This is a genomic window from Alteromonas sp. LOR (assembly GCF_000753865.1).
Taxonomy (GTDB): domain Bacteria; phylum Pseudomonadota; class Gammaproteobacteria; order Enterobacterales; family Alteromonadaceae; genus Alteromonas.
This window is the reverse complement of sequence record NZ_JQFW01000006.1, coordinates 173,015-229,778: the sequence shown is the minus strand read 5'-3', so window position 1 is coordinate 229,778 and position 56,764 is coordinate 173,015. Positions and strand designations below refer to the sequence as shown.

At 44.3% G+C, this 56,764-nt stretch carries 40 protein-coding genes (1 of these 40 only partly in view); 8 read left to right on the top strand and 32 right to left on the bottom strand.

The window, feature by feature from the left end:
• Positions 1–128: 128 nt before the first annotated feature.
• The 28 genes from rmf to JV36_RS0103315 all read right to left on the bottom strand — a co-directional run bounded on the left by rmf (position 129) and on the right by JV36_RS0103315 (position 40,487).
• Positions 129–305, bottom strand: a complete 177-nt coding sequence (gene rmf, locus JV36_RS0103450) for a ribosome modulation factor (protein ID WP_032094108.1) — start codon at positions 303–305, stop codon at positions 129–131.
• A 375-nt stretch (positions 306–680) separates the two neighbouring features.
• On the bottom strand, positions 681–2,438 hold the full coding sequence (locus JV36_RS0103445) for a DUF3466 family protein (RefSeq protein ID WP_032094109.1): 1,758 nt from the start codon (positions 2,436–2,438) through the stop codon (positions 681–683).
• Between the two features lie 12 nt (positions 2,439–2,450).
• Positions 2,451–4,391, bottom strand: coding sequence for an ATP-binding cassette ATPase Uup (uup, locus tag JV36_RS0103440; RefSeq protein ID WP_032094110.1), 1,941 nt, complete (start codon positions 4,389–4,391; stop codon positions 2,451–2,453).
• Entirely contained in the window at positions 4,388–4,621 is a 234-nt protein-coding gene (locus JV36_RS0103435) for a glutaredoxin family protein (protein ID WP_032094111.1), read from the bottom strand. The genes uup and JV36_RS0103435 overlap by 4 nt, the downstream gene beginning before the upstream one ends.
• Complete coding sequence (gene rlmKL / locus JV36_RS0103430) at positions 4,618–6,714, bottom strand: bifunctional 23S rRNA (guanine(2069)-N(7))-methyltransferase RlmK/23S rRNA (guanine(2445)-N(2))-methyltransferase RlmL (RefSeq protein ID WP_032094112.1); 2,097 nt, start codon at positions 6,712–6,714, stop codon at positions 4,618–4,620. Before rlmKL ends, JV36_RS0103435 begins: the two co-directional genes overlap by 4 nt.
• A 62-nt stretch (positions 6,715–6,776) precedes the next feature.
• Positions 6,777–7,784, bottom strand: coding sequence for a quinone-dependent dihydroorotate dehydrogenase (pyrD, locus tag JV36_RS0103425; RefSeq protein ID WP_032094113.1), 1,008 nt, complete (start codon positions 7,782–7,784; stop codon positions 6,777–6,779).
• Positions 7,785–7,855: 71 nt separating this feature from the next.
• Positions 7,856–12,694: an NAD-glutamate dehydrogenase gene (locus JV36_RS0103420; protein WP_032094114.1), complete on the bottom strand. Its 4,839-nt coding sequence runs from the start codon at positions 12,692–12,694 to the stop codon at positions 7,856–7,858.
• Positions 12,695–12,868: 174 nt separating this feature from the next.
• Positions 12,869–15,187, bottom strand: a complete 2,319-nt coding sequence (locus tag JV36_RS0103415) for an efflux RND transporter permease subunit (protein WP_032094115.1) — start codon at positions 15,185–15,187, stop codon at positions 12,869–12,871.
• Between the two features lie 15 nt (positions 15,188–15,202).
• Entirely contained in the window at positions 15,203–16,249 is a 1,047-nt protein-coding gene (locus JV36_RS0103410; protein WP_032094116.1) for a WD40/YVTN/BNR-like repeat-containing protein, read from the bottom strand.
• 79 nt (positions 16,250–16,328) lie between these two features.
• The gene (locus JV36_RS0103405; protein ID WP_032094117.1) at positions 16,329–17,696 is read right to left on the bottom strand and encodes a DUF1329 domain-containing protein; all 1,368 of its coding nucleotides are present in this window, start codon (positions 17,694–17,696) and stop codon (positions 16,329–16,331) included.
• A gap of 12 nt (positions 17,697–17,708) precedes the next feature.
• On the bottom strand, positions 17,709–19,772 hold the full coding sequence (locus JV36_RS0103400; RefSeq protein ID WP_032094255.1) for a DUF1302 domain-containing protein: 2,064 nt from the start codon (positions 19,770–19,772) through the stop codon (positions 17,709–17,711).
• A gap of 273 nt (positions 19,773–20,045) precedes the next feature.
• Positions 20,046–20,288 carry a DUF2835 family protein gene (locus tag JV36_RS0103395; RefSeq protein WP_032094118.1) on the bottom strand — a complete coding sequence of 81 codons (243 nt, stop codon included), beginning with the start codon at positions 20,286–20,288 and terminating at the stop codon, positions 20,046–20,048.
• The gene (gene pepN / locus JV36_RS0103390) at positions 20,275–22,887 is read right to left on the bottom strand and encodes an aminopeptidase N (protein WP_032094119.1); all 2,613 of its coding nucleotides are present in this window, start codon (positions 22,885–22,887) and stop codon (positions 20,275–20,277) included. Before pepN ends, JV36_RS0103395 begins: the two co-directional genes overlap by 14 nt.
• Positions 22,888–22,918: 31 nt before the next feature.
• A complete protein-coding gene (nhaC, locus tag JV36_RS0103385; protein WP_032094120.1) occupies positions 22,919–24,394 on the bottom strand; it encodes a Na+/H+ antiporter NhaC in 1,476 nt (491 codons plus the stop codon).
• Positions 24,395–24,567: 173 nt separating this feature from the next.
• Positions 24,568–25,902 carry a sodium-dependent transporter gene (locus tag JV36_RS0103380; protein ID WP_032094121.1) on the bottom strand — a complete coding sequence of 445 codons (1,335 nt, stop codon included), beginning with the start codon at positions 25,900–25,902 and terminating at the stop codon, positions 24,568–24,570.
• An 83-nt stretch (positions 25,903–25,985) separates the two neighbouring features.
• Entirely contained in the window at positions 25,986–28,028 is a 2,043-nt protein-coding gene (prc, locus tag JV36_RS0103375) for a carboxy terminal-processing peptidase (protein WP_032094122.1), read from the bottom strand.
• A gap of 2 nt (positions 28,029–28,030) precedes the next feature.
• Entirely contained in the window at positions 28,031–28,699 is a 669-nt protein-coding gene (proQ, locus tag JV36_RS0103370) for an RNA chaperone ProQ (RefSeq protein ID WP_032094123.1), read from the bottom strand.
• Between the two features lie 16 nt (positions 28,700–28,715).
• The gene (locus JV36_RS0103365; RefSeq protein WP_032094124.1) at positions 28,716–29,006 is read right to left on the bottom strand and encodes a hypothetical protein; all 291 of its coding nucleotides are present in this window, start codon (positions 29,004–29,006) and stop codon (positions 28,716–28,718) included.
• Positions 29,003–29,464, bottom strand: coding sequence for a GAF domain-containing protein (locus JV36_RS0103360; RefSeq protein ID WP_032094125.1), 462 nt, complete (start codon positions 29,462–29,464; stop codon positions 29,003–29,005). Before JV36_RS0103360 ends, JV36_RS0103365 begins: the two co-directional genes overlap by 4 nt.
• Before the next feature lie 12 nt (positions 29,465–29,476).
• Positions 29,477–30,232: an SIMPL domain-containing protein gene (locus tag JV36_RS0103355; protein ID WP_081926511.1), complete on the bottom strand. Its 756-nt coding sequence runs from the start codon at positions 30,230–30,232 to the stop codon at positions 29,477–29,479.
• 180 nt (positions 30,233–30,412) lie between these two features.
• A complete protein-coding gene (locus tag JV36_RS0103350; RefSeq protein ID WP_032094257.1) occupies positions 30,413–31,492 on the bottom strand; it encodes a pyridoxal-phosphate-dependent aminotransferase family protein in 1,080 nt (359 codons plus the stop codon).
• A gap of 658 nt (positions 31,493–32,150) precedes the next feature.
• Positions 32,151–32,669, bottom strand: coding sequence for a gamma carbonic anhydrase family protein (locus JV36_RS0103345; protein ID WP_032094126.1), 519 nt, complete (start codon positions 32,667–32,669; stop codon positions 32,151–32,153).
• Positions 32,670–32,816: 147 nt separating this feature from the next.
• The gene (locus JV36_RS0103340; RefSeq protein ID WP_032094127.1) at positions 32,817–33,677 is read right to left on the bottom strand and encodes an acyl-CoA thioesterase; all 861 of its coding nucleotides are present in this window, start codon (positions 33,675–33,677) and stop codon (positions 32,817–32,819) included.
• The gene (locus JV36_RS0103335) at positions 33,670–35,523 is read right to left on the bottom strand and encodes a protein kinase domain-containing protein (RefSeq protein WP_032094128.1); all 1,854 of its coding nucleotides are present in this window, start codon (positions 35,521–35,523) and stop codon (positions 33,670–33,672) included. Before JV36_RS0103335 ends, JV36_RS0103340 begins: the two co-directional genes overlap by 8 nt.
• Positions 35,524–35,525: 2 nt before the next feature.
• Entirely contained in the window at positions 35,526–36,377 is an 852-nt protein-coding gene (locus JV36_RS0103330) for a 23S rRNA (adenine(2030)-N(6))-methyltransferase RlmJ (protein ID WP_032094129.1), read from the bottom strand.
• Positions 36,378–36,586: 209 nt separating this feature from the next.
• Complete coding sequence (locus tag JV36_RS0103325) at positions 36,587–38,305, bottom strand: dihydrolipoyllysine-residue acetyltransferase (protein ID WP_032094258.1); 1,719 nt, start codon at positions 38,303–38,305, stop codon at positions 36,587–36,589.
• 17 nt (positions 38,306–38,322) lie between these two features.
• A complete protein-coding gene (locus JV36_RS0103320) occupies positions 38,323–39,300 on the bottom strand; it encodes an alpha-ketoacid dehydrogenase subunit beta (RefSeq protein ID WP_032094130.1) in 978 nt (325 codons plus the stop codon).
• The gene (locus JV36_RS0103315) at positions 39,300–40,487 is read right to left on the bottom strand and encodes a thiamine pyrophosphate-dependent dehydrogenase E1 component subunit alpha (RefSeq protein WP_081926510.1); all 1,188 of its coding nucleotides are present in this window, start codon (positions 40,485–40,487) and stop codon (positions 39,300–39,302) included. The genes JV36_RS0103320 and JV36_RS0103315 overlap by 1 nt, the downstream gene beginning before the upstream one ends.
• A 521-nt stretch (positions 40,488–41,008) precedes the next feature.
• On the opposite strand from JV36_RS0103315, the gene JV36_RS0103305 reads away from it, so the two are divergent.
• Positions 41,009–44,422, top strand: coding sequence for a S8 family serine peptidase (locus JV36_RS0103305; protein WP_032094133.1), 3,414 nt, complete (start codon positions 41,009–41,011; stop codon positions 44,420–44,422).
• Between the two features lie 119 nt (positions 44,423–44,541).
• Here the strand turns inward: JV36_RS0103305 and rmuC are convergent, their stop codons facing one another.
• Complete coding sequence (gene rmuC / locus JV36_RS0103300; RefSeq protein ID WP_032094134.1) at positions 44,542–45,933, bottom strand: DNA recombination protein RmuC; 1,392 nt, start codon at positions 45,931–45,933, stop codon at positions 44,542–44,544.
• 126 nt (positions 45,934–46,059) lie between these two features.
• Positions 46,060–47,589 (bottom strand): fumarate hydratase, encoded by a 1,530-nt coding sequence (locus JV36_RS0103295; RefSeq protein ID WP_032094135.1) that lies wholly within the window; start codon positions 47,587–47,589, stop codon positions 46,060–46,062.
• A gap of 209 nt (positions 47,590–47,798) precedes the next feature.
• Between JV36_RS0103295 and pabB the strand changes: the two genes are divergently transcribed.
• The 3 genes from pabB to JV36_RS0103280 all read left to right on the top strand — a co-directional run bounded on the left by pabB (position 47,799) and on the right by JV36_RS0103280 (position 51,517).
• Positions 47,799–49,364, top strand: coding sequence for an aminodeoxychorismate synthase component I (gene pabB / locus JV36_RS0103290; RefSeq protein ID WP_032094136.1), 1,566 nt, complete (start codon positions 47,799–47,801; stop codon positions 49,362–49,364).
• Positions 49,361–49,933, top strand: a complete 573-nt coding sequence (locus JV36_RS0103285) for a CoA pyrophosphatase (RefSeq protein WP_032094137.1) — start codon at positions 49,361–49,363, stop codon at positions 49,931–49,933. Before pabB ends, JV36_RS0103285 begins: the two co-directional genes overlap by 4 nt.
• A 195-nt stretch (positions 49,934–50,128) precedes the next feature.
• On the top strand, positions 50,129–51,517 hold the full coding sequence (locus JV36_RS0103280) for an L-serine ammonia-lyase (RefSeq protein WP_032094259.1): 1,389 nt from the start codon (positions 50,129–50,131) through the stop codon (positions 51,515–51,517).
• A gap of 103 nt (positions 51,518–51,620) precedes the next feature.
• On the opposite strand, the gene cysB is transcribed toward JV36_RS0103280, so the two are convergent.
• Positions 51,621–52,595, bottom strand: coding sequence for an HTH-type transcriptional regulator CysB (gene cysB / locus JV36_RS0103275; RefSeq protein WP_032094138.1), 975 nt, complete (start codon positions 52,593–52,595; stop codon positions 51,621–51,623).
• Positions 52,596–52,804: 209 nt separating this feature from the next.
• On the opposite strand from cysB, the gene JV36_RS0103270 reads away from it, so the two are divergent.
• Both JV36_RS0103270 and JV36_RS0103265 read left to right on the top strand, forming a co-directional pair.
• Positions 52,805–53,506, top strand: coding sequence for a sensor histidine kinase (locus tag JV36_RS0103270; RefSeq protein WP_032094139.1), 702 nt, complete (start codon positions 52,805–52,807; stop codon positions 53,504–53,506).
• Positions 53,507–53,662: 156 nt separating this feature from the next.
• Positions 53,663–54,421: a hypothetical protein gene (locus JV36_RS0103265; protein ID WP_032094140.1), complete on the top strand. Its 759-nt coding sequence runs from the start codon at positions 53,663–53,665 to the stop codon at positions 54,419–54,421.
• 66 nt (positions 54,422–54,487) lie between these two features.
• Here JV36_RS0103265 and JV36_RS0103260 read toward each other — a convergent pair whose 3' ends face one another.
• Positions 54,488–55,465 (bottom strand): LysR family transcriptional regulator, encoded by a 978-nt coding sequence (locus tag JV36_RS0103260; protein ID WP_032094141.1) that lies wholly within the window; start codon positions 55,463–55,465, stop codon positions 54,488–54,490.
• 104 nt (positions 55,466–55,569) lie between these two features.
• On the opposite strand from JV36_RS0103260, the gene JV36_RS0103255 reads away from it, so the two are divergent.
• Together JV36_RS0103255 and JV36_RS0103250 are read left to right on the top strand one after the other, a co-directional pair.
• The gene (locus JV36_RS0103255; protein ID WP_032094142.1) at positions 55,570–56,277 is read left to right on the top strand and encodes a CoA transferase subunit A; all 708 of its coding nucleotides are present in this window, start codon (positions 55,570–55,572) and stop codon (positions 56,275–56,277) included.
• On the top strand, positions 56,277–56,764 hold the 5' portion of the coding sequence (locus JV36_RS0103250; RefSeq protein WP_032094143.1) for a CoA transferase subunit B. The gene runs 169 nt beyond the window's last position; only the first 488 of its 657 coding nucleotides appear in the window; it begins with the start codon at positions 56,277–56,279; its stop codon lies beyond the right edge, outside the window. Before JV36_RS0103255 ends, JV36_RS0103250 begins: the two co-directional genes overlap by 1 nt.

Below are 56,764 nucleotides of genomic sequence, written 5' to 3'. Positions count from 1 at the left end.
AAAAGGCCTGAGTCCGATACAATATCGAAATCAGGCCTTGGTTGCCGCTTAGAAATGAGTCCAACTTAATGGGGTCACTTCAATTTAGGGGCTTTTCCTTTTGCATAATCAGTATAAAAGAGAATGTATTATTTTACAGTTAGTCCTAAGTGCCTATCTTCTACCGCCTCACGCCATCCACCTAACCACTGTGAACGGGTTTCGTTCTGCTGAAATGGACAATTTTCCTTCGCACGACCACTAATACCAGCTTGATAGCCTTTAGAATGTGCACGTGTCATTTTATCTCTTTTTTGTCTTTTCATTGACTAGCCTCTTCTGTTTGTTGAAAGTACAACAACGTCAGTTCGCGGGCGCTCTACATCATATTTATTAAAAGTGCCGGAAAATCTTTTGCGTACATTACTTAGATAGTGCACTTAGCCAATTGGTTCAAGAGAATTTTGAAATTAAAATTCTTGACATTTAATAAATGAATGAAGTTTATATGAAATTATTTTTACAGTTTTGTGAATTTTTTTCGCACATATTTTTTGTGAACGAATGAACGTTTGATTTATGAACAGACATAAAAAAGGCCACTCAACAAGAGTAGCCTTTAACGTCATTTACTTTCAAGGAAGTGCGCAACTAGGTAATCACTATTACGTGTAAGTACTAATGAGTAATTAATAAGAACCTTAGCGTTTAATTCTGCGTCTAAATAATCCAGCTAACAACATACCACCTAATGCTAATAGCCCTGTCGATGCGGCCTGTCTTTCATAGGGTTGCTCATCTTCTGGTACTTCACAGTCGTCTATTGTGCCGTTTGATAGCGGTGATAGTTTAACCGCAACAATAGAATCAACGGCGTTAGTTTCACCTGCGCTGTCTAAAATTTCTACGCCAGTAATATACTTACTGGTAGTTCTTAGGCGTGCGTTAGCAATTATTTCATTGTTATCGTTAATATCTACGGCCTCAACAAGCTCGTAGGTGTTATCACAAGACACTAAATCGTTTAAATCAATTAACTCTCCAGTTTCAATGTTGTACATGAAAGCCGTTGTTTGACGCTGGGTTTCATTCGTCGCTGTCACATCTGCGCTACCCACAACAATATTATTATTGTTAATCGCATTTGGCGTTACGCCACCGCTAGTGAAAAATCCCTCTGGGTATGCTTTCTCTTCAGTTTCTAAGTTGTAGACAAAGAGACGAGAGCGTGAAGCCGTACTTGATGGCGGCAACACTGCACCGGTTACCCAGTTGTTATCATTAATACCAATGGCTTGGCTGATGATATTTTCATCACGAGGAAGTAACTCAATAGTTTCACCGTCTCTAAATACGGTAGCTACACGTTCACTTTCCGCTCTTGCCGATGAATTTGGGCGAGTAATAGCAACAAAATCTCCGGTTAAGCTTTCACCTACTGCAATACCTTGCTCATTAATATCGAAGGCGTAGGTGTAAAGGTAAAAGGTATTGTCCTCGGCAGGCTCTTCTACTAGTGGATACGTCTGTGTGTCAATGACATCGCCGTTTACATCGAGTTGCCAGATAGTAGCGTTAACTTCTGACAGGCTCACAAAGGCTGGAATCGGAGGATTTTGTGCTGTCACAAAAAGCGTAGATACGCGAGGGGCAGTAAATTCGCCCGTGTATAAATTGAATAAACAGCGGTCAACAGAAATATCACCGCGCTCTTCATCATCGTCGCAGCGCGCTACCGCATCATCAACAGCGGTTTGAAAGCTTACCGTACTAAATCCAGCTACTTGTAGGTTATTGTTGATAGCTCGCGCTGAAGCAAAACCGCCAAGGGTATCATCTACAGGAGGAAGTACTTTGGTCGTTCCAGATACTTGCACAAAAGCCTGCTGTGAAGACTCTGGGTACGTATAATTAATGGTATCACCGTCAGTATTCTCATAGGCATCTAAAACAACTAAACCGCCAGAGTCGCCGACAATATAATTGCCGCTAAGGCTGTCTCTGCCCGATACCCGAACTGATTGAGTGTAATCATCAAATTTATCGGTAATTTCGTCTAACCCAGGTACTAATTCCGCATCTACTGTATCGGTAATGTAGGTTCTAAACTGTGTCAGCTTTTGAATCTGAGGAAACGTTTGGTTGCTAATTATATAGCTGACAATAGTGGAGTAATCTGAGTCAGTGAACACCCCTTCTCTCGCACTATCTTCATCTTCCAGCGAAGGACCAAAAGTTTCGAAGAAAACGGTGCCATCGATCAGTTGGTCAACGTCGATGGGAGGATTGTATTCAAGCTGCGCTATCGTTAGCATTTGTCCTGCTTCATCAATAGAGCGACCAAAATTGCTTCTTGCAGAATCCTGTAGCGGAAGAGGTGTCACTGAATAAGTCGCGGCATAAGCCGAAACACTTCCTGTTGCCAACAGAACGGCGGCGGCAAGCTGAGTTCGTTTCATCTAAAATCCTATTTACTGCTGATTATCTTCCAGCATACTTTCTAATTCATCCCAGCGCGCATACTTCTGGGACAACAATAATTCTTGGTCTGCCAAAAGCGCTAATGCTTTTGCAGTGGTGTCACTGTCTTTTTTGAAGAATTCAGGATCATTTACCTGTTCTTGCATTACTTCTAGCTCGGCCTCAAGACTTTCTAGCTCTGCGGGAAGTGATTCCAGTTCACGTTGGTCTTTGTATGATAACTTTTTCGCCTTGCGGGGTGAAGGCTTAGCACTAGGACTATCTGAACTTGAATTAGTTTCATTCCTAGACTTAGCTTTTTCTTCTTTTTCAATCTGAAGGCGTTTTTCCTGCTGCCCTTTATACCAGCTTTCAACGTCAGTGAAACCCCCAATAAATTCTCGGAGTCTTCCCTCACCTTCAAATACTAAGCTGCTATTTGCTACATTATCCACAAATTCCCTATCGTGGCTCACAAGTAACACAGTACCTGTATATTCGTTAAGCAGGGTTTCTAACATTTCCAGTGTTTCAACATCCAGATCGTTAGTCGGTTCATCGAGAACCAACAGGTTGCTGGGTTTAAGCATAAGCTTAGCCAGCATAAGGCGATTTTTTTCTCCGCCAGAAAGTGACTTCACCGGCGCATTTACACGCTCTGGTGTAAAGAGATAATCTTGCAAATAACTGATGACATGTCTGGGGTGGCCGTTAACCATTAAATCTCGTTTGCCATCGCCCACAGCGTCAATCACTGTCTGCTCTAAATCAAGACCATGCCTGTGCTGGTCGAAGTACGCGACTTCTAAATTTGTACCTCGCTTGCAGTTACCACTGTTTGCTTCTAGCTCGCCTAGCAGCAATTTGATGAGCGTACTTTTACCACTGCCGTTAGGGCCGATAAGCGCTAGCTTGTCGCCTCTTAGTACATTCAGGCTCAAATCTTTAACAATGCAAAGCTCACCAATGTTGTATGAAAGGTTTTCAACTTCGAAGACCATTTTGCCAGAGCGTGCACCTTGGTGCTGGTTTACCACTGCACTTCCTTGCACTGCGCGGCGCGCCTTGCGTTCATCACGTAATTTTTTAAGCGCTCTTACGCGACCTTCGTTTCTTGTGCGACGCGCTTTAATACCCTGACGAATCCACACTTCTTCTTGAGCCAGTTTTTTATCAAACTCAGCGTTTTGCGAAGCTTCGACTTCAAGGTCGTGCTGTTTTTTCTCTAAATAGGTTTCGTAATTGCCAGGGTAGCTGGTAATGCCGCCGCGGTCTAAATCAATAATACGGGTGGCCATAGAACGAATAAATGCTCGATCATGACTCACAAACACAATGGCACCATTGTAATTGCTCAAGCTTGATTCTAGCCACTTGATCATTTCAATGTCTAAGTGGTTTGTCGGCTCATCAAGGAGCAATAGATCAGGCGAACGTACAAGTGCTCGTGCCAGCGCCGCTTTTCTTCTCCAACCACCGGAAAGCGTCGATAACGACGTTTCTGGCTCAAGTTTAAGCATGGTAAGGGTTTGTTCAATTTGTTGTTCAAATTGCCAAGCATCACGTGCTTCTAAGGTTTCTTGTAAACGCTGTAATTTGTTGAGATTGGCTTCGCTGGGATCTTCACCAACCAATCGGGTTTGATGAAAATAGTCTTTAAGCGTCTCGCCAATGTCAGATAATCCCTCTGCCACGTAATCAAACAAGGTGACGTCTGTGGTTTGCGGCGGGTCTTGCTCTAAACGAGCGATTACTGTGTTGTTCTCAATAATTCGCTGGCCATCGTCGGCAATGATGTCACCAGAGATAACCTTCATTAACGTTGATTTCCCACTGCCATTTCGACCCACAAGGCACACCCTTTCCTTCGGCTGTACAACAAGTTCGATACCGTCTAGTAGCGGCGGGTTTCCATAAATAACCGTAATATTTTTTAACTGCAAAATACTCACTGCAGAAATGCCTCCAGGTCGGCACTGTCAAAAGGCCAACCGATTTCTTTGTTTGTGTCTTCCCGTTTTAATACGGGAATGCGTGCACCATAGTGATGATAAAGGTCGGTGCTGTCTCTTATATTTACTTTCTCTACTGTTAGCGACGAAAACACGCTGGTTTTCGAAAGCTCGACGTCAGCTAAGTCACATAAACTGCACTGGGGGCCGGTATAAAACACTATCTTCACGACTGTAATGTCCAGCACTGATGAATTTTACCCTTTCTGGCAAAGTCTTCAGGAATGGTCTTTGACGTAATATTCTCAATACCAAAACCAAGGGCTTCAAGGGCTTGGGTATCAAGTTTAAACCCGCGCTTGTTGTTAGAAAAGATAACTGTACCGTTTTCATTTAAACAGGCTTTTGCCCGTGTCAGCATATCCACATGGTCGCGCTGAACGTCCCATGTATTGCTCATGCGCTTGGAATTAGAAAACGAAGGTGGGTCGATAAATATCAGGTCGTACTTACCTTTGTGATCGGCCAACCAGGTTGTACAGTCAGCCTGAACAAACGCGTGAGGCCCATCAAGCTTATTAAGCGCTACATTTTTCTTCGCCCAATCCAGATAGGTATTCGACATATCCACGGTGGTGACTGATTTCGCGCCCCCCTTTGCCGCAAATACAGACACGCTGCCCGTATAAGAAAACAGATTAAGCACGTCTTTGCCCTTGGCCATATTCATAACAATCTGGCGGGTATCGCGATGGTCTAAGAACAAACCGGTATCTAAGTAATCCGTCAGGTTTACCAAGAAACGTGCGCCGTTCTCATACACTTCCATCATATCGCCAGACTGATTGAATTTTTCGTATTGCTTAGTGCCTTTTTGCTGGCTACGCACTTTTAACACAATGTTTTTAGGCGCAATGCCCGTTACTGCGGGTAAATGCAATAGCACTTCTTGAAGGCGTCTGCGCGCCTTATCTTCTGATACTGTCTTAGGGGGAGCGTACTCTTGTACCACTAACCAATCGCCATACTTATCCACGGCCACGTTGTAGTCAGGCAAGTCAGCGTCATAAATGCGATAGCAGTTTGTATCTGCGTTTTTAAGCCACGGCTTAAGCTTTTTAAGGTTTTTCTTAAGGCGATTTGCAAATTCATGGTTACCGGTGTCTTCGCTAAACTGAACGGTATTTTCTTCGTTTAACACATAGTTAGCTAAACGACACTCTAGCTTACCGTTATTCATTGCGTAGTCTTTGCTCGCGCGCAGCTTAAGTACTCGCAACAAGTCTCGGTTACTGCTTAAAAGAGACACATGCCAGCCTTTCCACGCTTCTTTAAAGCGCTTGCCCCATTCACTGAATAACGGAATAAGAGACGTCAGTTCCCCTAATCGCTCACCGTAGGGCGGGTTTGACACAATGTACCCTGGTGTAGCGATAGGTGGTGATGATTTGGTGGCATCTTGCTGACTAAAGCCAATATCGTTGTAAACCCCCGCAAAATCAGCATTGGCTTTTGCAATTGAAATCATTTTACGGCTAAAATCGGCAGCATAGATACCGCTAGTAGAAGGCTTTTGATTGTCTAAGGCGTCATCAACAAGGTTGTCCCACGTACTCTCTTCGTGACCTAACCACTTGGTGAAACCCCAGTATGAACGTTTGATCCCCGGGGCGATATTGCGCGCGATATACGCAGCCTCAATAGCGATAGTGCCCGAGCCGCACATTAAATCGACTAATGGCGCATCGGTGTTTTCAGTCCATCCGCTTCGCATCAGCATGGCGCAAGCAATATGCTCTTTAAGTGGCGCATCACCCGCTTCTTGTCGGTATGCACGTTGATGCAAGCTCGCCCCCGCTAAATCTATGCCGATAATAACGTTGTCACGTTGCAAGCGGGCGTAAACGGAAATGTCAGGGTGTCTGCGCTCAACAGATGGCCTTGCCAAGCCTTCTTCAACAAACGTATCAACTATGGCATCTTTAATACGAACAGCCCCAAACTGGGTGTTTTTGATCGCAAAGTTGGTTCCCACAAATTGGACAGACAGCGTATGCCTGGAGTCCATTTGCATCTGCCAATCTACAGTCATTGCCGTATCGTAAAGGCTTTCGGCATTATTTGCTTTACCCGATGCCAAAACCCAAATTACTCGGTTAGCCAGTCGCGACCATAAGCAAAGTTTATAGGCGTCTTCTTTAGAGCCCTCGAGCTGAAGCATACCAGGAGCCTGCTTTATTTGTGCCTCAGGGCACAAAGTGAGCACTTCTTGTTTAAGTAGTTCGTCGAGACCGCGGCTGGTTGTAACCAGAATTGTATTCATTCATTTACCTGTAACTGGCGCACGACATTAGCACGTGCGCACTTTATGAGAGATCGGGGGTATTATAACGCGTTTACGATACGTTTAACGAGCGATGGACCTTGATAAATAAAGGCCGAATATAATTGAACCAGTGATGCACCAGCATCTAAACGTGCCTGGGCTGACTCAGGAGAGTCTATCCCTCCAACGCCGATAATAGGCATAGATTTATCTAATGCTTTATCTAATTTCTTCGTCACTTGTAAACTCATGTCAGTCATCACTGAACCGCTGAGGCCACCCATTTCATCAGCATGGGCTAAACCTTGCACTGCATCACGAGAAAGCGTTGTATTAGTGGCAATGACGCCATCCATTTTGCTGTTCATCAAAGACACCGCAATACTGCTTATTTCATCATCGCTTAAATCAGGGGCGATTTTAATGAACATGGGCACGTATTTACTGTGTGTCTGCGTTAGCGTTTCTTGAGCGGCTTTAAGACCTACAAGCAGTGAGTCTAATGCTTCGCCGTACTGCAGATTTCGTAGCCCTGGTGTATTAGGCGACGAAATATTGATTGTGATATAGCTGGCGTACGGATAAACCTTGTTTAGGCAAATAAGGTAATCTTCTAAAGCCTTGGCGTCTTCGGTATCTTTATTTTTACCAATATTGATGCCGATGGGCCCTTTGAATTTCGCTTCTTTCACTTGTTCAACAAGGTGATCAACACCTTTGTTGTTAAAACCCATGCGATTGATAATAGCTTGCTTTTCAGGTAGACGAAACAAGCGAGGCTTAGGGTTACCCGGCTGTGGACGAGGCGTAACGGTGCCAATCTCAACAAAGCCAAAGCCCATGCTTGAGAATGCATCTATACAATCACCGTTTTTGTCTAACCCTGCAGCAAGACCCACTGGGTTATCAAACTTAATTCCTGCTACCGTCACTGGTTTTGCAATAGGCGTGGTGCTGTACATCCATTTCAGCGGTGTATGTTGCGTTTTGTTCAGCCAGTTAATAGTAAGATCGTGGCTTTTTTCAGGTTCACACTGAAGGAGCAGCTTTTGCACTAAAGATTGCATGGGTATTCTAACGCTCGCTAATATAAAAAAGCCCTGATGAACAGGGCTTAAATCATTAAGGTGCGTGTATTCTAATGGTTAGACTTCACGCTTAAAAGCATCAATTCACGTAAAGCGACAGAAAACTTTGCAAATTCGTGGGTTGTGCTTGTTTTAAACTCAGACATCATGTGATACCAGCGCTTTAACAACACTTGGTTGCTGTCTATCCAATCATCAAGAATTTGATCCGCATCTGCAACATCGGTGCGTGATTGCAGCAAGTTAGCGGCAATAGAACGCTGCTGCCAATCCAACTCTTCTCTATAAGATGCACGAGCAAGAGCTTGCCAATGGTTGCTTACTGCCTGATTATTGATTTGGTCAAGGAACCAATGCAGTTCTAATCTAGACCCTAGTTGGTAATAAAGCTTGGCGACTACATCAGTCTCATGTTTATCTGCATCAACAATTTGCGCCAAATCGAAACTAGAGAACATGTTTGAGAAGCTAGCCACTTGATAGGCAATATCATGGGGCACGTCTTGCTCGATATATTTCTGCGTAGTAGCCTCAAGTTGCGAATATTCACTTTCCACCAAATAGTGCTGAAGGTTCTTTGACAAGGTATCGAACGTACCGCGATAGCTTGCGATGGCGTCTTCTATAGACTGAGCTTTATCGCCGTGTCGAATATACCAACGAGCGCCTCTGCGCATAATACGCCTTGCTTCATCAAGCATCGTAAGTTGAAGCTTGGCACAAATGACATTGTCTAAATCTTCGATACGGCTCCATAGGCTATCCATATTAAAAATACCGTGAACAATTGCATAGGCATCTGCAATTTCGCTCACGCTGGCGCCGGTTTCTTCCTGTAAGCGGAAAACAAAATTTAAGCCCATGTCGTTAACCATATTATTGGTTAATTTAGTGGCAATAATTTCACTACGCAGTGGATGCTGCTGCATATGTTCGTTAAAGCGGCTGCGAAGCACTTCAGGGAATGCCTCTAATAACAGACGAGCATGACATGGGTTATCGGTAACTTCAGGAATATTGAGCGCATCTTTCATCACCATTTTGCCGTAGGCAATTAACACACTCAGTTCAGGGCGCGTTAAACCTTGGTCTGTGGCAACGCGATCTGAAATTTCATCATCGCTTGGAATAAACTCCAACTCTCTGTTTAACTGCCCTTCTCTTTCTAAACCATGGATAAAGCGAAGTTGTTCTTTAAGCTGTTTTACACCAGCTAATTCGGTAATCGAAATAGACTGGGTTTGACGATAGCAATCTTTAAGCACAATAGCCGACACGTCATCCGTCATTTCGTAAAGCAGCTTGTTACGTTGTTTAACAGTCAGTTCGCCATCGTTAACTAAGCTGTTAAGCAGTATTTTGATGTTGACTTCGTTATCAGAGCAATCAACACCGCCCACATTGTCGATAAAGTCAGTGTTGACTCTGCCGCCGTTGGCTGCGTATTCAATACGACCTAGTTGGGTAACACCGAGGTTACCCCCCTCACCTACAATTTTCGCCTGAACGTCTTTACCGTTTACCCGTAAATCGTCGTTAGCGCGATCGCCCACCGCAGAATGTGATTCTTTAGAGCTCTTAATGTAAGTACCAATACCGCCATTCCACATTAAATCCACAGGCATCTTCAATACATTATGAATAAGCTCGTTGGGTGTCATGGTTTGTTGTCTAGTGCCTAACCATTTTTTCATTTCTGGGGTTAGCTTAATAGACTTAGCTGAGCGGTTAAATATACCACCGCCTTTTGAAATCAATTTGCTGTCGTAGTCTTCCCACGACAACCTTGGGTTTTCAAACAAGCGCTGACGCTCTTTATAACTGTCTGCTGCATTTGGATTAGGGTCGAAGAATATATGCAGGTGGTTAAATGCACAGATAAGCCTTGTATGCTCAGATAACAACATACCGTTACCAAATACATCACCCGCCATGTCACCCACACCGATACAGGTGAAATCGGTAGTTTGACAATTCACGCCCATTTCGCGGAAGTGACGCTTAACAGATTCCCAACCGCCTCTGGCTGTAATACCCATTTTCTTATGGTCGTAGCCAATGCTGCCACCTGAGGCAAACGCGTCGCCTAACCAAAAGTTAAATTCTTCTGCTATGCCATTGGCAATGTCAGAGAAAGTCGCGGTTCCTTTATCTGCGGCAACAACAAGATAAGGGTCGTCGTCATCCAATCGCACTACATCTTTGGGCGGTACGATTTCTCCGTTCACGATGTTGTCAGTAATATCCAGCAAGCTGGTTATGAAGGTGCGATAGCACGCTTGCCCTTCTGCTTGGATTGCTTCTCGGCCTTGCTCTACAGGGGCTTTCTTACAAACAAAACCACCTTTTGCACCAACCGGAACAATAACCGTATTTTTAACTTGCTGAGCTTTAACTAGGCCGAGCACTTCTGTACGGAAATCTTCTTGACGGTCTGACCAACGCAAACCACCGCGGGCTACTTTACCGCCTCGAAGGTGCACACCTTCAACCCGAGGACTGTATACAAAAATTTCGTACTTAGGCAGCGGAAGCGGCATGTCAGGAATAAGCTCAGGGAGCATTTTGAACGACACGTAAGACTTTTCGTTATCCGACTCATCAAGCTGATAGAAATTAGTACGCAGTGTGGCCGACATCATGTCTAAGTAACGACGGATAATTCTGTCATCATCAAGGTTGCTTACACCGTCTAGTTGAGACTTAATATCGGCAAGTATTGCGTCTTCTTTTTTCTTGTTGCGCTTTTTCTTCGGATTAAAGCGCTGGTCAAAGAAGTCTACTAATAAGCGAGCAATGTCAGTGTAGTTGGCTAACGTATTTGCAATGTAATCGTGGCTAAATGAGCTGCCTGTTTGACGCATGTATTTTGCATAGGCACGTAAAATAGTCACTCGGCGACCGGTGAGATTTGCACCGAGAATTAAGCGGTTAAACGCATCGTCTTCTAAGGTGTTATACCACACTTTAGCAAACGCATCTTGGAACAGTATTTGGGCGTTTTCCATGTCGAAATGCTGCCCGCTTTTGTGCAGCATTTTGAAATCCATGATCCAGTTATGCTCACCACCTGAACACGTTATTTTATATGGGCTCTCGTCAATTACGCGTAACCCAAAGTTTTCCAGCATTGGCAGTACATCCGACAGATGAATGGGCTCTGCTCGGTGGAACAATTTAAGTTTAACAATTTGACTCTCAGAGTCTTCTTCTTGGGGGCGATAGAACAACATATCTAAGGTATGTTTATCGTCTAGCATCTCCAATTTACCCATGTCTACCAACGCTGCTGATGGCAGGTTGTGTTCCATGTAGCTGCGAGAGAATGCATTGCTATATTTACGCTCTAATGACTTTCCAGACGCCTCGCCGTGAGATGCTGAAATAGCCGACGCAAGCCTGTCATTCCATGTTTTGGTAAGCTCGATGATATTTTGTTCTATTTCCTTCACATCAAATTCCGCATTGTTATCGTTAACTCGCGCTATGTAGTGTGTTCTTGCATAAACAGATTCAGAGAAGAAGGTTGTAAACTCCACCTCTTCTGATGCGTTAAGCGACACCTTTAATAGTTCTTGCGTCTCTTTACGCAACTGCGTGTTGTAGCGCTCTCTTGGTACAAACACCATGCACGAGAAAAAGCGACCAAAGGTATCTTTGCGTATGAATAAGCGAGAAATCCCTCGCTCCTGCATTTGGAAAATACCCATGACAATTTGAGCTAACTCCTGTGCTGGTGTTTGCAATAGCTCGTCTCTTGGGTAAGTTTCTACAATGTTAACAAACGCTTTGTAGGCGTGAGTACCCGGCTCGAAGCCTGATAAGGCACAGATAAGCTGAATCTTTTCGCTTAAAATTGGCAACTCAATAACGCTTTGGTTATAAAACGATGCCGAATACAGCCCTAGGAAGCGGTGCTCACCGACCACTTGACCATTATCGTTGAAAACTTTGACGCCGATATAGTCCATATACGCAGGGCGATGAACGCGAGCCCGAGTATTGGTCTTGGTTAAGATGAGGGGATTTTCACTTAACGCTTCACTGCGTGCTGAGGCTGGCAGCTTCGATAAAAGACGCTCGCGGTTGTTAACGGAGTTCTTTAGTAATCCTAGGCTGCTATCGTTTTTAGGGATCCAGCGATGGTCGCCTTCTATGGCTTTTACATCGTAATAACGGTAGCCCATCATGGTGAAGTTATGATCGCCCAACCAGTTTAGAAAGCGATTTACCTGGTCTTTTTGCTCAACGGACACGGGCCAGTTAAACGACTCGCTGGTTTTAATTACCGTGTGCAATGTGCTGGTCATATCTTGCCAATCAGCCACGGCAAGTGATACTTCATCGACCACTGAGTGAAGCTCTTTCGTCAGTATGTCGATATCTTTTTTGGAAGTTTGACGGTCAACTTCTATAAAAATAACGGTTTCTTTTTTCGCACCTTCCAGGGTTTTGCCCTGCTCAGAAAAGCTTTCCACTTTGTTGCTGGTGTCACGCTTAATGCCTATGGGGCTGTGCAAAAATAAATGTGCGGTTATGTTCAGTCTATTCAGCGACATTCGAACCGAATCAACGAGGAACGGCATGTCAGACACAATCACTTCAACAATAGTGTGGCTTGAGTGCCAACCGTGTTTTGCAATTTCTGGATTAAAGACGCGTATATGGGGCGCAGAGTTATCGAATCGAGAAAGTGCATTCCATAAACTCAGAGTTGCACCGTAAAGATCGCTGTCGTTGCGATTTTCTAAATCATCGCTTGATATGTTTTTATACAACAGACGTCCGAATTGCTGCACAAGAGACTTCTGCTTCGTATCTACTTTTTTATCGATAAGTGCGAATACATTATCTAGCAGTACTGAGTGTCGCTGTGAGGTGACTGTCATTTGTTAACCTTTTAGTAATATCGTAAGTGCTGAAAACCTTTGTATTTTCTCTAATAAAGCGGCTTATTAAAAGCCCCTTTTTAACCTTATATTAACAGCATAGATAACTATGCAGAAAACACCTAAAAAAAGGGCCTAAAGGCCCTTTTTTTTGATTAGCTATGCAAAAATAATTTATGCACCAGGGTCATTTTTGTTCCACCAGAGGAACCTAGCTAACGCTGGTAGTACAATTATTGCACCAAGCATGTTAACAACGAACATAAACGTGAGCAGTATTCCCATATCCATTTGGAATTTGAGCGATGAGAATACCCATGTGCTGACGCCAATTGCTAACGTTACTCCGGTAAATAACACCGCACTGCCGCGCTCTTTAAGCGCTGCGAAATAGGCTTCTTGTACCGTTGCACCCTGCTTCAACATAAGGCTCTTGGTCGATAGTATATAAATACCATAGTCCACCCCTATTCCCACACCCAGTGCGATAACTGGTAAGGTAGAGACGGTGAGACCAATTTGCAGATAGGTCATCAATGCTTGGGCCAGCACAGACACTACGTAAAGCGGTATAACAACCACTAATGTAGCGCGTATTGAACGGAAGCTGATTAAGCATAAAGCGATGACCGCACCGAATACATAGAGCATCATTGGATCTTGTGCTTCGCTAACCGCTTCGTTCGTTGCTGCCATAACACCCACCGGACCAGACGCTAAGCTAAACTTCATATCGTCAGTTTCATATTCGGTACGATAATCTTTAACCGCATCAACAACGCGAGAGATAGTTTCTGCCTTGTGATCTTCCATAAATAGAATGATAGGCATTACAGAGCAATCGCCGTTTAGAAGACCTGATGATGTAGGTACACGAGATATAGCTTGAACCAATGTTTGTTGGTTTCGTGGAATAACCTGCCACTTCACATTGCCTTCGTTGTAACCCGCATTCACAATTTTAGCGACTGACGCTAGAGACACTGCAGACTGAACGCCTTTGGTATTCTCCATTTTCCACTGGAAGTCGTCCATGGCTTTCATGACATTGTGTGATGTACACGCTTCAGGCGTGGTTTCTACCAAAATAGAAATGTAGTCAACGGTCACTTCGTATTTATCGGTAATTAAGAAGGTGTCTTGGTTATACCGAGAGTCTTCGTGAAGCGCTGGTGCACCGGCATGTAAATCACCGATTTTCATTTTTTGCGCTTGGAAGTGACCAAACACAAATAAGATAGCGGTAATAGTTAATATAATTGCAGCGGGTTTCTTACGTGAACAAGCAGCAATCATATCCCAGAACTTACTGTTCTCCTTTTCCTTGCCAGCAAATTTTTCTACATAGCGTTCGTCAAGCTTCAAGAAGCTCATCAATACAGGTAGTAACAGTAAGTTAGTTAAAATAATAACCGCTACACCCATACTCGCTGTAATCGCTAGCTCTCGGATGATACCAATATCGATAACCAGTAGGGTCATGAAACCAACGGTGTCAGAGAGCAGTGCAATACCGCCTGGCACAAGTAAGCTTCTAAATGCTGCCATGGATGCTTTTTTAGCACCAATACCCGTTACCGCCTGCTTCTCTACCGCATTTATCATTTGCACACCATGGCTTACGCCGATGGCAAACACTAAAAACGGGACAAGTATAGACATAGGATCCATACCAAAGCCGATAGAGGTGAGTAGACCAAGCTGCCAGATAACGGCAATCACAGAACACAGTAGTGGCAATACTGTTAACATTATGCTGCGAGAGAAGAAATACACCATGATGGCAGTAATACCAATGGCGATAGCAAAGAATACCAGTACGTCTTTGGCACCATCGGCTACGTCACCAATCATTTTGGCAAAGCCAATAATATGAATCGACGTATCTTCGTTTTCATATTGGCCGCGAAGCTGCTCTTCTAGCTCTGCCGCAAGGGCCAGTGTATCAAGGGGTTCGCCGGTTTGAGGGTCAATATCTAGCAGTTGCGCAGTTACCATTGCACAGCTGTAATCGCTTGCAACCTGTCGTCCAACAATATTGGCTTTTTCAATATTTGCCGCAACCAGCTCCAACGCTTCTGGGTTAGACGAGTTAAAGTCTGCAGGAATAACTGGCCCGCCAGCAAATCCGCCCTCAACGATTTCGGTAAATCGAGTGGACGGCGAAAACAGCGATATCACCAATGAGCGATTGACGCCGTTGATAAAGAAAAGTTGGTCGTGCACATTTTTTAATGTGCCGAAAAAATTCTTGTTAAAAATATCATCGTTTTTGTCGCATACAGACACGAGGATATTGTTTGCACCACCAAAATCTTGGCGATGTTCAATATAGGTCTGCATGTATTCATGATTAAGAGGAATGTTTTTTTCAAAACCAGCGTCTAAACGCATTTGAGAAGCTTGATAGCCCAGAAACACCGTTGCGATAGCGAATAGTGCTACCACAAGCTTTCGGTTACTGAAGACTAATTTTTCGAGAAAATGGGTCATTGCTTTTATTCTGCCCTATTTTAAATTCAACGTTTTAACGCCATTCGCTGATACCGCGAGATTCAGGCCTTTGAACTGCTTAGCATTAAGAATTGCAGCTTTATCTTCAATCTGAGATACCGAAATACCTTCCCCTGGCTTGCAATCAACAGGGTTTGCATATGGGTCGCGCATACTCGTCGGTATTGGTCTGTTGGCCTTCACCATTTTGCCGTTATTGCCAAGGGCATAAACAACAGAGTCTGAGCTAACAAGAATGGAATTTAGCGTACTGGTTGAACACGTTTGAATATATTCCCACGACGATTCATTGTGATTAATGAACATATTGCCGCGCAAACCAACCGCTAGCACTGAATTATCGTCAAGTGGCTTGATATCAAAAAACGAACCGGTGTAATCAACGCTGTAGCGTTCCCACGACTTGCCCATGTCGGTGCTTTTAGCCAATAGACCGGCTTCACCAGCAAGATATAGGGTATTGCCATCAAGCGTGATGCGATTGATATGGGGAAGAATAGATTCCAACTCTTGTTGATAAAAGGCTTCATCTTCTTTTCGGATGTCTTCCAAATATTCTCTATCATATGGGTCTAGCAAGGTTGCATGGCGTTCTGCATTCCACGTTTTCCCGCCATCTTCAGTGCGGTAAAACAAGCCATATGCCCCTGCGGCGACGCCCTGCATTTCGTCAAAAAAGAGCACGTCGAGAAAAGGACGCTGTAAATCAGGTTGGTACTGCTGCACCTCCCACGATTCACCTTTATCTGATGAATGAATAATAACGGCGTCGTGACCTACCGCCCATATATTGTCACCGACTACAGTAGTAGCGGTAAGCGTTGACTGAGTTGGAACTCGTTTTTGTTCGAAAACGTCTCCGTTTTCAGAAATAAGTACATGACCACGTTCACCGACAATAACAACAAACTGATCAGCGTCAATATCGAGCAGAACAGACTGTTCTACCAATGGTGCCATGAATACTTCTTCAGCGATTGCAGTGCTTACGTTATTCACTGCAAAGGCGGCGGCAATGCACGCTGCAATGGTTTTTTTCATATTGAACCATTCCCCCTAAAAATAATTGTCTGCAAACAAAAACGGTTGGCAAGTGCCAACCGTTTGGTGTGTAAGCCGATTAGCGCATACCTTCTCGTCGCAATGCTTGCGGCGTAAACTCAACATCTCGAGGACGTACAGTAAAGTCGTACATTTGCTCTTCGTTGTCTAAGCCGATGGCTAGATATCTACGAGAGTTCAAGTCATGGTACGAATCAAGTGTAGACCATTGAGTTGGTACTTCGTAGTAGTTTACACCATACGCTACTGCAACACGATATAGTTCGCCACGATTATCATACATATCAGCAACTTGAATCTGCCAGCTGTCTTCATCAATGAAGAACACACGTTTTTGATAGATATGGCGGAAGCCTTCTTTCAATGTAGCTTCAACCACCCAAACACGGTGTTTTTCCCAGCGTGTCAAATCAGGGTTAACATGATTTGGCGTAAGAATGTTTTCATAACTTGCGTTATCAGAATGTAATGCATAGTTGTTATACGCTACGTACATTTCTTGCTTACCAACCAAGTTCCAGTCATAACGGTTTGGTGAGCCGTTAAACATATCGAAATCATCGGTGGTACGCAGGCCATCAGCCGCAGTTCCCGGTGTATCATAAGCAATGTTTGGTGCTAGACGAACACGACGCTGTCCGGTGTTGTACGTCCATGCTTTACGCGGCTCTTTAACTTGATCAACGGTCTCGTGAACAAGCAAGGCTGTACCTGCCAAACGGGCTGGCTGAGTTACTTTTTGCTTGAACATAAACAACACGTTGTCTTCTGTTAGCTGTTCAGGCGTCGCATTATCTTCTGCGTACTTAATAAGCAGCTGCTCATCAAATCCGATAACGTTATAGTCACCGCCAGTGGTTACCGCTGCTTGTCCGCCGTTACGCTGAACTGCAGCACCACGATAACGCAAAATGTGGTTCCATATTGCCTCTAACCCATTTTGTGGAATAGGAAATGGAATACCAATCGCTGCGCCCTTAATACCATTACCACCGTCTAAAAGCTCTGCACGAGTCGCATTTGCTTTAGTCGCGTCATAAATAGCCTGCGGGTTTGAAGCAGAGCGACGTGTCGGATATACCGGCATGCGGAACGTCTCTGGATAGGTTTCAAACATTTTCATCTGCCCTTCAGACAGATGCTCAGAATACTCTTTGTAGTTCTTAGCGCTAATTTCAAATAACACTTTGTCTTCAGGGAACGGATCAGGATGATGGTCGCCGACTGAGTATCCTGCTGGCACAGAGGTAATACCCCCTGTCCACGCTGGGATGCTGCCGTCTGCATTAGCGGCAACTTCACCACCGAGTGGTGTCAAATCTTTACCCAGTTTACCGGCTTCGGCATCTGAGACTTTCGCCATGGCGCTTGCACCAGACAACGCTAGTGACAAGGCGGCTGCGATAATTCCTACTTTTCTAATCATAAGTACCACTCTTTAGATTGCATATTTGATGTTAAATGACAAAAAGTCTCTGTCTGCAAGAGCATTAGTTGTTCCAATGCCTCCCCAGAACGCGCTGTATGACGCCGTAGCAGACCACTTACTTAAGTAGTCAAATGTCATTGATAAAGCAGCAGACTTAACATCTTCTGTGAAAAGGAATAGAGGATCAGGCGTGGTGCCCTCTACGTCATGTGAAAACGTTGCGCGAACACGCAGGTTCATACCGGCATAAATTGAATTATAATCGGCAACAGCAAGTAATCGATAGCCCCATGCATCATCAGTGGCGAACGGATTAGTTTCCGGTCCGTCTGACAATCCTTGGTGAAGGCCTTGACGCAGGTTACCCGTTGCCGTTGGCTCTAAAGATGGCGTTCTTGCCGTACCAGGTGCATTCAGTCTCACCACGTTTGGATCTGGCATATCAACAATGTTTACGTAACCGGCTTCACCGAGTAATACAAAGTTATCTGCACCAAATTTAGGGCCAAATACGTGAGACGCAGTAAACTGCATCTGCCATGTATCAGAGAAAATAAAGCCTTGGGCTGTTTCACCCGGACCTACTGCTCTTCCGATATTATTTAGCTGAGAAATTCCTGCAAGGTCAGGACGCAAACCAGCATTGGCAAGCTGTTCTGGCATGCCCATGTAAAGTAGTTCAACGTCGTCTATTTGAAGCGGCTCATCAACACGGTAAGCAAATTCACCGGCCAATGCCGTTGTGCCAATGTTTGTGTTGAAGCTCATACCATACAGTTTGATATCTTCAGGGTAGAAAAACTCTGATTTTGTAAACGCACGTAAGTCTGTGATGTTATCGCGCGTTATTTCATTACCTGCAAGAAACGCAAGGTCAGCACCAATACCAGCTTGTGTAAAGTCTGACGTAATACCTGAAATAAGTGGACGCTGACTATGGTAGTTAATGTGATAGAAGCTGAATTCAGTCTCGTTAATCTCTGGTGAAAACACGGTTAAACGCAAGCCGTACTGACCTTGATCATCTGCTTCGTTGTGCGGGTCATCGCCAAAACCACGAACGGCAACCTTAGTTGGATACGCTAGATAGGCTTGAGAAATATCTGCTGCGTCCGCACCAGAACGCAACAAGTCGCCATAGCCGTTTAGTGCAGATAGCAAGTGCTCTAAATCAATATCTGGGTTACCACTGAAACCTAGTTGGATATTCTGGCGTTGACCGCCGTCTCCCGCAAAGTCGTTACCGGCAAAATAACTGCCTGAAACAGGTAGCCAACTGCGCTGGAACTCGTATTGATAATAGCCCGATACACTCACGTCAGGCGTTAAGCCTAATGACGCGTAGACCATACCAACAGGTAAAAATACTTCTCTTAGCTCGGCGCCAGGTGCGCGAGCACGAGTTACGTCAACAGGGTTGGTGGTGTTTATACCATGCTGGATAAACGTACTTTCACCCCAGCTGATCACCTGACGTCCAACACGCAAGGTAAGTGGCTTATCGCCTACCCACCAATCGCCGTAGAAAAAGGCATCGTACAAACGTACATCAGTACACAGTAAGTCTTCTGCTTCTGGATCCTGACATAAGTCGTATTGGTTGCCCGTTATAGGGTTTGAATATGGGCGGTCACCGTCCATTTGCTCAAAGTCATAGAACCAAAATCCGCGAGCAAAGAAGCCGTAATCACCGAAGTTAATGTCTAGTTCGTGAGTACCTGAAATCTGTGTTGCGAATGCGTCGCCTGGATCGTGTGCTAAGTTACCTAAATCACCGTTGGTAGAGTAACCACCATCGGCTAAGCCCCATACATCACCACTAGAATAAAGTGGGTTGAATGCAGCGTGGTAGCCAGTCCAGTTAAATTGAGGATGATTACTGTTACCGATTAAATCATAATCTCTAGCTTCCGTACGAATACTTGTTGCAAGCGAGAACGTTGAATCTAACGTAATGCTTACATCACCTACTTGCCAATTAGCGGCGTGAGCAGGTACTGCAGCAGCACCTAGCAGAGTGAGAACCCCTGCAGCAATTGGTGATATTTTAAAAGCGCTAGGCCTGTTTTTCATATTTTTATACTCCCAAGTCGACGCGTGTGCATGCCCGACATCATGACCAACCATAACGATTAACAAAATCATTACATCATTTTACCAGAACCGCAAGAACTAATCCTACCAGTTAACAACTTTTACAACATTAATCGTATCAAATAGTTATTGCTTTATGCTGAGTATAAAAGCCATTTATGCGGTTGTACAAAATTCTGCTTGAAAGTGCGCAAAAATCGCTCACTTGTGAGTGTTTTGTGATAGCGGGGTTATGCGCCCTCGCTTACTTAATTATCTAAGGCGTTCTATAGCCCTTATTTTATTGTGCTGATCTACAATCATACGGAAACGCCCTTTCACCCCGTCCGAGGTGATAAACTGGCGCAAACGATTGGTGGGAACCTGCACCCGAACGCCAGATTCTGCCATCATGACAACGCTCGGTACCCCAGGTGAATATAATGCCTCACACTGGGTGTAAGGCACACTTATAGAGAAATAAAATACGCTATCTGTTGGTTCAATCTGCGCCATAAGCAAGGCTCTTGCTCACTTTTTCAAAAACATCTTTGCTCAGTCCTTTGTGGTTAAGCAAGCGACCTAGCTGTTCTTTCATTAGCGTTTGATGTTCAACTGCAAACCCCTGCCATTGGGTTAATGGCGTTACGATGCGAGCAGCAACTTGTGGATTCAATGTATCGAGTTTAAGTAAATAATCAGTAACAAATTTATAGCCACTACCGTCTAGCGCATGAAACATCTCGCTATTATAAAACGCGAAGCTACCAATGACTGAGCGAACTCGATTGGGATTACTCATAGTAAACTGAGGGTGTTCACACAACATCGTTATTGTAGCGAAGATATCCTTAGATGCTTGCGTAGCGTGTAGCGCAAACCATTTGTCCAGAACAAGCGGGTCGTTACTCCACTTTTGCTCGAACTTCGCCATGAGCGAATCAAAGGTGTCACGCTGACAAAACTGTGCGCCTCGCAACGCTCCGAGCGCGTCGGTCATGTTATCTGCTTGATCAAATTGCTCAATAACAAGGCTTTCGTGCTGCGGTAACCGCGCCAAGTGTGCAAGAACAACATTCTTACAACGTCGCTGATTCACTGCATTCTGGTTGTAAGCATACGGGACACTTTCAATGCTATTAAATACATCAAGCAATGATGACTCGAGATGCTGTGCAAATTGAGAACAAAATGCCTTTCGAGCAGCACTTAAGATTTCAACATTTATCGATGTTCTAGACTGGCAGAGCGTTTCAAATGAAGGAATAACCAGACATTCGCTGAGTAGTTCAACATTATCCTGCTCACGTGCAATGGCTTCTCTTATGCCCGCCCAAATATCGTCATCGATAGATTTGGTAGGAACACTTTCTAATTCACTGATACAGCGATTGTAGATAGACTGCATTGCATCCCAGCGATTAAATGCATCTTTGCCATATTTGAAAATGGTTAATAAGGAGGTAGTTGGTAACTCGTTATTCACTTTTGCAGGGGCTGAGAAGTTGCCTAATACCACCGGGGTCAATGTCTTGTCTGGAGCATCGATGGTGAAGGACACCGATTCTTTATCTAAAATGACCATTCCATCATTAATAATGGCTTCATTGTCGGTGTACTGCACTCCGTCTTCGTCCATCACTTCCATTTTGATGGGCATGTATAACGGATGCTTTTCACTCTGCTCAGAGGTAGCCGGCGTATGCTGAGATAATGTAATGGAATGTTTGCCATCGTCGAGCTTACTCTGCTTAACACTGATAATGGGCGTACCAGATTGACTATACCAACGTGCAAACTGGCTGAGATCTAACGACGTTGCCGATTGCATAGCAGAGACGAAGTCATCACAGGTTACAGCTTGCCCATCATGGCGTTTAAAGTATTCATCCATACCTTTTCTAAACCCACCTGGGCCAAGCAGTGTGTGGAACATACGAATAACTTCAGCACCTTTATCATACACCGTTACCGTGTAGAAATTGTTCATCTCTATCACTTCATCGGGTCGTATGGGATGGCTCATTGCACTTGCGTCTTCGGCAAACTGGTGTTCGCGCATCACGCGCACATGCTTAATACGATTGCTAAGTTCTGACGTCATATCAGCGCTAAACTGCTGATCTCTAAATACCGTAAGCCCCTCTTTCAAACTAAGCTGAAACCAATCCCGACAGGTGACTCGGTTCCCGGTCCAGTTATGAAAATATTCATGGGCAATAACCGCTTCCACATTAAAGAAGTCATCGTCGGTAGCCGTGTTTTGGTCGGCCAAAACAAACTTACTGTTAAATACATTGAGGCCCTTGTTTTCCATTGCTCCCATATTGAAAAAGTCTACCGCAACTATCATGTAAATATCGAGGTCGTATTCTAGACCGAAGACCTCTTCATCCCATTTCATTGCGCGTTTTAACGATTCAAGGGCGAACGTACCTTGGCTTTGTTTCCCCTTATCCACATAAAGTTCAAGCGCAACCTCTTTACCGCTAGCTGTGGTAAACGTATCAGAGAGCATGTCAAAGTCGCCTGCCACTAGGGCAAAGAGATAACACGGCTTCGGATGTGGGTCGTGCCATTTAACAAAATGTTGGCCGTTACTTAACTGCCCTTTGTCAATGGGGTTACCGTTGGAAAGTAACATAGGAAACGATGTATCCCCCACCACGGTTACCGTATAAACCGACAGCACATCAGGGCGGTCCATAAAGAAGGTAATACGCCTGAACCCTTCTGCCTCACACTGCGTGCAGTAAGCACCGCCAGAAAGATATAAGCCCTCTAATGCTTTGTTGTGATCAGGGGCTATAGTGGTTTCAATCTCGAGTGTAAATTCATCGCTCTCAACAGGAATTGTCAGAGAGGATTCGTCAAGTACATAGCCTGGGCTGTTATCACTTTTATGTGACAGTTCGATACCGTCAATGGTGAGTTTGTTGACAGGAAGGTTGTCGCCGTCTAATACCAAGGCGTCTTGATGACTACCCTGTCTTTTTATACGCAATGAACTGAATACGCGAGTTTCAGTTGGATGAAGTGTGATGTGTAAATCTACGGTAGAGATAGCAAAGGCCGGCGGCATGTAATCCGCTCGGCGTTTAATTTGAACTGACATAGAACTCCTCAATGAAGCGTCTATATAATGTTTATACGGACCCTTCGCTTTTCGTTTCAAATGTTGGCGGCGTTATACGCAAAATTTTAATTCCCAAATAGGCGTAAACGATAGCAAGAAATGGATTAATTAAGTTAAAGAACGCATAGAAAATGTAATCAAAAGGATTCACTAGCAGCACGCTATGCATATAGGCACCGCAAGTGTTCCAAGGAATAAGTGGTGATGTAAGCGTACCGCCATCTTCTAAACTGCGTGATAGGTTTAGTTGGTCTAACCCTCTTTTAGCATATTCTTCTTTATACATGCGGCCAGGCATTACAATAGCAATATACTGGTCGGCAGTGACTAAGTTTGTCGCGAAGCACGTCATAATGGTTCGGCTTACCATATCACCAGCAGATTTTGCGCCTAGCAAAATAGTGGCTACAGCTCGCTTGAGCAGTCCGACTCGCTCTAACACAGCACCAAAAGACATGGCACATATTATCAGCCATATTGTATTGAGCATTGAGGACATCCCGCCTCGAGATAATAAGCTATTTAAATTCTCATCAGGTGTTGAAAAGCTCACTCCATCAAACAAAGCTGTCCATACTACTTTTAATGCACCTATACTTGCAGTGTCATTGGAGCTTGCCATTGCAGCGACGACATCCCATTGGAATATAATGGCCCAAATACCGCCGAGTAACGCGCCGATAAACACGGCTGGAAACGCCGGCATTTTTTTAATCGCTAAAGTAAGGAGCACAACAAGTGGCACAAGAAGGTGCCATCCAAGATTAAAAGACTCACTGAGAAGTTGCTGCATTTGCTCAATACGCTCGGCCTTCGCTTCACCTACTTCACTAAACCCGATAACAGTAAACAGAATAAGCGCAATAACAAAGCTTGGGATTGTGGTCCAGAGCATGTAGCGAATGTGGTCGAAAAGATCGGTTCCTGCTACTGCTGGCGCTAAATTAGTGGTTTCAGACAGTGGCGAAATTTTATCACCAAAATAGGCACCAGACACCACTGCCCCCGCGGTAATAGCCGCTGACATTTCCATACCTGCTGAAACGCCCATTAGCGCAACACCCACAGTCGCTGCTGTCGTCCACGAACTGCCTATGCTCATGGCAACCACTGCGCATATTAAACAGGTCGCGGCGTAGAAAAACGAAGGATTAAGAAGTTCGAGGCCAAAATAAATCAACGTAGGCACTGTTCCAGACAGCATCCACGTGCCAATTAAAGAGCCAACCGCAAGCAATATAAGACATGCTCCCAATGACATTGAAATGCCATCGACTATGCCTTTTTCTATTGTTTTCCAGCTATAGCCGTTTTTCATTCCAATAATGGCTGCCATACCCATTGCTAACAACAAGGCTATTTGATTAGGGCCGTATGACGAATTATCTTCAAACAGATAAACGGCAGTTCCCATCATAAGAACCAGTGCAACAATCGGAATTAAGGCATCTAAAAGTGACGGTGTTTTTAACTCTTTATTAGTCATTGTTATTATTTTATAAAACCTTTTTTGAAAGCTATTTATTTTTGCGAGCTTCTTAAATCAACAGTTCCTTCGATCAAGAGCTCTTGAATTAAGCGCTTTTAAAATTGAGAGCACTGATTTTAAAAGCCGCTTACATTCAAACGCGTCGCTGAAAAATTTGCGTTTAATATTACCTAAAAAACAGAGCGATAGAACATGAGCGCGATAATAACAGGACAAACAAAACGCACGTACCACGGCCAAATTTTCCAAAATAATCCGTGCTCTACGTTTTCGTTGCCCTCTTTAAGCTCAGCAAGTATGGCATCTCTGCGCCACACCCAACCAGCGAAAATACACAGCACTAAACCTAGCAGTGGCTGGCTGTATTCTGTAGTTAACGCAATAACGAACCCAAACAACATATCGAAATTAAGAATTATGATACAGCTGAGAATGAAAATTAACGCAGTCATGAATACCACGGCCTTGCCGCGCTGCAAACCTTTACTCTCTACCATGAACGCGACCGGTACTTCTAACATGGAAATAGAAGAGGTCACCGCCGCAATGGCCATAAGCGCAAAGAAAGTGAACGACACGAAAACACCTACAGTGCCAATAGTGTCAAACAACGCGGGAAGTACTTTAAAAATAAGTGTGTCGCCTTGAATTAAGGCACCATCAGGGGTGAATATTTCTACGCCGTTGTTCAATGCAACGTACATCGATGGAATGATAAGCATACCTGCTATTACCGCTACACCAATGTCAACCAGCGCCACCGAGGCTCCAATCGTTGGCAGGTTTTCTTTTTTACTCAAGTATGAGCCATACACTAACATTGTGCCCACACCCAAAGACATTGAGAAGAAAGCTTGCCCCATGGCATTAATTAATAAGTCAGGGTCGAGTACTCGTGAGAAATCAGGGACTAAATACGCACTCCATCCTTCACCTGCACCGGGCTGCATACTGACATATACGATAAGCGCTAGTATGAGAATGACTAAGGTTGGCATCAATCTAACTGACCATTTTTCAATACCGGCTTTAACACCACCGACTACGATAAATGCAGTTAACATCATGAATAAGGCGCAGAAAATAACGTTACGCGTAACGGAAGAGGTAAGAAGCCAATCGCTTGCAGACTGCAGTCCTACTAGCCTTACCGCTGAGTCAGCAAAGTAGACCAGCATCCAGCCACCGACTATGGCATAGAAGGCTAAAATGAGAGAAACGGTAACACAGCCCCAAATGCCGGTTGCTCTACCTACATAACTGCCTGATATTTTGCCAAGCGCGTCGACCATATTTGAGCGTGTACTACGACCAATGATCAACTCGGCCATTAGGACAGGATAAGCTAGGACAAAGGCCAGTAATAGATAAACGAGTACAAATGCAGCACCGCCGTTACTTGCTACTTTTGTGGGGAAACCCCAGATATTTCCAAGCCCAACCGCTGAGCCTGCAGCCGCCAGCACGAATCCTATTCGAGAAGAAAACTCGCCTCGTATCGCCATGTTATTTGCCTTTATTATTGTTGTAATATTTGTATAGACACAAAAAAAGGGCTGGCCCTAGACCAGCCCTTTTCCGACAGCGCTTAATGTGTAGTGATAGCGTATCGGCCTGTTTCAATCATATCGAAAGTAATATTTGCCGCCTCGTCTAAAAACGGGTCCAACTCTTCCATGTCTTCTGGAAGGTCATCAAGCGTCGTTACCGGCTCTAAACCAAGACGCTGCAGGCGTTCGTTAGCGCGTGCTAATGATTTTACCTCAGCTTCTTTTTTCTTGGCTTCTCTTTCAGCCTTTACAAGTGATATGAAATCTTTGTCTTTATTCTTTTTGTATTCCTCGATGTCATCATTGATGTATGAAAACTCGGGGTTTTGCATAATTCGTTTACTGTGCTTCGCGGATAATACGTCTAACGCGGATTGGCCGTCAGCAAACGTAGTGTAGTTGGCCCTGTTAATGCTATCCCATGGAAGCGCGTTATCGGCCTGACTTTCGCCCCACTCTGCAGGTTCGATAGCCGAGGGATACAAAATATCGGGAATAACACCTTTATGCTGTGTGCTGCCGCCATCAATTCGATAGAATTTAGCAATAGTAAACTGCACGCTGCCTAACGGGTTGTCGTACAGATCGTAAATTTTACCTAGGCCACGATGCTGCTGAACCGTACCTTTACCGAAGGTTTGCTCACCAACAATTAAGGCGCGATTGTAGTCTTGCATTGCTGCTGCAAAAATTTCTGAGGCTGATGCGCTGTAACGGTCAACAAGCACAGTCAGTGGGCCGTCATAAGATACTTTCCCATCGGTGTCACGATTAACGCTAATCTTAGATTGTCCGTATCGAATTTGAACCACGGGACCTTTTTCAATGAAAAGTCCAGACAGCAATGTTGCTTCTGTTAACGAACCGCCGCCATTTCCGCGAAGGTCGACAATAACGCCTTTCACGTTTTGTGACTTTAACGCTTCAATTTCTTTTGCAACGTCAACACTTAGGTTATTGTAAAAACTGGGAATGGTAATAACGCCTAAGGGCTGCCCTGAATGCGGACCTTCGTCAGGTACATACACTTCAGACTTTGCCGCTCTATCTTCCAGTTTTATCTTATCTCGGGTTAGTTTTACTACTGATGTTGTTTTTGATTCTGTTGCGCCCTTCTCTACTTGCAAGCGCACCATGCTTCCCTTTGGACCTTTAATCAACTCGACGACTTCGTCGAGTCTCCATCCAATAACATCAACAAACTCTTCATCGTCTTGAGCTACACCAACAATTTTGTCTTCTGGCTTGATTGCCCCAGACTGGTCTGCTGGACCACCTGGCACTACACTCTTAATAATGGTGTAGTCATCTTCGCTTTGCAGTACCGCACCTATACCTTCAAATGATAAGTTCATTTCCATTTGGAAACGGTCTGCATTTCGAGGAGAAAGGTAACTCGTATGTGCTTCGATGGTTCTTGCAAACGCGTTCATGGCAGTTTGAAAAACATCTTCGCTTTTCGCCTGCTTTGTACGTTTTATTGCACGGGTATAACGCTTAGTAAGTAGCTCTTTCGCTTCTTCCCACGTTTTATCCGCCAATATCAGGTTCAGCGCATCGTATTTAACTCGCTGACGCCAAATTTCGTCAAGTTCGGCAGTGTCTTTCGCCCAATCGGCGTCTTCTCTGTCGTAATAGAACTTGTCGTTTTCTTTAGCAAAATCAAAAGGGCCATTATCGAGCAATGCGAGTGCATATTCATAACGCTCGACCCTGCGCTTAGCAGTAACATTGTACATGTCATAAGCAATGGATAAATTACCTTTGCCCAACGCATCGTCAAACAAATCACGGTATTTTTCAAAGCTTACGACATCGTCTAATAAAAGCACTTGTTTGTTGTGGTCAAGTGACTCTATGAAACGTTGATAAACGCGGGCTGAAAGAAAATTATCCAACGAAATTTCTTTGTAGTGGGCGCGAGTGAATAATGCACTTACTCTTTTAGCTGCCACACTGTGCTGGGATTCCTGTTGAAGAATAGGAAGCTCATCAACGTCTGGTGTTGACGTAACTGCACCAGCGCCGACGCCTACCGTCAAAAATGCGCTAGCAATAGAAATTCGAAGGATATCTTTCATATTTACGACCTCTTGGAACGTGCCAAACGTAAAGCATCTGCTTTTACTTTTACCACCATACCTGTATCAAGCTGAACATGAATACCGTCTTTAGCAATCTCGGTGATAGCCGCTGGCATAGGTTCTTTACCCAGCTTAACGGTAACGCGAGTGCCTTGCTTCATGTCATCTTCAGTTAACTTAGCAGGTGGCGTAGTATTTGGTCTGTTATTCTTCGGTTTAGTTCCGCGCTTTGCCTCAGGTTGCGCAGAATTAGCCGGTTTTTCGCCTTTAGGACGATTGAACTGACGCTTTTCTGAACGCTTAGGCTGCTGTGCTAGCTTTGCCTTACGTTTTTCTGCAGCCTTAGCTTTACTCTCTTCGAGTTGCTTTTGCGCGTGATCTGAATGTTCTTTCTCAATTGCTTCGCCCTTTTCACCATCAAGGTCAACGCGGTGAGCGCCTTCTTTAATGCTGTATAAGTAACGCCAACTGTTTGTGTAATGACGAAGGGTTGAGCGCAATAGCGTTTTACTCACGCGCTCTTCATCGTCTAACCGTTGAGCAAGATCTTGAAAAATACCAATCTTAAGTGGGAGGGCCTCGCCTTCAATGCTAAAACATTTTGGGAAGGTCTCTGCAAGGAAAGCAATAACTTCCTTACTCGTAGTAAACTTCTCTGTTGATTCCATTAACTTTCTAAATTATTCAGGAGATTTCATCGTTATTTGCATCATCCCAAGTTGCCAGCGTGTGGTCAACCCAATCGAGCAATTCGTCGTCATCAATTTCTAATAAATGTGCATCTTGTTGCCAAGACTCCCAAGCGTAGTGCAAAATTTGCTCTAAACGCTGTGTTTCTATATCTTCTTCAGCAGCATCATATATCCCGTGAAGAATGAAGTTTAAACGTTCAGATGCCTCATCTGGGTCATCATGAACGTCTTCCATGTCCTCGAATGTAGATAATACTACATGAATATCGACGTTTGATTTCATAGTGCTTGCTGAGATTCAATCAATATATTCGCAATTTCGACAAGGCCATCCTCATCATCTTGCGTGAAGCGAGCGTGATTTGGACTGTCTATATCCAATACACCGATTAATGCGTTGTTAACCACAATGGGTACAACAATTTCAGAATTTGACGCCGCATCGCATGCAATGTGACCATCGAACCCGTGAACATCGTCAATTCGCTGAACGGTTTGTGTGGACGCACTGGTACCACATACGCCTTTTCCCATTGGAATTCGAATACAAGCAGGCTGACCTTGAAAAGGCCCAAGAACCAGCTGTTCGTCTTTGTACAGGTAAAAACCAGCCCAGTTTACATCTTCGAGACCATTAAACAGCAGTGCACTGATGTTTGCCATATTGGCAATTAAGTCCTGCTCGCCCGATACCAAGCTTTTCGCTTGGCTTATTAGCTGGCTATAGTGTTGTTGTTTCAAACGGTAACCCTGTTATTGATTAATGTTAAACGTCACATTCACACGGGCGTTCACACTCTCTTGCCCTGGCAAAGACAGCGACATTTCTTTGGAAAACGTGTCGGCACGCATGACTGGTATCGGCATATTGCCACCAGATTCAGATATTGCAACCACTTCACCCACTTCCACACCTAATTCTTTTGCTAGCAACTGTGCTCTATTCTTTGCATCAGCGACCGCTGTTACCAACGCTTTCTGATAGACAGAGGCTTCACCCATGTTTACAAAATTGAATTGTTGGATACGATCAACACCTCTTTTGAGCACGCCATCAAGCACACGATCGTAATTCTCTAAATCTGTTGAGGTAATGGCGATTTCTCTAGACAGTGTAAAACCATCTTGTTCTCTACCCTGCGGCGTATTGTTGTATCGGGGCGAAAGACGTACTTGCATACTTTGAATGTAACGCTCTTCGATACCCTCTTCTAATAAAAAACTAACAATAGATGTTAAGTCGTTTTCAAGCTGCCCATTGAGCTTTGTTACCGTTGTGCCTTGTTCATCAACGATAAAGGTAACGGAGTAAGCATTAGGTGTAACATCGATGGCTCCTACTCCTTGTACACTAATTGTCCCTAATGACCTTTCATTGGCTTGCGATTCTTTTTCCTTAACAGCATCCTTACTCGCCTCAGTATGTGCATGGCTTTGTGCAGTGTATAAAGGTGCGGTAAACAAGGTAAGGAGTATAAGTGTCTTGGTAAATGTAAGCACGTTTTGCATATCAGTTCCTTTAATCGATATTAAGGTTAATTATAGCGCGTCCAGTCTATGCCATCCTATATGAACCCTGAGTGAACAAATAACAAGGCTTTAGTTTTAAAATAAAAAAGCTGGCTGCATATTTATTTCTGCCTCCAGCTTTAGGTTAATCTCTATTTGTAATTTAGTATTTGTATATAATTACTTAAGTACAGTTTTAAGCGACGCGATACAGTGATCGATGTTGCGCTGTTTACAGGCATATCCCATGAGACCGATACGCCATACCTTTCCAGCATGTTCTCCTAAACCAGCACCAATTTCTAAATTAAACTCATTGAGTAACTGACTGCGCACCGCGGCGTCATCAACACCATCGGGTATTTGTACAACGTTGAGCTGAGGCAATCTAAAATCGCTATTTACTGTAAGCTTTAGACCTATCTCTTCAAGGCCTTGTGCTAACTTTGCGTGTCCGCTTGCGTGTCTATCCCACGCATTCTCAAGACCTTCCTCTTTCAATACGAGAAGCGATTCGTACATCGCGTACATACTGTTAACCGGTGCGGTATGGTGATAAGCACGTTTAGCGCCCTTGCCCCAATACCCTACGATCAAATTCATATCGAGAAACCAGCTTTGCACTTTTGTTTGTCTGTTTTGAATCACTGAAACAGCTTTATCACTGAAAGACACTGGCGCTATGCCGGGTACGCAACTGAGACACTTTTGCGAACCTGAGTAGATGGCGTCTATTCCCCAGCCGTCAACCTCGAGTTCGATACCGCCAAGAGAGGTAACAGCATCAACAATAGTTAAGCAATTGTGTTTCTGAGCAAGCTCACACAGTAATTTGGCTTCGTTTCTCACCCCTGTTGAGGTTTCTGCATGCACAAATGCCACTACCTTTACATCTGGATTGGCGTTCAGTGCGTCTTCCACTGCATTAAGGTCGGTCTGCTCTCCCCACGTGTTGTGAATGGTAATGGCAGTGCCGCCGCAGCGTTCTACATTTTCAACCATGCGCAAACCGAAAACGCCGTTAACGCAAACAATGACTTTATCACCAGGTTCAACAAGATTCACAAAACATGCTTCCATGCCGGCAGAGCCAGGGGCAGATATGGGCATTGTTAGCGCATTTTCAGTTTTAAACGCGTATTGCAGTAAGTTTTTGGTTTCATCCATCAATTCAATGAACAAAGGGTCGAGGTGCCCTAGTGTAGGACGCGCCATGGCGTTAAGAATACGAGGGCTTACATCAGAGGGGCCCGGTCCCATTAAAGTGCGCTCTGGTGGAATAAATGTTGATAGTGATTTTGTAGATGCCGTTGTAAATGCCGTTGTAGATGCTTTCATATTAGCCCCTCTTACATTCAGGAGTTTTAATTCATAGCCACATACTACAAGGTTCGTCATGTGGTACAACCATCTGTATTCAACATAAATCTTGTGAATACGGTTTTAGCTAAACATTTTCAAAATATGGAGGTGCTTCAGGCTCAATGGAGGAAGATTTTGACGATACCTAACGGGATTTCTATACATTACGCACTGATAACTTGGTGAGTTATGTGCAAAAAATAGGGTTATTTAATGGTCGAACCAGAGGTGTTAGTTCGTAAGGCATTGTTATGAAGAAATAAATTTTTAAAATAACGGTGTCACAAAAAATTAACTGTTAATTTGTTTATAAAATGCACAAAGCTATTCTATACTTATCGTTCAACGTTAATACATACATTATCTCTCCCTGTAAAAGTTAGCGCACGGCTCAGAGATGAGCCATTCCCCTAGGCCCAGAACGATTGTTCTGGGCGTTTTTTATTGGGCTAACTGTTTGTGAATTAAAGCCTTCATGCGTCTGAACTGTTATTGATTTAAATTTTATAGATCTATTTTTATCGAGATGAAGTTAACGCGCGGGAACTGAGCGGCATCACAAAGCAGTTAGGTGCTTCAAATAGTGTTGCGCATTGCCTCGATAATGGGCAGCGGAAGCTTCTAGCTTTGACGCGACGCTTTCATCAAGTGTTTTCACCACTTTTCCAGGTGAACCAACTACCAAGCTATAATCCGGTATTTCCATGTTCTCGGTGATTAAAGCGTTTGCACCAATAATGCAATACTTTCCAATATTTGCCCCATTTAAAACAACTGCATTAATACCAATTAACGAGTAATCACCAATGGTGCAACCATGAAGCATTACTTTATGACCAACGGTAACACCTGTGCCAAGAGTAAGAGGAACACCAGCATCGGTGTGCAGGACACTACCATCTTGGATATTGGTATCTTTTCCTACCGTAATAGTGTCCATATCGCCACGAATAACTGCGTTAAACCACACGCTGCTTCCATGCTGAAGGCTCACGTTACCGATGACATGAGCGCCAGGTGCGATATACGCACTTTCGTCAACCGTTGGCGTTAATTCGCCTAATGAATAGTGCATGTTTTTCTCCTTCAAGTGTCCTTTTTAATGGCCGTTCTAAAAACCCTTTTACAAACAATGCTGGCCTCGAATCAGGCTCTGTATTTTTTTGTGTCGATTGACTGATAGACGATACGCAAATAGTGAATGTAATTTTGCCATATAAAATTACACGTCTACCTGACGCATCAACCCTTCCTGAGACGTTGAGGCGACAAGTTCGCCTTGCTGAGTAAAAATTTGACCTCTTACTAAACCACGAGCACCGCCACTAAAAGGGCTGTCCATGGCATAAAGTAACCATTCATTTAAGTTCACAGGGCGATGAAACCACATTGCATGGTCAATGGTTGCCATCCTCAATGATTTGTCGGTGACTGCGACGCCATGCGGTTGTAGTGATGTACTTAAAAAATGGTAGTCAGACGCGTAAGCAACAGCAGCTTGATGAACGGACAAAGACCCAACAAGGGGATCCCTCGCCTTCATCCATATATAGCGCGTTGGGTCACGCTTTACTGGTTGATAAGAGTTAGCCGCATTAATAGTGCGTATATCTACCGGTTTGTGATAGCTCAGAGCCTCTCTCATTGGCCTCGCTATTTTACTAAAATTCTCTTGGTAAAAATCGATGTCTGACTGCACCTCTTCAGGTGGCGGCACGTTAGGCATTTCGGGGGCCTGATGATGCATGCCTTCTTGAGGTACTTGAAACGATGCCGTCATATAAAAAATGTTTCGACCGTCTTGAATAGCCTTCACCCTTCTCGCGGAGAAGCTGCGGCCATCACGGACAATTTCAACATCATAAACTACCGGTTTTTTCGCATCGCCAGGTAATAAAAAATAGGTGTGAAACGAATGGGCAACGCGGTCTTTATCAACAGTTTCATAGGCTGCTGCGAGGGCCTGACCAAGCACTTGGCCACCAAAAAGCGCTCTAAATCCTAGGTCCCAGCTTTGTCCTCGGTAAAGGCCTGCTTCTACAGTTTCTAACTCAAATAGCGAGGATAGTTTTATGTCAGACATGTTGTTCTTTCTCTTGGTTTAATGCTTTGGGATTTCTTGGATAATACTTTTCAGGCAGTGATGCCTTATGCTCAAAAAAGCGAGTATCTTTATAGGGTAACTTCATAAACCCTGAAATACCTAACCCTTTTATAAGCGGAATTTGCGCCACTAAGTTTTCAAGAAGTGCCTTAAAGGTATCTTCTTGACTGTGATCGAGTAGCGTATAGTAATTATGAATTTTCAAGTGCATAGGCAAAGCCTCAAAAATAATGCATCCCGTATGATGAATCGCATTGAGGGCCTTGATAGTGTCGATGATAGTTTCAGGCAGCTTAAGTAACTCATCGGGATCATCACCATCTTCGAAATAAGAATGGGTTCTACTGTCGTCTTTTGACAATGATACTTTTGATAACTCGTACGGAATGTGTAGCGCCTTAGACGGAATAAAGTCTTGTTGCTCATTATCACGTTCAATGTGTACGGTGTTTTTCGCATTGAACATACAGCATTTAAATACTGCTGGCTTGTGAATGGCCCTCGCTAGAGTAATCACATTATTGACGGCCTGTTCAAAGGCACGGCGTAAACTTGGGTCGTGCAGGTTCAAACTAGAGTCTACATAGATACCCTCAGGCTCCCACCTGACAGCCATTCCCCCAACCACGGGATAGCGACCTAAACGACTGATAGCAGAAACAAACGCTTTTTCAGTATCTCCCATACCTTGAAGGTAGTTTTTGTAATATCGATCAAACTGGGCGTCATCAATATACCGCAACTCTTCACTTTCAAGCGCAGCTTGCTGGCGAAGGTATGATTTTCTTGAGCTGTAAACCACCGTCTCGATATCTTGGCTCGTTTGGTGGACCCAGGTAGGAATAAGCGCCGTGTAAGCAGTGTCTTTATCCTCTGAAAACACCATATTTTTCAGCACATGAAGGTGCTTAAAAAAATAGTCTCCCCCCTGCCTTCTTTTGGTCGCATCTTCATCTAACATGTAGGTGAGTATATCAGCCAGCATTTTGGGCAGGCCTAAGGAAGAAGGCGTAATAACTTTACTGCCATAACGGCAAGATTGCCCTGATGCCAGTGCATATAGCGTGCTGGCTAGCCCCTGCTCATCAAAGCGAGGGGTGGATAAAGCGCCGTTAAGTTGCTCTTCACCGATAAAATACACATCGCCAAGACGAGCGTTAGTTTGTTGAAGCTCCCCCGACATTAAATCCATAACGTTATTGGTAATGAATTGCCCTGACGCGTCAGTTTGGGCGAACACCGACGAGCCCCAGTCGATAAGACCAATACACTCGTTTTCAGCGTCCCATACCAAGTTTGACGGCTTAATGTCGCCATGTACGATGGGTTTTTCCAGCCCCTTGTCGACAAAATGCCTAAACTGAAACAGCAGCTGACCAACTTGCACCGCAATTTTAACAATCACTCGAGGCGGTAAGGGGCCTAATCGAAGGCTCACCTTTTCAAGGTCCTCTCCTGGTGCTTGGGCCATGACCAGAATGGACTGTTTTTTAATCTGCTGATATTCAATAAAGCGAGGGACATATTCATGCTTTACATGAGACAACATGAACGCTTCTTCTTCTAACCGCTCTCGAATATGTTGGGGAAGCGTGATTCGTGAGAATTTAAATACCCGTTGTTCGCCGTTGGGCGATGTACCAGAGAAAGCAAAACCAAAGGCACCTTTTCCTAGCAGTTCAATATTGATATATCCTAGGCTCTTAAGCTCGGCCATACACAGACTCACCCAGTCTTTTAACTTTTTAGCGTCCGCATGGGACAGCAAGTAAATAGACTGTTCGTCGGGTATATAAAAGTGCTTAAGACCTTTGAGTTGGGACATGATTAATTATCTTCGTTAACCCAAACAAGTCTACATGTGCTGTTTTCACCAATGTAGCCTGTTACCTCATTCATAGCCGCACTCAGTGTGGTATCAAGCTGCCATGGTGGGTTTATCACCATTATCCCTGAACCATACATACCTGCATCATGGGTATTTTCAGCTACCTGCATTTCAGCTTTAAAACAGGGTGCTCCCAATGCACTGAGTGCTTCGCACATACGTTCACTGGCCCCGTGTTTTGCCCCTGCACGCTCAGACAGTAGCGGATACCACACAACTATTTGGGCTTGTTGCCATCGCTTTAAAACGCCCTCGATACCACTTACCACATCGTCGTATTCGTTAACTCTTTCGTAAGGCGGGTCTATTAATATCGCCCCTCTGTTTGGCTTTGGAGGGGTAAGCGCTATTAAGCCTTCGAATCCATCTCGCTTGTGACAATGTGAGTGATGCCCGGCATAGGCAGCAAAATTAGCCTCAAGCTTGGCATACTCTGCGGGATGAAGTTCCATAGCATGAAGTACGTCGTGCTCCCGCTTTAATTCGGCACTGATGATGGGAGAGCCTGGGTAGGCATCTTTGTCTACAAATCGTTGGCATAGCGTAATGTAATCATTGAGTAGTTCACAACTTGCTGACACATTGCTTAAACTCGACACGCCAGTTTCGTACTCTTTATTCTTTGCAGATAGCGAATCGGTAAAGTCATATAAACCGGCTCCTGCATGGGAGTCATAAAGGGTAAAGGGCTTGTCTTTTTTCTTAAGCGCTTTTATTACGCCTAACCAGCACAAGTGTTTAATAACGTCGGCGTGATTGCCCGCGTGAAATGCATGTTGATAACTTAACACAAAACCTCTACATCGATTTTTGATAACTCTGTAACGCCATAATAACCTCTCGTGTTAACCGAGTACATTCCTAAGCCAACGGGGGTTAAAAAAAGGGCTAGAAAATAGGGCAATAAAAAAGGGCTAATTGTCATACCAATTAGCCCTTTTAAGACGCTACTTTCTAGGCGCTCCGTTAGTCACGCTGTGTTAGCTCTTTCAAACTTTGCCTATTTCAAATGCATGAGCATCTTTTCAGGCGAAGTAAGGTAGCTCATCCATAGGTTATTAAAACGAACCATGGTTGCGCCATCAATTATGCGATGATCCCCTGACCAATTAACCGCCATAATATGCTGAGCAATCACGTTATCGTCGGCATCAAATCGTGGCAATTTTTGGGTTTTGCCCAAGGCAACAATGGCGGCTTCCGGTTTGTTAATCACAGGAGTCGCTGTGATCCCACCAATCGCACCGATATTTGAGATACTGATGGTACCTCCTTTAAGGTGCTCACCAGATACTCGCCCTGCTCTTGCTTGGTCAATAATATGCTGCATTTGCACAGCAATATCGAGTAGCGACAGATGCTGAACCCCTTTAATATTGGGCACTAACAACCCTATCTTGGAGTCCACAGCAAATCCAATATTGTGGTCATCGAAATAGGTGAGCTCAGTACCTTCATCATTGAGCTGACTATTGATGACTGGAAACTCGGTAAGCGCTAGCGACATGGCCTTGACGAAAAACGGCATGAAGCTAAGTTTAACCTCTTTTTTCTCAAACTCGGGCTTGAGATTTGTGCGAAGTGCAATGAGATTATCCATTACCACCTCATCACTCACCGTAAAGTGTGGAATGGTATACACAGAGGCCGCCATTTGTTTCGCCATTGCAGATTGGATACCGCGCACTTTTTCCACGCGAGTTGAGCCTGTAACAGTATTTTGAACTGCGCTCGTTGAAGACTCTTTCGCTGATGCTGCTGTAGACGTTGCATCTTTACCTGACACCGATTGGCTTGACTCAGAAGAAGACGCAGAAGCAGACGCAGAAACAGATGTAAGTACGTCAGATTTTAAAATACGCCCCTTTTTCCCCGAACCCGATACGTTGAGCAAATCAATATCTTTCTCTCTGGCGATACGACGCACCGCAGGACTTGCTAGCACTTTACCTGGAATAGAAATAGGTGGTTCAAAGTCACCGTCTTTCCATTTGGTATCGTTTTCCCGTTCGACTGCTTTACTGCCGCTTTGTGCATTAGCATTCGAAGACGTCGGTTTGGCGCTAGCTGCACTGTTAGAATCTGATGCTTTGGCATTGGCTGGTGCTTGCTCTCGAACTTCAGCGCCCTCAACAGAAAGCGCGAAAAGTGGGCTGTGTACTGCAGCAATTTCACCCTGTGCATAATAAAGTTTGTGAACGATACCCGCATTTTTGGCAGGAATTTCCACTACAGCTTTATCGGTCATCACCTCAACAACGGCCTGATCTTCTTCAATGCTGTCGCCTTCTTGCACATTCCATTTAACAATTTCACATTCAACAATCCCCTCACCAATATCGGGAAGAATAAAGTCTTCGATAGTCGATGAATGAGATGACGCATTTGAAGTTGTTGAATTGCTACTGTTAGTCTGAGATGCGCCTTGTTCAGCCGTATCTCTTTCAGCTGCTTCTGAAATGGAAGCTTCTGCATCAGAAGCGTCTGGCTTCATGGAGAATAGCGGCTCGTGCACTTTTGCTATTTCACCTACAGCATAGTGCAGCTTTTCTACTACGCCTGCATGCATGGCAGGAATTTGTACTGTCGCTTTATCCGTCATGACTTCGGCTACTGGCTGGTCTTCTTCAATGTGTTCGCCTTCGCTAACCAACCATTCCAACAACTCACATTCAACAATGCCTTCACCAATGTCGGGTAAAATAAATTCAATTGTCATTGCTACTTCTCCCGTCATTAATAATGAAGCGTACGCTTAATAGCTTCGTACGTTTTAATTTCGTCTGGCATGTATTCTTTTTCATGAGCTAGTGGATAAGGTGTATCTAAACCACACACTCGAGCAATGGGCGCTTCAAGATATAAAAAACAACGCTCTTGAATACTTGCTGCAATTTCACTGGCAAAACCGCCCGTGAGTGGTGCTTCGTGGTTAATCAGCAAACGTCCCGTCTTCATGACTGACTGCATAACTGTGTCCACATCCCAAGGTAATATACTTCTCAAGTCTACAATTTCACATGACACACCGTCTTCAAGTGCCATATCTGCCGCTTTTTGCAAAATCTCTATTTGAGCACCCCATCCCAGCAACGTAATGTCGTTACCTTCTTGCACAATATCGGCTTTACCCAGAGGCAGTTCATAATCTTCCTCAGGAACATCGGCCACAGAAGCTCTGTAAAGACGCTTAGGCTCCATGAACAGAACTGGATTTTTATCTCTTATAGAAGCAAGCAATAACCCTTTTGCATGGTATGGGTCTCTCGGTACCACTATTTTTAGGCCTGGGCAGTGAGCAAAAAAGGCTTCCGGAGATTGGCTATGATACAGGCCGCCCGCAATGCCGCCGCCGTAGGGAGTGCGAATGGTCAACGAACCAACATCGAATTGACTACCTGAGCGGTATCGCCACTTCGCTGTTTCATTCACAATTTGATCAAATGCGGGGAAAATATAATCGCCAAATTGAATTTCCGCTACCGGTACTGAGCCCTGTGACGCTAATCCATTCGCAAATCCGATAATCCCTTGCTCGGTTAGAGGGGTGTTGAAACATCTACCTTTACCGAACTTTTCTTGTAAGTGGCTTGTCGCGCGAAAAACACCGCCAAAATGGCCAACATCTTCACCAAACACCATCACTTTTTCATCTTCGGTCATGGCAGTAATGAGGGCGTTATTAATTGCTTGTAGTAAATTCATTTTAGCCATTACTTCACTCTCCCCGCTGTTTTAGGATATCTCTGAGGATATTTCTTAATATGTGCCTTTAATGAGGCTAACTGTTCTTTTAAATGCCAAGGTGGGGTATCGTATACGTCTTCGATGATGTCGTCGATATCACACACATCTGTTTTTTCACACGCCTTCATAGCTGCAAGCACATCTTGTCTCGCTTTTTCCACGCGCTTGTCATTTTCTTTTTCATCAAACCATCCCTTCCCTTCAAGCCAATTGGCCATTCGGGTAATTGGGTCTTTGGCGCGCCATTTATCTTCTTCGTCTCTTGAGCGATAACCCGTTGGATCGTCAGACGTGGAGTGTGCAGCAAGGCGATATGTCATCGCTTCAATGAGCACGGGACACTTTTCTGCAATAGCAAGGGCCCTGGCTTCTTTTGTTGCAGCGTAAACTGCCAGCGGGTCGTTACCATCAACGCGAATAGTCTTAATGCCATAGCCTAGACCACGAGACGCTATCCCGTCACCGGCAAATTGTTCTTCAGCTGGCGTCGATATGGCGTATCCATTATTACGGCAGAAAAATATAACTGGGCAGTTTAAGACCGCAGCCATATTCAAACCGGCGTGGAAATCACCCTCAGATGCAGCACCTTCACCAAAATAGCAGATGGTAACAACGTCTTTTCCAGACATCTTTTGGCCGTAAGCATAACCCGATGCCTGTGGGATCTGGGTACCAAGGGGTGATGAGATAGTCATGAAATTCAGCGCTTTGTCACCATAGTGAATGGGCATTTGACGGCCTTTGTTTGGGTCGTCTTTGTTGCTGAACATTTGGTTCATGAATTGGTTTGTTGTGTAACCACGGTAGGCTAATGCGCCCTGCTCTCTGTACTGCGACATGATCATATCGTCTGGTGACAGCGCTGCCGCGCTTGCTACCGATGCAGCTTCCTCGCCGGTGCTGGCAAGATAGAAACTAATACGACCCTGGCGCTGCGCACCGACCATTCTCTCGTCTAAGACACGAATATATTCCATCGTGTCATAAATTTTTAGTGATTCTTCTTTTGTCAGTGTGGGTTCCACTGCGCCATCAATGACACTTCCTTCAGCAGACAAGATCTGAAGCATTGGGATGTCGACCACACCATTTTTTATTATTTGTACGTTGGATACGGTTTTTACATCTGCGAGATGATTTCTATCTTTCACAATTTTTCCTCTTATATTTGAGGGCTAATAGCAATATCTATCGTTGTAAAAGATGGTAGTAGAAACAATGAGGAAGTGTATTCCTCATTAGAAATGAATTTGTTTGCAAGATGAAGAGCATGAACTACTAAACCTGCTCAAGATAGGATATCTATCCTACAAAGGTAAATTCGTTGTAAAAATTGTGACATTAATGAGAAATATAATTCTATTTAATGAACAGCTAGCCGTCGGAAAAGAAACATTTGCCAAAGCCGAAATGTGTAATTTAGTTACGAAATTTGCGTATCTCACAGCGAAAACATCGCAAAATCTTTTTGTTTTATTCCAAATTCATACCCGATGTAAATGTAACAAAATATGTAATGTATTTAATTTTGAAACACTCATGACATTCATGTGACAAGTGTGCTAATAATTGTAGGGTCTTGGTGAAAAAGGCAATGTGGAATGTGCCAGCTTAAAAATAATAAAAGCATATTCACTGAGGCGCCGGGGAATAAAACCACAAGAGATTAACTATGAAAAAAACAACTTTAAGCGCTGCAATATTGGTGGCTTTGTCTGCCACAACTGCTGCAGCGAATGACAGATTCGATATAGAAACCCTCACTAAGAGGTTCGAAAAAAATGCAACTGTTGAACAGTCTGCAATTGCCAAGTCGGCAACAACATGGCTCGTTAAAGCGAAAAGTTCTTCTGCCGTATCGGTAGCAGACGTGGCGCTGGCGAATCGCACTGGATTGTCTAACTTTTCTGCCCCAACAGATGCCGTTTTCGATGCAAACACGGGGCTTGATGCACTGCAGTCACAAATCGAATCTTTAGGCCTTAACGTCTCGTTTAAATCGAGAACGACTAACTTAGTTGCAGGTTTGGTTATTGATGGTTCTTCACAGGACATCGCAAAAATCAAAACCCTTAGCGGCGTAGAAAGTGTTTTGCCTGTTGTAAATTCAGAACTTCACATTGCCGATAGTGCGGAGTACATAAACGCAACAAGCTTAGTGACTGCTAATATTGCAAGTGGTCAAGGAATTCGTGTTGCCATTCTCGATTCAGGCCTAGATTATACGCATGCTGCCGTTGGCGGCCCGGGTACTATCGAAGCGTATGAAGAAGCTACGGCTGACCTTGCTGATACGCCTGCGTGGCCTATCGGTAATGTTATAGGGGGTTTCGACTTCTTTAACGGCGACCCTGATCCAATGGATAACAACAACCACGGAACGCACGTAGCGCATTCTGTTTTAGGGGTTTCTCCTGACGCACAGGTTTACGCATACACAGTATGTGACCAAAGCTGTCCAGGTGCGGCTCAATTAGCCGGCCTTGAAGCGGCAATGGATCCAAATGGCGACGGCGACATTTCAGACCGCGTAGACGTTATTAATATGTCACTTGGTGGTGATTTCGGTACCAACCGTGGTAGTGCTGTTGGCGAGCTAATCGACAAAGCGGTCGAGCTTGGTGTTGTAGTTGCCATTTCTGCTGGTAACGATGGCCCTACTCCATTTATTGTTGGCGGTCCAAGCACAACTGCCAATGCACTTTCTGTAGGCGCGATGACTCACCCTACAGTTGAAACTGCAGAAATTACTGCAACATTAGGCGAAACTGCTATTGTTGCTGTTGGCGCGGCATTTAACCCTGAGCCAGAGTTTTCAATCGATAGCACAACGCCTATCGTATACGCAGAGCCAGAAACTAATGCAACAGGTTGTGTTGAATATGCGACAGACCTTACCGACCAAGTTGTATTAATTGATCGCGGTGCGTGTGGGTTTACTACTAAAGTAGCCAATGCTGAAGCTGCTGGCGCTGCGTTTGTTATTGTAGCAAACAACATTGAAGGCGATGGCGCTTTCGTTATGGGCGGTACGCCTGCTGAGCCAATCGGCATCAACTCGGTAATGATTTCAAAAGAAGATGGCGACGCGCTTAAAGCATCAATTGAAGCCGGCAATGCAATGTTTGCTTTCGATTCAGTTCTTGTCGCCAAGCCTGGCGCGATTGCGACCTTTACTTCTCGTGGCCCTTCACTAGATGGTCTGTTAAAGCCTGAAATTACTGCACCAGGTACAGCGATTGATACAGCGGCAGTTGGTACAGGCGACGGTACGTCTCCGATAAGTGGTACTTCATTCTCAAGCCCAATTACGGCTGGAGCTTTAGCTATGCTAGCGGAAGTGTTCCCTAACCGTAATGCGTTTGAGCTTAAAGCAACGCTGATGAACTATGCGAACCTTGACGTTACGCTAGAGCCACGTTCAACTAACCCAGACGCTGAACTTGCTCCAATTAGCTATATCGGTGCAGGTCTTGTTGATGTTGAAAAAGCGTCGAAGTCTGCTACCGCAGCATGGGACTCGTCAACTAAGCAAGCTGCGCTTGCGTTTGGTCTACTTGGTCTTAACGAGACAGCGTCTATTACTAAAACAGTGACGGTTAAAAACTTCTCCGGCGAGTCTAAAACCTACACATTGTCAGATGAAGCTCGCTTCGCCAATGATGCAGAGACTGGCGCGCTTACGATGGAATACCCAAGTACATTAACTGTACCTGCGGGCCAAACAGTTACGTTTGATGTTGTGGCGACTATTGATCCATCTAAGCTTCCAGAATGGACACTTGATAGCACGGTGATGGATACACCTTTAGGCACTCCTGCACTTACATCTGTTGAATTTGATGGTGCGCTAGTGCTTACTGATGAATCTGATGCAACAATGCACCTCGTTTATCACGTATTGCCAAAAGCGTACGGCTCGGTGGAACTAGGCACTGAACTAACCGAAGACGGTGTTTTGCGTACCGTAACTAACACGGGATCTGTTGACTTTGACACGGCTCTTGTGGCTACCATGATTGATAGCGGCGTAGACGCTGACAAGCAATTTGATATTGTTAGCACCTCACTTGAGTATGCATCAACTGATACGTGTGCAGCAGGTGCGGTGGTGATTGCGAATATTACCATGCGCGACCCAATTCCATCACTTCACACAGCCGCTTTCTTTATGGATTTAGATGTTGATGGCGATGGCACTTTCGATTTTACTGCACAGACGATCAATGAGTCAGCATTTGGTAGAGAATCTACAGCCTTTATCACTTTCTCACGTCCATTCAGTGCATTATCTGGTCAATTAAATGCAACACTTTTTGAGCCGGGTTCAAATGTAGTGAGTATGGTAAGTTGTTTAGATGGATTAGGCCTATCAATTGCTGACCTTGGTAATGCGGATGCAACTGTTGCTTTCCGTGTTGAGAACAGTGCTTTTGACTTCTTCCCATCTGTAGCATACGACGAAGACTTAGTAGTTTCTAATTACTCGTTCCCACTTCTTGGCGCACCTACAGTAGTAGATGCAAGCGGTGAGGCGGTACCCACTCTAGAGCCAGGCCAATCAGCGTTCCTAAGTGGTGTAGGAACAGGCGGTTTCACGTTCCTAGGTGCTGACGGTGCTGTTGCAACAACAATTCCTGTAGACGGTGGAAATGCACCAACGATTGAAGCTCAGTCTTTTGACGTTGATGAAAACACGGAAACAGGTACGGTGGTTGGTACTATCGAAGCGTCAGACGAAGATGGTATTACAAGCCCAGTATCAGAGTTCTTCGTTCAGTCTTCTAGCTCGATTGCACTGTCTGTTTCTCGTGATGGTATCATCACGGTAGCGGATAGTTCTCTGTTAGATTTTGATGCCGGATTCGAGAGCGTTACTATGGAAGTAGTGGCAATTGATACATCTGGAAATATCTCTGAGCCGGCTGAAATTACAGTAGCAGTTAACAACCTAGCTGACGAAGTGAGTGAGCAACCTGCTCCACCACCGCCTGCTCCAGAACCTCGTTCTACTGGTGGCGGTTCTACGGGTTGGTTGAGCTTGTTACTTCTACCAGCAATCTACCTACGTAGACGCTTTAAGTAGTCTTAAGTAGCTGAAATTACAAAGCCCCTTATTTAAGGGGCTTTTTTATTGGCGCAAACTCTACAAACAAAAGTACAAATACAGGTCAATGTTTGAGTTGATGTTTAATGAGCACAATCTTAATCCTGTTTATCGTCGCTAGATAAACCATGCTGATTCACATCTAATCGCTTACTAGGCTGTACTCCCAACTCTCTAAAGTTTTCTATTTGGCGAACAATGTTTCCTCTACCACGGGTTAACTTGTTCATAGCCTGCTCAAAGCTGCCTTGTGCATTTTCTAACGACTTGCCTACTTTTTCCATATCGTTAATAAAGCCTACAAATTTGTCGTAAAGCTTTCCGGCCTGCTCTGCTATTTTTTGCGCGTTTTGATTTTGATATTCGTACTGCCAAATGTTGTTTATTGTACGCAGGGCAACAAGTAAATTAGTGGGGCTTACCAACATGATATTGTGATTTAGCGCCAAAGTGACTAGCTCTGGCTCTTCTTCTACAGCCAATAAAAATGCGGGCTCAATAGGGATAAATAGCAGCACATAGTCAAGGGTTCTTAATCCTTTGAGGTTTTGATAGTCTTTTGCTCCTAACCCCTTGATATGTCCTTTGATAGAAGTCACATGCTGGCTTAAATACAGCGCTTTTTGCGATTCATCCTCACAGTTGTAAAAACGCTCATAGGCCGCAAGACTAACTTTTGAATCTATGATGACATCTTTATCGTTAGGTAAATGGACGACAACATCCGGTTGTAAACGCCTGCCACTATCAGATTTGGCAGATACTTGGGTCTCAAATTCATGCCCCTCTCTTAGGCCCGACTCTTTTAATATGCGCTCTAAAACCACTTCGCCCCAATTTCCTTGTTTCTTATTATCTCCTTTGAGTGCGCTTGTCAGCGCAGAAGCTTCTTCTGTTATTTTTTGATTCAGCGCTTTAAGGCTTAATATCTCTGTTTTAAGAGACGCTCGTTCTTGTCCTTCTCTTATATGCTGCTCTGATATTTGTCGCTTGAAGCCTTCAAGTTCGTTCTTAAACGGCGCGAGCACTGCCTCAATATTTTGTTTAGTTTGCGTTGTGTATCGCTGCTGCTTTTCCTCAAAGATTCTATTGGCTAGATTTTCAAACTGAGTTTGCAGCCGTTGTTCAGAGGCAGCCATGTTAGCCAATTTTTCTTCATGGTTTTCATGAAGCGCATCTATTCGCCCTTGCTGGGCCTCGTTTTGCGCTTTAACTCTAGCTAGCGTGATGCGCTCTTCATGTAGCGACTGCACTAGAGATTGATTCGTAATTTCTAGTTGCTCGACTCGTTCAGATTTTGCGCTAACCACCGCGAAGTGTTGTCTTAGCGATGTTAGTTCATTGGATATCTCGTCATAACTGCTTTCTTTGTTTCGTAGTTGAGCGTTTAAATGTAAAGAACGAGCAACAAAGCCGACAAGAAGAAATAAGGTGATGACAGCAATGATGAATAATACAAGGGAGTGTGAGGATAAGTATTGGATAAACATAGTGCGCTTTTGTACTGTTATTTTGTACAGCACTATAAACAAAAACAGGCGCCATTGGCACCTGTTTTTTTCTAGTGACTACCCAACACTCATCATGCGTGTTGGGCGAAGTCATATAGAATGCGTTTATTTACTTAGTGACGAATCTAAATCTTCGATTTTTGCCTTCCAAATAGCAGGTCCCGTTTTGTGGGCATTAGCACCTGTGCTATCAACTGCTACCGTTACCGGCATATCTTCAACGTCAAACTCGTAAATAGCTTCCATACCAAGCTCTTCAAAGGCCACAACTCGAGACTTCTTGATGGCTTTTGACACTAAGTAAGCAGCACCGCCCACAGCCATTAAATATACGGCTTTGTGTTTAGCGATTGAGTCTACTGTAGCAGGACCGCGTTCAGCTTTACCAATCATGCCGATAAGGCCTGTTTTTTCAAGCATCATATCGGTGAACTTATCCATACGTGTTGCGGTTGTTGGGCCTGCTGGGCCAACCACTTCATCGCCAACCGCATCAACCGGTCCTACGTAATAAATGAATCGATTAGTAAGGTCAACGCCTTCTGGAAGTCCTTCACCATTATCCATCATGGTTTGAATGCGCTTATGGGCAGCATCTCGCCCGGTTAGCATTTTTCCAGAAAGTAGTACTGTTTCGCCTACTTTCCAGTCTTGTATGTCTTCTTTAGTCACATCGTTTAAATTTACGCGGCGAGTATTTTCACCAACTTCCCAGGTCACTTCTGGCCAGTCTTCTAGACGTGGTGGCGTGAAATCTGCAGGACCCGAACCATCAAGGTAGAAATGAGCGTGGCGTGTGGCCGCGCAGTTAGGGATCATAGCAACTGGTTTAGATGCAGCGTGAGTAGGCAATGATTTAATCTTTACATCAACAACGGTAGTCAAACCGCCTAAGCCTTGCGCCCCAATACCTAGCTTATTAACTCGCTCAAAAATCTCAAGACGCAATTTTTCATCGGTATTTTGCGGGCCGCGTTCAATCAATTCCTGAATGTCCACAGGGTCCATCAAACTCTCTTTCGCCAAGACCGCTGCTTTTTCAGCAGTACCACCTATGCCTATGCCAAGCATACCTGGTGGACACCATCCGGCTCCCATGGTCGGCAATGTTTTTACTACCCAATCGGCAATATCGTCACTCGGGTTAAGCATTACCATTTTTGATTTATTTTCAGAGCCACCGCCTTTAGCAGCGATCATCACTTCAATTTTAGTACCTGGCACCATGTCGATATGGACAACTGCTGGTGTGTTGTCTTTAGTATTCTGCCTTGCCCCTGCTGGGTCTGACACAATAGAAGCTCTTAGGGGATTATCTGGGTTGAGGTAGGCACGGCGCGTCCCCTCATCTACCATTTCCTGCACTGTCATGTCGGTCTTATCCCAAGACACGCCCATTCCTACTTTTACAAAACAGGTTACTATCCCGGTGTCTTGGCACAAGGGACGTTTGCCCTCTGCCGACATACGAGAATTAATAAGAATCTGAGCCATGGCGTCTTTGGCCGCTTGGCTTTGCTCTTTGTTATAGGCTTCCTCGACTGCTTTTACATAGTCTAATGGATGGTAGTAAGAAATGAACTGCAGGGAATCTTCAATACTATCAATGAAGTCTTGTTGACGGATAACGGTCATGACATCCTCTTTTTATTTGGCTTTCGTGGTCTTAGCTAGCTAAAAGAGCGTATACTAGCGCATCTATTATCATCGCACCATGCAAAAGCGTGTGCCATGCAATTTTTATCATTATCAGCCGCGTAATCGATGCATCACCCGCTTATATTTATGCAAAGAAATGCAACGAATATGCCTAAAATAGAAAGAACAAAGCGCAAATACCATTTATGTCTTTTATTGCAGATATCACCAACGTTTCCATCACCCCGTTCACACAGCAACAAATTGCACACTTTTTGGGTGTAGATAACACGGCTGCTTCAACCACATTCTTAAACTTGTTTAGTCAGGTTTCTCACTGTGAGTGGTCTATTTTACTCGACACTGCGGGTTCAAAGAAAAGTGATGGCCGTTTTAACATCATGGCGTGGAACCCGTCATTGATGATTAGAGCGGCAAAAGGACAAACCGAATTTATTGATGCCATCAGTAATACGTCGCGTAAAGTGAAAGAGGCGCCCTTCGAAGCAACTGAAAAGTATCTTCACAAGCAGGTTGCACACCTCAAAGCTACACTTGATAAACAATATGCCCATTTGCCTTTTCTCATAGGGGTTGCCGGAATGGCGGGTTATGATGCAGGCAGGTTCTACGAGAGCCTACCTTCTAACGCGATAGATGACTACGATACGCCTGACTTTGCTGCAGGCTTATATTTGCAGTCTATTATTGAAGATACAGAAACGGGGATTTTCTATTATTGCTCGGCGAATGGCAGCACTCAGCCTGATTTTTTCCAGCCCGAATTTTCCCAGACCGACTTTTCCCAGACTGATTTTTCAGGAACGCATCCGTCAGAGTCGGTAGAATCAAATTCAATCAATCAGAATACCAGTGTGCATGGCGAATGTAGAAAGCCTGATAAGCGTAAAAGTCGCAATGATTTCACCCTAACCACGCCCTTTGCGTCGAATCTCACCAAAGAGGAATATTGTCAGCGACTTGCAACAATCCACGGGTATCTTACTGCTGGTGACTGTTATCAAGTGAACATGGCTCAGCGTTTCACAGCCCAATATCGTGGCGACTTTTGGACAGCATATCGTCAATTGCGCGATACCAATCAAGCACCATTTTCAGCGTATTTTCATTTACCCGAAGGAACGATAGCGAGCATTTCGCCTGAACGTTTTCTGAGTGTAAAGAATGGCATTGTAGAAACCAAACCTATTAAAGGCACACGTCCCCGTTTTACGGATAAAAAACGTGATGAAGAAAGTGCAAACTCGTTACTTAATGCAGAAAAAGATCGCTCTGAAAATTTGATGATTGTGGACTTGCTTCGCAATGATATTTCAAAGCACTGCAGCCCTGGGACGGTGAATGTTCCTGCCTTATTTGCTCTTGAAAGCTATGAGGCGGTGCACCACCTTGTAAGTACAGTCACAGGAAAGTTAGCGAGCGAATCAACACCACTAGACCTTTTGGCATCAGCATTTCCTGGGGGCTCAATAACAGGCGCTCCTAAAATTAGGTCGATGGAAATTATTGATGAGTTAGAGCCGCATAGGCGCAATATTTATTGTGGCAGCATATTTTACATGGGCTATCGTGAGGATATGGACTCAAGTATCTGTATACGCACGGTATTAGCAGAAAACAATAAGCTGCATTGCTGGGCTGGCGGTGGTATTGTTTTGGACTCACAGGCGCCAGACGAATACCAAGAAACATTAGATAAAGTATCGAAAATAATCCCTGTGTTAGCTGCTTTTAACGAGGGTAATGAATGACAAAAGCCGAGTTTTTGAATCAGTTTCACCATTTGCGATTGCCGCATTTAGAGCCTGACTTTCCTCTTACTAAAACGGGACGGCCCGCGGCGGTTCTTATTCCTCTGATAGACTACGGTACATCGCTTAACGTTCTTCTCACAGAGCGTGCACATCATTTACGCCATCACCCAGGCCAAATTAGCTTTCCCGGCGGTGCAGTAGAAAAGTCCGATAACACCCTTTTTGACGCTGCAATGCGAGAAGCCGATGAGGAAATTGGATTGCCGCCAAACCATGTGGATATAGTTGGTGTACTACCACGATATCGCACCGTCAGTGGTTATGAAATTGCGCCCGTAGTAGGCTTTGTTAACCCAAGCTTTGAACTCAAGCTTGATCCCAATGAAGTTGAAAGCGCTTTTGAAGTACCGTTAGCACACGTTTTAAACCGAAAAAATCATTTAATTCATAAAACTCATCTTAATAAACGGTCATTTCCCATTTATTTCATACCATGGCAAGAGCGTATGATTTGGGGTGCTACCGCAGCCATTCTGCGTAATCTTTCACACCATATTCATCCGTAAGCAACTGAAAATTAATGGCATTTGAGCTTTCGAATACATAGGTTTGGCACTTTGGCCGCGTGCTGGCCGTCGAGCCTATCAATTTATCTTTACAGTCTATTAGCAAAACTAATCACATTATTAGCATTTCTGTATTGTAGTTAATGTTTGCTGAATGCATGATCGTTGTCATTACTAAATAACATTTTGAAGTTTATGATAAGTGTATTTGACATGTTTAGCGTGGGTATTGGTCCTTCGAGCTCACATACTGTTGGTCCAATGAAAGCAGGTGCTGAATTTGCTGCTTTTCTAGCAAAATCCGAAGGCGCGAAATCAGAATCGCTTTTATCGAGCGTAGACACAATAAAAATTGAGCTTTTTGGTTCATTGGGCCAAACAGGTATAGGCCATGGAACCGGTAAAGCCGTTATCCTCGGTCTTTTAGGTCACACCCCTGAATTTGTCGACGTTGATAAGATTGACGCCATGCTTGAGCATGTGCGCTTAACAGAAACACTGTGTTTAAACGGTGAAAAAGAAATCGCGTTTCCTAACAAGAACGCCATTGTCTTTCATCGCAGAAAGACATTGCCTAAACACGCAAATGCATTAACGTTTTTCGCCATGAATGGCGCGACGGTTGTCGCTCAGCAAACCTATTACAGCATTGGTGGTGGCTTTATTATCAAAGATGAAGACTTTGATGAAACGAAAGCACACGCAGCGTCGCTACAGGCTGAAGTTCCCCTACCCTTTAAGACCGCGGAAGAGCTGTTACTACTGTGTAAAAACAATGGTTTAAGCATCAGTTCATTAATGCTCAACAATGAGTCGACATTCAGGCCTAAACATGAAGTAAAGCAAACTTTGTATAACATTTGGCTTGTTATGAAAGCGTGTATTCAGCGTGGGATAGAAAGCGAAGGCATTTTACCTGGTGGGTTAAAAGTGGTGCGCCGAGCCCCGGGACTATACCGTCGACTTCAAACCGAACACACCACCGATCCTATGCAAACCATGGACTGGGTGAATTTATTTGCGTTGGCCGTTAACGAAGAAAATGCTGCGGGAGGTCGTGTAGTCACTGCGCCGACCAATGGCGCTGCAGGCATCATTCCAGCGGTTTTACAGTACGTTGATAAATTTATCCGACCAGTGGATGAAGAAGTAGCAAGTCGATTTCTACTTACCGCTGGCGCAATAGGCATACTGTATAAAGAAAACGCATCCATCTCTGGCGCCGAAGTAGGCTGTCAGGGTGAAGTGGGCGTGGCGTGTTCAATGGCAGCAGGCGCACTTGCAGAAATTATGGGCGGAACGGCTTCATCGGTAGAAAACGCAGCGGAAATTGGAATGGAGCACAACTTAGGGCTTACCTGCGACCCCGTTGGCGGTTTAGTTCAAGTGCCTTGCATTGAGCGTAATGCGATGGGTGCGATAAAAGCAATTAACGCCTCGAGACTCGCTCTTCGCGGTACCGGCGAGCACAAGGTATCGTTAGACAAGGTGATTAAAACCATGCGCGATACTGGAAACGATATGAAAACGAAGTACAAAGAAACCGCTCGCGGAGGCTTAGCGGTTAACATTATTGAGTGTTAGCGTTACATAAACTCTTTATATAAGCAAAAGGGGCCAGCAGGCCCCTTTCTTGTTTGTACGCCTAAATTCGGTAACTGGCATCGCGTCTTTTTTGTTGACCTTGTTATTTTACGGGCAACGTAACGCCCTTAAACATCTTCTCAACTTCATCATTATTTTTTAGCATCATGGCCTTTTCGACTTTATCTTTCGTTAAATGGGGAGCAAAGCGCTCAATAAAGTCGTACATATAACTGCGTAGGAATGAGCCTTTTCTAAAGCCGATTTTCGTGGTGCTATAATCGAATAAATGACTGGCATCAATTTTAACCAAGTCAGAATCTAACTCTTCATTTACCGCCATGGAAGCAATTACGCCAATACCAACACCAAGGCGCACATAGGTTTTAATCACATCTGCATCGGTGGCGGTGAATACGATTTTAGGGGTAAGACCTGCCCGTTCAAACGCTTGGTCTAGTTCAGAGCGCCCGGTAAACCCGAAAACGTAAGTCACAAGCGGATATTTCGCAATATCACTGATGTCGATTGAGCCCTTTTTCGACAGCGGATGGTCTTTGTTTACGATGACGCTTCTATTCCAGTGATAGCAAGGCAGCATAACGAGGTCGTTGTACAGATGAAGTGCTTCAGTTGCTATTGCAAAATCCGCCTCTCCTTTTGCCGCTAAATCACTTATTTGCGAAGGCGTACCTTGGTGCATGTGCAGTGATACCTTAGGGTATTTTGTCATGAAACCTTGAATAACATCAGGTAATGCATAGCGCGCTTGAGTGTGAGTTGTGGCTATGTTGAGTTTACCTTGGTCGGGTAACGTGTGTTCTCTAGCAACCGCTTTTATGCTTTCTACTTTGGCCAGTATTTCCCGAGCAATATTAATAACATCACCGCCGGCATCCGTTACGTGAGTAAGATGCTTTCCACTGCGACCAAAAATTTGAACGCCAAGCTCATCTTCCAACATACGAACCTGCTTGCTTATGCCAGGCTGAGAGGTGTACAAACTCTCTGCAGTTGCAGATACGTTCAGGTTATTGTTAACGACTTCTACTATGTATCGAAGTTGCTGTAGTTTCATTGGTTATACCGCTTCATTGCTCTTTATATACACTATACTCCTATACTTATAACCAAAACTACATTTTTTTAAAGGTTGATATTACTAAATAGCCATAATACAGTTCAAATAGTGATTAAAATGAATAAAATTCAAAAACATGTGTTCATTTTGCTTTGTTTTATTCTACATTATGAATAGATTGTCGCCGCCTTATTGACTGAGACACAATGACATCGAACAAACAAATATCCACCAACATCGACTTTTCTTCGGTGTTAGCCGCTGCTGTGCACGATATGAAAAATTCCTTGTTTCTACTTATTCAGTCAATTGAAGGGCTAAGAGACGCGTTGCCTAAGGAAAATAGCGGTGCCAGAGAGCAAGTCGCAAACGTGCATTACGAAGCTTCACGACTGAACACGAATTTGGTTCAAATACTTTCACTGTATCGATCGGAATTAGAAAGTATTCCCATCAGTGCTGATGAGTGCTTTGTTGCCGATTTGATTGACGATGTTGTAGGGTCAAATGCATTTTATATAGAACAAAAAAACATCGAACTCAGTGTGAATGTTGATGAAGACGTAAGTTGGTATTTAGACAGCGAACTTATTTATCTCTTAATAAACGATGTCATTGTTAATGCATTGCGCTACGGCACATCTCGCATCGCCATACAGGCAAGCATCGCCGATGATTATCTGTCGATAAAAATTGAAGACGACGGGAACGGTTACCCAGAGGAAATGCTCTCTAAAAGTCATTCAACCTTAAGTAACTTTGAACTGAGTCAGGGCCGAACGGGACTGGGGTTGTTTTTTGCTAAATTGATAGCAGACGCTCATTCGCACAATGACAAAGCGGGTATCATTTCGCTGTCTAACGGCGGAAGTCTCGGCGGAAGTGTATTTGAAGTAAAAATACCGTAGTATTAGCAATTAACGTATTGAACGATATGAAAAGCACGAAGCAATATGGCAACTGAGCCCCTATTTTTTAAAAGACAGTGTTTTTAAGATAGCGTTTCTTAAATAGTGTATTTAAAAATGATGTTTCGGAGATAATGAACTGATGGAACCACACGCATGTACGTGATAATAATTATTCTAATTGTTGTATTGCTCATTGCCGCGATTTTTATAAACGCCATTCAGCAACATAGACAAAAACAAGAAGCTGAGCGCAGAGCCGAATTAGCAAAGCAAAAAACCATTGTCGATGAAACGGAAAATGTGCTTACGGCTTGTACCAACATGCCAGTTTCCTCACGAATTATCGGTATTTTGCATAACCGCATGGCAAACGCGCTTAAAGCGATTGACAGTATTGCCCCTACGCGTGATGTAAAGCAACGCATTGAAAGTAGCAAACAAGCTGCAGACGCGTCACTTCAAACCGACGGCAGTGATAATGTCGATTTTGTACTGCCAGACAATGACAAAACCATCATTCAATATATTCAAGCGGTTAAAAAGCTTCGTGTTTTGTTGCGCTCTGAACACAGCAAAGGCCAAGTGGGTTCAAAGCTTTTTTCTGAAGAAGACAAACAGTTAGAAAGACTACAAGTTAAGGTGAATGTGGAGACTCTGATTAAGCGAGGGCGAACCGCTCAATCTTCAAATATGCTAGGCTCTGCCCGTCAATACTTCGAAAAAGCAAAAATCGCATTAGAGAATCAGACCAATCATGATGAATACGTTTCATCAAAACTTGCTACGCTTAACGCATGGCTAAACGAAATTCAGTCTGACCTCAAAAGCGTTAACGAAAAAGACCGTGCGAGAAAGCAAGAGGAAGAACGAGACGAGCTCGACGAACTCTTTGCACCTAAGAAAAAATGGTAACGCTTTACATTCATTTAATACTCCCGTGTGCTTAGCTTAATCACGGCCTAATCAGCAAACATCTTATTAACTAGCATAGCGCTCTGTGGTTAGCTGCCACAGAGTTTGCGCTGATACCGATAGCCCTCGTCGCTCGTTTCTTAATAATCCCACTCGTTTACATAATAAGCCTTTATCGAAAGGTGCCTTGTCAGAGGGTTCTCTCTCACAGGGCTCTTTATCACAGGGCTTTGTATCAGAAGACGCTTCTGAAGAATATGCCTCTGAAAAAGGAAGCGCGATAAGGCCCAACGCTTCCATCTGCTGTTGACAAATTGATGGCATGATAGAAATTCCCAAACCGCTTTTGATCAGTTTACCTAACGTAGCCAACTGTCCGGTTTCTGCCACAATATTGGGTTCGCCGTACTGTAACAACTCTGCTTCAGTCCACTTTCTTACCGCTGAACCACGATTCGTCATCACCAGAGGAAAATTAAGGCACTGCTGCCAGCTCGCCTTATTATTGAATTTTGCAGCCTGCTCTACTGATGCTACAACGACAAAATGATCAGTGAATAAGCTCTCAAACTCTAAGCCTTCTTTTTGTTCAGGTTCAAAGGTAAAGCCAATTTCTGCACGGCCGTTTCTTATTTCCTGAACGACTTGCTCCATCACTACGTCTACAACGCGAAGGTTAATATTGGGCGCTTTGTGATGGAAGTCGTGCAGCAGACTCGGTAAATGTGACTCTGCGAATGAGGGCATTGCGGCAATGGTAAGCTGACCTTTTGCCATTGCGAATAAATTCTGAATATCCGAAAACGTATTATCCCAGTCTCTACTTAAGCGAAGTGCGTTGGGTAGCAGAGCCTCTCCCTCCGGTGTTAAACTGACATTTCGTGTGTTTCTCTTGAATAACCTTCCACCTAATTCAGCTTCCATTTTCTTTATTGAAGAAGACAGCGCAGGCTGAGTGAGGAAAAGCTTAGCAGCCGCCTCTGCGAACGTTGTAGAGTGAGCAACTTCGATGAATGCACGCAGGTGACGATAGGAAATGTTCATGGCAATTAATAACTTTATTTTATTAATAATAAGATAAATTCAATTTTACATAAGTTGCTACAGAACAGATACTATTTGTTAACAATCCATTGGTGGAGAATTAAATGGCTGGATTTAATAAAGTAGTTAATACATATGAAGAGGCACTCTCGGGGTTATCGGACTCAATGACGGTGATAGCCGGAGGATTTGGCCTTTGTGGTATTCCTGAAGGTTTGATTGCACATATAAAAACCATGGGCGTAAAAGATCTTACTGTCGTATCGAACAACTGTGGCGTCGATGGATTCGGATTAGGCTTACTCCTAGAAGACAAGCAAATTTCTAAAATGGTGTCGTCTTATGTCGGCGAAAATGCATTATTCGAGAAACAGTTGTTAAACGGTGAACTTGAGGTAGAACTGACGCCTCAAGGTACCCTGGCCGAGAAAATGCGCGCAGGTGGTGCGGGTATTCCAGCGTTCTATACCGCTACTGGCTATGGAACCCCTGTGGGCGAAGGCAAAGAAGTTAAAGAATTTGATGGTCGGCCTTATATTTTAGAACACGCCATTACTGGCGATTTTGCCATTGTGAAAGCCTGGAAAGCCGACAAGTTTGGGAACTGTGTATTTAGACACACAGCGCAAAACTTTAACCCTATGGCAGCGACAGCAGGCAAAATTACGGTAGTGGAAGTAGAAGAGATCGTAGAGCCTGGAACCTTGTCACCTAGCGAAATTCATACGCCGGGGATCTACGTTAACCGCATTATCAAAGGCGAATTTGAAAAACGTATAGAGCGCCGTGTAGTAGCAAAGGAGGACGTGTAATGGCTTTAACTAGAGACCAAATTGCAATGCGAGTTGCACAAGAGTTTAAAGACGGTGACTACGTAAACCTCGGTATCGGGATTCCTACCCTTGCAGCCAATTATGTGCCTGGTGACATCAGCGTTATGCTTCAATCAGAAAACGGCTTATTAGGAATGGGACGCTACCCAACCGAGGCCGAAGTTGACGCAGACATGATTAATGCAGGTAAAGAGACCGTGACGGCGACCACTGGCGCATCCATCTTTAACAGTGCAGAAAGTTTTGCCATGATCCGTGGTGGCCATGTGGACTTTACGGTGCTTGGTGCCTTTGAGGTTGATGTATCTGGCAATATTGCGTCTTGGATGATCCCTGGAAAGCTTGTAAAGGGTATGGGCGGTGCAATGGATTTGGTAGCAGGCGCTAAAAATATCATTGTGACTATGACTCACACAGATAAACACGGTAACTCAAAACTTCTACCAGCGTGTACGCTCCCCCTAAC

Bases quoted from the DNA above. Each gene is read 5' to 3' on its own strand.
- proQ (WP_032094123.1), bottom strand. From the start codon at position 28,699: ATGGAATCAACAGAGAAGTTTACTACGAGTAAGGAAGTTATTGCTTTC.
- JV36_RS0103345 (WP_032094126.1), bottom strand. From the start codon at position 32,669: ATGCACTATTCATTAGGCGAATTAACGCCAACGGTTGACGAAAGTGCG.
- prc (WP_032094122.1), bottom strand. From the start codon at position 28,028: ATGAAAGATATCCTTCGAATTTCTATTGCTAGCGCATTTTTGACGGTA.
- JV36_RS0103400 (WP_032094255.1), bottom strand. From the start codon at position 19,772: ATGAAAAACAGGCCTAGCGCTTTTAAAATATCACCAATTGCTGCAGGG.
- JV36_RS0103355 (WP_081926511.1), bottom strand. From the start codon at position 30,232: ATGCAAAACGTGCTTACATTTACCAAGACACTTATACTCCTTACCTTG.
- nhaC (WP_032094120.1), bottom strand. From the start codon at position 24,394: ATGACTAATAAAGAGTTAAAAACACCGTCACTTTTAGATGCCTTAATT.
- JV36_RS0103380 (WP_032094121.1), bottom strand. From the start codon at position 25,902: ATGGCGATACGAGGCGAGTTTTCTTCTCGAATAGGATTCGTGCTGGCG.
- pepN (WP_032094119.1), bottom strand. From the start codon at position 22,887: ATGTCAGTTCAAATTAAACGCCGAGCGGATTACATGCCGCCGGCCTTT.
- JV36_RS0103305 (WP_032094133.1), top strand. From the start codon at position 41,009: ATGAAAAAAACAACTTTAAGCGCTGCAATATTGGTGGCTTTGTCTGCC.
- rlmKL (WP_032094112.1), bottom strand. From the start codon at position 6,714: ATGAATACAATTCTGGTTACAACCAGCCGCGGTCTCGACGAACTACTT.
- JV36_RS0103405 (WP_032094117.1), bottom strand. From the start codon at position 17,696: ATGATTAGAAAAGTAGGAATTATCGCAGCCGCCTTGTCACTAGCGTTG.
- JV36_RS0103340 (WP_032094127.1), bottom strand. From the start codon at position 33,677: ATGTCTGACATAAAACTATCCTCGCTATTTGAGTTAGAAACTGTAGAA.
- pyrD (WP_032094113.1), bottom strand. From the start codon at position 7,784: ATGCAATCTTTAGTGCAAAAGCTGCTCCTTCAGTGTGAACCTGAAAAA.
- JV36_RS0103255 (WP_032094142.1), top strand. From the start codon at position 55,570: ATGGCTGGATTTAATAAAGTAGTTAATACATATGAAGAGGCACTCTCG.
- JV36_RS0103410 (WP_032094116.1), bottom strand. From the start codon at position 16,249: ATGAAAAAAACCATTGCAGCGTGCATTGCCGCCGCCTTTGCAGTGAAT.
- JV36_RS0103350 (WP_032094257.1), bottom strand. From the start codon at position 31,492: ATGGGACCGGGCCCCTCTGATGTAAGCCCTCGTATTCTTAACGCCATG.
- JV36_RS0103325 (WP_032094258.1), bottom strand. From the start codon at position 38,305: ATGACAATTGAATTTATTTTACCCGACATTGGTGAAGGCATTGTTGAA.
- JV36_RS0103445 (WP_032094109.1), bottom strand. From the start codon at position 2,438: ATGAAACGAACTCAGCTTGCCGCCGCCGTTCTGTTGGCAACAGGAAGT.
- JV36_RS0103335 (WP_032094128.1), bottom strand. From the start codon at position 35,523: ATGTCCCAACTCAAAGGTCTTAAGCACTTTTATATACCCGACGAACAG.
- JV36_RS0103395 (WP_032094118.1), bottom strand. From the start codon at position 20,288: ATGGCGCAGATTGAACCAACAGATAGCGTATTTTATTTCTCTATAAGT.
- JV36_RS0103285 (WP_032094137.1), top strand. From the start codon at position 49,361: ATGACAAAAGCCGAGTTTTTGAATCAGTTTCACCATTTGCGATTGCCG.
- JV36_RS0103415 (WP_032094115.1), bottom strand. From the start codon at position 15,187: ATGACCCATTTTCTCGAAAAATTAGTCTTCAGTAACCGAAAGCTTGTG.
- rmf (WP_032094108.1), bottom strand. From the start codon at position 305: ATGAAAAGACAAAAAAGAGATAAAATGACACGTGCACATTCTAAAGGC.
- JV36_RS0103420 (WP_032094114.1), bottom strand. From the start codon at position 12,694: ATGACAGTCACCTCACAGCGACACTCAGTACTGCTAGATAATGTATTC.
- pabB (WP_032094136.1), top strand. From the start codon at position 47,799: ATGTCTTTTATTGCAGATATCACCAACGTTTCCATCACCCCGTTCACA.
- JV36_RS0103365 (WP_032094124.1), bottom strand. From the start codon at position 29,006: ATGAAATCAAACGTCGATATTCATGTAGTATTATCTACATTCGAGGAC.
- JV36_RS0103270 (WP_032094139.1), top strand. From the start codon at position 52,805: ATGACATCGAACAAACAAATATCCACCAACATCGACTTTTCTTCGGTG.
- JV36_RS0103320 (WP_032094130.1), bottom strand. From the start codon at position 39,300: ATGGCTAAAATGAATTTACTACAAGCAATTAATAACGCCCTCATTACT.
- cysB (WP_032094138.1), bottom strand. From the start codon at position 52,595: ATGAAACTACAGCAACTTCGATACATAGTAGAAGTCGTTAACAATAAC.
- JV36_RS0103280 (WP_032094259.1), top strand. From the start codon at position 50,129: ATGATAAGTGTATTTGACATGTTTAGCGTGGGTATTGGTCCTTCGAGC.
- JV36_RS0103260 (WP_032094141.1), bottom strand. From the start codon at position 55,465: ATGAACATTTCCTATCGTCACCTGCGTGCATTCATCGAAGTTGCTCAC.
- rmuC (WP_032094134.1), bottom strand. From the start codon at position 45,933: ATGTTTATCCAATACTTATCCTCACACTCCCTTGTATTATTCATCATT.
- JV36_RS0103265 (WP_032094140.1), top strand. From the start codon at position 53,663: ATGTACGTGATAATAATTATTCTAATTGTTGTATTGCTCATTGCCGCG.
- JV36_RS0103295 (WP_032094135.1), bottom strand. From the start codon at position 47,589: ATGACCGTTATCCGTCAACAAGACTTCATTGATAGTATTGAAGATTCC.